Here is a 57,181-nt window from a genome sequence, read left to right as displayed (position 1 = left end):
AAAGATAAATACAGACGCCATTTTCGGCTGTTTTTATCTTTATGCCTCCTTAATTACGAGCCTCTTTGCTTTTATGAAAAAAGAGGGTTCTTACAGTGTATAACAAAACCACTAAAAAAAGAAACAATTTTTTTTATTTTTTTCAAAAATCTTTATAAAATCAGCCCCAGATTAAGCCAAGAAGCGTTAAAACCGTAAATTGCTATAAAAAGAACGGCTGTTCCAAGAAGAAGTATAAAAAATGGCTTTTCACCAGCATCTTTTCTATAAATTTTAAAGCGAGTTCTTAATGCAAAGACGAATAAAATAAGAAGGTAGAAAGAAAGAATTCCAGAAACACAGATTAAAATTGTGCTTAAGAAAGAAAATCCTTCAGTCAAACTCATCAAGACAATCATAAAAGGAACGATGTAATCTTCCGTAAAATCAAAAAACCTTGTTTTTATAAGCCGATTAATGCCGTATGAAATTGCAGCAAAAAAAATCGTCATAAAAAAAGGGTATATTTCACTTATGCCCAATCGGACAAAAACATATTCGTCCAACAGAAAAGTGACTGAAGAAACAGAAACTGTAATAAAAAGTGATTTTAAGAGATCTTTAAAATAACAGAGAGGAGTTTTTTTTATGGTAAGGATTTTTTTTAATCCGACACCGTAATAAAGTGCTATTGAGCCAAAAAAAAGATAAAAGAAAACGATTTTAAGCATTTTTTTCTCCTGCAAAAACGACATTTAGTTTTAGACCAGCAAAAAAAACAAGAACTGTCAAAACCATACTGCCTGGAATTGTTGCAAAGAAGGACATAAACGAATTTCCTGCTAAAAATGGAATTTCTGGTATTTTTATCACTAAGAGCGACTGCCATTTTGGAAGTGTTATTGTTCCGAAACCTAAAATGTCTCTTAAAACAAAAATTATAAAGCAAAAGGCAGAAATGCTGAGCGATTTTTTTACTTTGTCAAGACAACTTTCTTTTATTGAATTTTTTGTTCTAAGATTGAAAATCGTTATTATGACAGCGGAAACTGCTGGCAAATAAAAAGAAAATCCGATTGTAAGAGCTGCGACAGGGCAAAAAATGACGAGTAACTGCTTATATAAAATCGTCAAAGCAACAAGTTCAAGAGAACAGATTCCAAGGCGCAGAAATTTTACCTTTAATAGATTTATCGCATAAAACATCAGCGTCAAAAGAACTACAGAAAGATTAAAGTGAAGTAGCGCAAAAATTCCGTATGCAATTCTTCCAGGAAAAGGAAGAACTATTGTAAGTGTTGTTCCAATGTAAATAAGAAATTTTTTATAATCAGTCATCAAAAAGTCCAGCCTTTAGTAAAATTTTCGGCAACAAAGATTTCCAGTATCGTGTATGAATTTCCAGAAAATCAGGGTTCATTGTCTGTTTCAAATTTCCATTTTCAACAGCAAATCCTACAAATTCAGCATCATATTCCGAGCACAAAAAAACCGCTGGTGCAGGTCCTGAAATTGTAGAAATTCGCATTATCACGGCATAATAACGTTTTGAATCGTTGTTTTTTTTACAATTAAAAACTGCCGCTCCAGGAGAAAGCTGCGATTTTAATTCGACAAAATCTCCCGTTTTATATGTGTTTTCTGAATATTTTTCGAGAGTCTGCTCTACACTAACTTTTAGTCCGTTTTTCCAAAAACCTTTTGCAAGGAAAATCATCGTGATTAGAATTGCGCAGGTTACGATAAATGCTCCTGCCAGAATGCTGACTTTTATAAAAATTATTTTATTTTTTTCGCTAAGCATTTTTTCCTTCCTCAAGTTCTTTTACGCGTTCAAGAAGAATTTTTTTAACTTTTTTGATTTCGGCAATTTTTTCAATATGCTGGATAAAAAGGCTTAAAACATTCATAAAAAGAACTGTAAAAACGGCTCCTGCAGGAGAAGTTCCAGCTCCAATTATCAAATATGCAAGAATTCCTGCAAAAAAAGCATAAACTGCCTTTCCTGAAAGAGACATAGGAGTTGTTCCTGCAAACTGAAGCAAAAAAATCGAAGAAAAAAGAAGCCCGCTTGTACAGAACGCAAGAAGAAGATCTCCGTGTCCGCCAAATCCAAAGAAATATGGACCTACAAATACAAGAATGCCATAGGTCAGCAAAAAAAGTCCTGGAATCATTGCTCTTACAACGTCCATCGAAATTAAAACAATTGAAGAGAGCAGCGTTATAAAATTGAATCTGAATGCAGGAATTAAAGAGCCTGTGTCCCAAAAAAGAGAAATGTAACCGTCTGGAATTGAAACTCCAAAAAGCGAAAAAATCGTCTTGTTAAAAAACGATGTAATTTTTGTATCAAGGGCAATCATTGGAAATGTGCCGTTTTGAATAAGTTCTAGAGATGGATTTCTTGCAAATATGATTTCGTGCGTGAGCTGCCAATCAGGAAAGAGCGAAGTTCCCAAAATCCAGCAGATGCAGACAGAAAGACAAGGAAGATTTATCCAGCAGTCGGCAAAACTTCCGATAAAGTATCTTGAACAGACAAATACAAAAAAAACTGTAAAAAAAACAGCATAAATCGGAAAAGTTGAAGGTAAAAAAAGTCCAGTTAAAATTCCTTGAATAATTGAATTGAGAAAACTGTAGGAATCTTTTCTTTTTCCGTATGCTTTTTCAAAAACTTCTGCTAAAACTGTCGCTGAAACAGCCGCTAGAATTACAAAAAGGTTTGTCCAACTGTTTGTTATAAAAAGCATAAAAACCTGACAGGCTAAGAATGTGAGTAAAAAAATTGCATTTGTTTTTTCAGAAAAATCCAAATACGAAAAAGGATGCAAGGTAATTTTTATTTTATTTTTCATTTATTTTTCCTTTTTTTAAAAGCGCGATTGTCTGGCTCAGCGGGATTCTTGACGGGCAGACAGAATTGCACAAAGAGCATTCTGTGCACAAAATTGCAGTTTTTTCGATTAGTTGTAATTCTCTATTGTTGTGGTCTTTATTTTTAAAGCATCTGTAAAGAGTTTCTGGCGAAAGTCCTACAGGACAGCAGTTCAGACAGTTTCCGCAACGAATGCAGTTTTGTTCTGTCTGGTTGTGAAGCTGGCTAAAAGGAATAAATGCTACGGATTTTACATCTTTTGAAACTGGAATATCTATGTCCGAAACAGAATTTCCTGTAATTTTTCCATTTATTATAATTTTTCCAGGTTCTCTTTTAAAACCTCCAGCCTGTTCTGCAAGATGCCGTAAGCTTGTCCCTGTTTTTACGGTTATTACAGCTCCTGCGTTAAGGCAGTCTCCCGTAACTTGAATTTCTGCCGTAATTTCTGGTTTTTCCAAAACAACTGCATTGTAAACATTCAGCGCAGTAACAGAATCTATAAATAAATCACGGTTTCCAACATTTTTAAAAATTGAATTTTTGAGCGTTTTTTTTGCTGCATTTACAATTTCGTGCATAAAACCATTTGGATAGTTTTTTGCATCAAGCGAAACAACGGCTGTTTCTGTTTCAAATCCGTCCGCGAAATTTTGGGGAATTGATTTATTGCTATCAAAGGCAAAAAGAATCCCTTTCGCTTCCATTGCTCTTGCTGTAATTGCAACGCCATCCTTTATTTTTTCAAAATAATGCTCAGTAACAAAAGCGTCTGTAATTCTTGAAGGGTCTTCAGAGTAAAGCCGGACTATGAGAAAACGGTCTTTTGTTTTATCAAGATTTTTTATTTGAGTATTGAGCGGTTCAGGAGAAGAAAAAGTGTTTAATACTCCGCCCTCTTTTATCAAAAAAATTATATCTGAAGAATCTTTTGACTTCCATTCTTTTTCGATAATTTTTTTTCCAGTAAAAGAAAAAACTCCTTCGAGCTGGATTTTTGCGGCATAACCTTCATTTCCGTCTGCAAATTTTGAATGAACGATATTTACAACAGTTCCAGGAATCGAAGAATGAATGCAAGTGTCCTGAGATTTTGCAATGACCTGTCCTTCTTTTACGATATCTCCGGCTTTTACGAGAATTTCAATTTCATCTTGGCTAGTTTTTTTTAGAGGAATTACAACTGTTTTTGGAATAAAGCCACTTACAGTTTTAGTAATCAATCCAGTATCTTCTGAAACAAATTTATAAATTGGCCTCATTTTTTTTAGTTCCCACAAAATAATATAAAAAGAGAATCAATGGAATAAATGCAAAAAAGCTCAATACAAGAGGAACTGCTTTTTCTGAACTTGTTCCTGTGCTTTTTGTGTATCCATAAGATGTATTTTTCCCCTGTAAAAGCAGAACTTTTTCAAGGGTAGGATAATCGCTTTTGTTTATCTTATCATAAATCAAGTGAACAAAGGAAGAATCATAGGTCAAAACTTTATTTTGAGATGAAAAAATCTTCTCTTTTCCAGAAGAATTGTCTTTTTCCATAAAAAAATCTGGAATAACGACACTTTCTCCAAAAGAATTTTGAATTTCACTCGAAGAAGAATTCAGTTTTCTGAACGGAAAAGAAACTGTAAACCAGCTCCAGTCGACAAAATCTTCAAGGTTTGGAAGATTTTCGGCGTCTTTTGAAATTTTTGAGTTTGAATAAAGAGGAGCTGGAAGAAAAGGTCTTTGCCCAGAGGACGAAGCTTGCGAAATTCCCGAAAAAAGCGAAGAAAATGCAAAAAGAAATGCTATAAAGACAAAAACAATTCCAAGCAAAAAGGAATTTGATGAGGTGACGGTTTTTACGTCTGAAGATTTTTTGATGTAAACAAAATTAAACTGAAGGTTTTTATTTTTTTTGCAGAAAAATGAATAAAATTCTTCAAAAACCTTAAGACCGAGCCAACCACCTGCAAAAGAAACTGCAAATAAAAATGAACTGAAAATCGACGAAAAAGCAAGCGCAATAAAAGAAAAAACAATCAGCGGCACTATAAAAACAGCGTTTTTTGAATCCTTAAAAAAGCCGTCCCGGCCATAAATTTTTACGAGAAGAAAATTTGCGAAAAGTGAAAGAAAAATTGCTCCGCAGACCGTGTACAAAGGTCTTGTAATCGACAAGACAAGAAGCAACAGAGAAACTATAAGAAATTTAATTTTCTGTTTAGAAAAGTAAAAGAGAACTGCGAAAAAAATAAAGGCCAAAAAAGGACAGATCCACGGAAAAACGGTTCCTCCGTCACATGAGGCAAATGTACCTGAATATCCGTTTATTTCAGAAATTGCATTTTCTAGAGCGGAAGTGCTTTTTTCTGGAACATAAAATACAAAATACGTAGAAGAACTGTCTCTAAAAAATCCGTTTTTTCTGTGAATATATGAGTTTTTCGGCTGAACCTGAATCGGCGCAAATTCTGAATATACAGGATTTTTTTGGTTTACCCTGCTCACGACGTTTTTGCAGCCGTTTTTTTCAAGAATTGAACAGATATTCTGTTCGGAAAGTTTTTCGGACTTTACGTAAAGAAGCCGCCAGCCTTTCCAAAGCTGACTTTCTGGAACAGTGCGGAAACAGATTATAAAAAAAAAGGTCAGTGTAAATAAAGCAGAAGAAGCCAGGAGTTTTGTCGAAATTTTCATTGCAACCTACAAAACTAAAAAACCGATGCCGACAAAAAAACCAAGAATACAACCAACGATAACTTCCATCGGAGAATGTCCCTGAACTTCTTTTAAATTTTTGTATTCCTGGACAAGTCCCTGATCCTTTAAAAGATTTCCGATTCTGTTAATCATATTTGCCTGAATTCCGTTCGCTCTTCTTACACCAACAGCGTCTCGGATTGTAACCATAAAAAAACAGAAAGAAAGGACAAATAGTCCAGAATCAAAACCGTCCGTAATTCCAATGCAGGTACAAAGACAGGCAACAAGGGCGCTATGGCTCGAAGGCATTCCTCCAGTGCGCCATATCAGAAGTTCAACAAGCTCTTTTATGCTGTGAACTTTTCCAGCAAAAAGTTTTATGAGTGTTTTTAAAAACTGAGCAAGAAACCAACTGGAAACACAGGCAAGAAATAGCGGAGAAGACAAAAGAGTTTGAAACTGTTCCCATACACCTTTAAACATACACATTATTTTATCGGTATGCGCATTTTTGTCTAGTTATTTAGGCGTTTTATGCAGACATTTTATATTGAGCGTGTGTAAGTTTTGTTTTGAAAAATTGAACTTTTTATAAGTTCAGTTTATATTTTATGAATTATGGAATTCATTCGCTTTAAAACTGGAAAAGATGATGAAGGAAGAAGGCTCGATAGAATTGCAAAAAAACTTCTCTCAGAAGAAAACCTTTCTCAGCTTTATAAAGCTCTCAGAAACGGATTGATAAGAGTTAACGAAAAAAAACAGAAAGGTGAATACAGAATTCAAAAAGGTGACGAAATAAAGATTGCCTCGTTTTTGGCGGAAAATGCAGTTCTTGCAGGCAAAAAAAATCAAGAAGAAATAACTCCTCTTCCAGAAGAATGGATTGTGCTTCGTACTCAGGAACTTCTTTTTTTGAACAAGCCTTATGATCTTCCTGTTCAAAAGTCAAAAGCTGGCGAACAGGCTCTCAATGTTCTAGTCCAGGAAGATTACGATTTTTTTAATTCTAAAAATGCTCAGAAAAGTCTTTCGTTTGGGACAGGTCCTTTGCATCGTCTTGACAGAAGAACTACAGGACTTATTGCTTTTAGTCAAAATCTCGAAGGTGCACAAGCTTTTTCTAAGGCAATTCAGGAACACAGGATAAAAAAAACTTATCTTGCAATAGTTGAAGGCGCTCTTGAAAAAACAGAAATCTGGACGGAAAAAATCAGCAGAAACGAAAAAGACTTAAATAGTTTAAAATTTCATACAGTTTCTGTAAATTCCGATTCAGAAAATTCGAAGGAAAGCAATACAGTGGCAATTCCGCTTGCGTATGGAAAATATAAGGGAATTCAGGTTACTCTCGTAAAATTTATAATTTCGACAGGAAGAACTCATCAAATTCGCGCGACAAGCGCTTATCACGCCCATCCTTTACTTGGAGATACAGTTTACGGAGGAAAAAAAATTTCAGAAAAGCAAAATCTTTTTCTTCATTCCTATTCTTTGGAATTCCTGGATAATCTATTAAGCCTTCCGAAAAAAATAGTTTGTCCTCCAGGAGAAAATTTTGTTTCAGTTTTAAAATCCGCCTTGATAAACTTGCCTTGTGAATTATAATATTAGGTATGAATATTGGAGAAATTCTTAATTTTAAACAAAAGCCTCTTCAAGTTTTTGCATTTTTCGGTCCTTCTGGCACGGGAAAAAGTTTTCGCGCAAAACTTGTCGCTCAAAAATATCATATAAAGGCGATAATTGATGACGGACTTTTGATTTATGAAGACAATATTCTTGCTGGTCATTCTGCAAAGCTCGAAAAAAGTTATATGGGAGCAGTTCGCGTTGCTCTTTTTGATGACAAAAAGCACAGGGACAACGTAGCGCTTGCAATTCAGCGCAAACAGATAAAAAAAATCCTGTTGCTCGGTACAAGCGAAAAAATGGTTAATAAGATTGCAATGCGCCTTCAGATCCCGCTTCCGGAAAAATATATAAGAATCGAAGACATTGCGACTCCTCAGCAGATTGAAGAAGCTCGCATAAGCCGACAGATTGAAGGAAAACATGTAATTCCTGTCCGCTCTTACGAAGTAAAAGAAGCTGGAAATTATTCAAGAATTTTTGTTTCAAAAGTAAAGGTAAGCCTTTCAAAAAGAAAATTTTTCCGTCATTTTTTCAAAAACGAAGAAAAGAAAACTCCAGTCGAAGTAAATGCAAAGCTTTTTGAAAAATCTGTAGTTCGTCCAGCTTTCTCTGTTACTGCGCGAAAAAATATTTCTCAGGCCCATCTTGCAGGTCTTGCAGGAGATGCGGTCAGGGAATTTAACAGCTTAATCCGCTTAAAAAGTTTGAATATAAAGGCGGACAAGACTGGATACCGCTTTTTTGTAACGATAGACGTTCCTTTTGGAGAACCGCTTACAGAGTTGAGCAAAAATTTAAAAAATTACGTAACTTCGTCAATCGAAAAAAATGCAGGAATTCTTCTTGAAGATATTTCGATTATTGTAGACCACATTTTGCTTTCGGATTTAAAGACTGCATAAAAAGACACCTTAAAAACGCAAATTTAAGCTGTCTTAAAAGGTGTTTTATTGTGCTGTTCAATTTTTTATCTTACTTCGGCAATTTTTTCTTCTGCCAGAAGAAATTTTACGGTTTTTCGGACTTTAAATGCGCTTTTTGGAATTTTTATCGCGACTCCGAGTGTTTTTAATGCTAGGCGGATTGCGTATTCCAATTCTGTGCGCTGGGGATTTATTGGGAGAACAAAATTTCTTACCTGAGTCCACGTTTTTAAATAAAGTTCGCCAGTTGCTGTTTTTCCAGAGATTTCCTTTTTCCAGTCTGTAAGCGTATCGACAAAATCAATGATCAAATAGAACAGTTTTTGTCCAAGTCTTACAGTTTTGTCTTTTTGAACCATTTCGTCCATTTCGGAAAGGTGCTTCATATAGCTTTGTTCGAATTTTTTCGACTGATACATCATGCTGCTTGCGTTCGGCTGAAGATACATGTAAAGGTCTGTCTTAAGGCAGGCGGTTATGATTTCAGAAGAGTGTCCAGAATTCAAAATTTTCAGCATCTCTTCTGTCAAACGGCTTGGACTTACGGGAAGCAAGAGGTGCGCGCTTTTTCTGATTTTGTGTTTTAACACAAATCCCATTTTGCAGTTGCAGGTCGAACTATATTTTACTGCGCGCAACATTCTGACAGGGTCTTCTTCAAAAATTCGGTTCAAAGGAATTACAGGTCTTAAAATATGATTTTTTATATCCTGGACTCCGCCAACATAATCGATAATCTGCTCTTTTGAAGGATCGTAATAAAGAGCGTTTAGAGTAAAGTCGCGACGCTGAACATCTTCTTCAATAGAGCCAAAGCTGTTTCCTACACTTCCGTCAACTGTCGAGCGGAAAGTTGAAACTTCAAAAATCTTTTCCCCGAAAAAAACATGGACAAGCCTGAATCTTTTTCCAATAATTCGGGAATTTCTAAAAAGTTTTTTAATTTTGCTTGGAGTTGCATTTGTAACAATGTCAAAATCTTTTGGAGTTTTTCCGGTAAGCAAATCTCTTACTGCTCCACCGACAATGTAAGTGTTGAATCCACATTCTTTTAAATGAAAAACAACTCTAAGGCAGTCTGCGTCAATTTTGTCTAAAGAAATTTTATGTTCTTTTTTTGTATAAATAGCGGCGGTTTTTACAGGCCGTCCACGTCCGTCTTTGGAATATCTGTATAACACAATGCTCCTATTTTAACGAATTGATTTATTATGCTCAATAATGGTAAAATAATAACAGGACTTGTATTGTCCTAAAATTAAAAACTATGGGAGTTTTTTTATGAAAGGTATAATTCTTGCAGGAGGAAGCGGAACACGTCTTTATCCGCTTACAAGAGCTGTCAGCAAGCAGATTCTTCCAATCTATGACAAACCTATGATTTACTATCCGCTAAGCTGTCTTATGCTTGCAGGAATCCGCGAAGTTTTGATAATTTCAACTCCACGCGATTTACCGGTTTTTAAGGAACTTTTTGGCGATGGAAGTCAGCTTGGAATGAACTTTGAATACGCTGTTCAGGACAAACCGAGAGGTCTTGCAGATGCTTTTATTGTCGGAAAAGAATTCATCGGAAACGACAGCGTTGCTCTTGTTCTTGGCGATAACATTTTTTACGGCCAGCGTTTTTCAGAAAGCCTTTCAAATGCCCGCAAACGCGTGGAAACAGAAGGCGGAGCGACAATTTTCGGTTATTTTGTAAAAGATCCGACAGCCTACGGAGTTGTTGAATTTGACAAAAATGGAAAAGCTCTCGGTATTGAAGAAAAACCTGCAAATCCGAAGTCAAACTATGCGGTGCCTGGACTTTATTTTTATGACAACAGCGTTGTAAAAATTGCAGAAAATGTAAAACCTTCTGCCCGTGGTGAAATCGAAATCACTTCTGTTAATAATGAATATTTGGTTCAGCAAAAACTCAACGTAGAAATTTTGGGACGCGGTTTTGCCTGGCTTGACACAGGAACATACGAAGGTCTTTCGGAAGCTGGAAATTTCATCGAGACGATTCAAAAACGTCAGGGAATGTATGTTGCCTGCATAGAAGAAATTGCATTTAACAACGGTTGGATTACAAAAGATGCGCTTCTTGAAATTGCAAAAGGCTTTAAAACCGATTACGGTGCTTACTTAAAATATATTGCGGAGAATTTCTAATGTCTTTTGAATTTAATAAATGCCCGATTGAAGGTCTATGGGAAATTCAGCCTAAAATTTTTGGAGATGCCCGCGGTTACTTTGCAGAAACGTATTCAGAAAAAGACTTTTTTGAATCTGGACTTACAATGAAGTTCGTTCAGGACAATCAGAGCGCTAGCAAAGGAGGTGTTTTGCGCGGACTGCATTTTCAGACAAAACATCCGCAGGGAAAACTCGTTCGTGCGCTTGAAGGAAAAGTTTACGACGTTGCTGTAGATTTACGAAACGACTCCCCTACTTTTGGGAAATATTACGGAGTTGTCCTTGATTCTCAAAAAAACAATATGTTTTACATTCCTGAAGGTTTTGCGCACGGTTTTTATGTAATTAGTGATTTTGCAGTTTTTACATATAAATGTACTGATTTTTATCATCCAGAAGATGAAGCTGGTCTTATGTGGAATGATAAGACTATTAATGTTGACTGGCATTCAATCTGTGGAGATGTAGAGCCTCTTTTGAGTGAAAAAGACACAAAACATCCAGACTTTGATTTTTCAAAAAAATATTTTGATATGAGTGCCCATTGGATTGGAGAAAATTGAGATGATTTGGGTTCTGGGTTGCAGGGGAATGCTCGGTTCTCAGCTTTGTGAACTTTTTCAAAAGAATAAAATTGCTTACGCAGGAACTGGTAGCGAAGTTGATGTTGCAGATTTTTCTGAACTTGAAAACTTTTCGGATAAACTTGAGGTAAGTTCTGGTTCTAAGATTGAGTTTATCATAAATTGCTCTGCTTATACGGCCGTTGACAAGGCAGAAGACGAAAAAGAATCTGCTCAAAAAATTAATTCGGTAGGACCTTTTAATTTGGCGCGGATTGCTGAAAAAAAAGGCGCTGCAATTATTCACATAAGCACAGATTACGTTTTTGACGGAAATGCCATTCAGCCTATTTTAGAGACTGAAAAAAAATCTCCAGCCAGCGTTTATGGAAAAACAAAAGCTAGTGGCGAGGACAATATAATTTCATTAACTCAAAAATATTATATTCTTCGTACAGCGTGGCTCTACGGTTTTTACGGAAAAAATTTTGTATACACAATGACAAAAGCCATGAACAGCAGGGAAAGCGTCAAGGTTGTTTGCGACCAAAAAGGAACGCCGACGAACTGTTCGACCTTAGCTCAGGTTATTTTTGAAATTTGTAACAAAAAAACAGTTCCATATGGAATTTACAATGTGACCGACGCTGGTCAGACCACCTGGTTTGATTTTTGTAAGGAAATCTATTCAATTGGAACAAAATGTGGTCGAATTTCAAATAACTGTGCAATCAACAGTTGCACGACAGACGAATATCCTGTAAAGGCAAAGCGTCCTGCTTACAGCGTGCTTGATATTTCAAAAATCCAGTCAGCTTTGAACATAAAACTTCCAGATTGGAAACTTTCTCTCGAAGATTTTATGAAAGATGAAAGATTTAGTGTAAAATAGTCAAATTTTTTATATTATGCTTTTTATTATACACAGGAGATAAGATAAAAATAGCCAAAATGGCGGTTGTTTTTATCCTTAAAAGTTTGCGTTGCAAACTTCTTATCATCGGTTGTTTCTCACTTCGTTGTGGAATAACTTAAAAAGTCAATCCTAAAACAGAAGTTTTAATCTTGACTTTTATTGGAGACAAATATGAGAAAACTTAAGAATGTGCTTGTTACAGGCGGAGCTGGCTTTATCGGTTCAAATTTTATTCATTATCTTTTTGGAAAATCAACTAGTGGCGAGAAATCCTTTGAAGATGCAAATTTTTCAGGAAAAATAATCAATGTTGACTGTCTTACTTACGCAGGAAACGGAGAAACTCTAGAAGACATTGACAAAACTTTTGGTTCAGGCGAAAAAGACCCTTCAAAACGCCGTTATTTTTTTGAAAAAGTAAACATCTGCGATAGAAGTGAAATCGAAAGAATCTTTAAGCAATATGATATTGATACAGTCGTTCATTTTGCGGCAGAAAGCCATGTAGACCGCTCGATTTTAGGACCTGAAGCTTTTATCAGAACAAACATCTTTGGTACTTATGTACTTTTGGATGTTGCCCGCAATTATTGGGGAGTAAGCCTCGATAATCCTCGAGACGATGTTCTGTTCCATCATATTTCTACTGATGAAGTTTACGGTTCTTTGGGGCCTACTGGATATTTTACCGAAACAACAGCCTATGATCCTCGTTCACCTTATTCTTCAAGCAAAGCTTCGAGCGACCATCTTGTAATGGCATATTATCACACTTATGGGCTTCCAATTACCCTTTCAAACTGTACAAACAATTATGGTCCGTATCAGTTCCCAGAAAAACTTATTCCGTTGATGATTTTAAATATGCAGGAAAAGAAAAATCTTCCTGTTTATGGCGAAGGAAAAAATATCCGCGACTGGATTTATGTTGAAGACCACAACCGCGCAGTTTGGCTCATTTTAAATAACGGAAAAACAGGCGAAAAATACAATATCGGTGGCGAAAATGAATGGCAGAATATTACGCTTCTCGATAAACTTATCGAACTTACTGCTAAAGAAACCGGCATGAGCGAATCTGACATAAAAAACACAATTACTCACGTAAAAGACAGACCCGGACATGACCAGCGTTATGCAATCGATTGTACAAAAATTAAAACCGAACTCGGTTGGGAAAGAAAAATGTCTTTTGAACAGGGACTTTTGCTGACTGTAAAATGGAACTTGAACAATAAAGACTGGATTAACCATATTCTTTCTGGAGAATATCTTAACTGGGTAGAAAAAAACTATTCAAAAAGATAAACTTGGATAAAGCAAAAGGCTGTCTTTAGAAAAACTTCATAAAGACAGCCTTTTATTTTTAAATCTGATTTGACATTCGATTTGTAAAAATTACAGGTCTTTTCCAGTGATTTTTTTTACACATTCGTGATAGAGCTTTGAAGTTTCTGCAACAACTTCGGTAGGAACGCTTTTTATCGTCGGATCACCAGCAAGGTTGTTTTCTTTGAGCCAGTCGCGGATAAACTGCTTGTCGTAGCTTGCAGGACTTGTTCCTACTTTGTAAGTTTCTGCATTCCAGAAGCGACTTGAATCTGGAGTCAAAACTTCATCACCAAGAACAAGCTCGCCGTTCTCGTCAAGACCGAATTCAAATTTTGTATCTGCAATGATGATTCCGTTTTTGAGCGCATGTTCATAACATTTTTTGTAAATTGCAAGTGCTGTTTTTTCGATTTTGCTTCCAAGGTCTTTTCCTGGGAATTTTTCATCGAGATCTTTTTTCATATAATCGATTGTCACGTTAATATCGTGACCTTCGGCAGCTTTTGTTGATGGCGTTACAATTGGCTCGTCAAGTTTTTCTGCCTGTTTATACTCTTTGTCAAAACTGTGACCGAGGAAAGGTTCGCCCTTTTTGTAAGCTTCGTACATAGAACCGAACATATAACCGCGGACAATTACTTCGTAAGGAATCATCTTGAGTTTTTTTACGAGGATTGTGCGACCTTCAAATTCTGGGCTGTTGAATTCTTCTGGCATATCCTTTAAATCTGAAGAAATCATATGGTTTTTTACAATATCTTTTGTAAAGTCAAACCAAAAGTTTGAAAGAGCATTTAATACCTTGCCCTTGTCTGTAATCATTGTAGGAAGAATTACATCAAATGCTGAAATTCTGTCCGTTGTAACGATAACCATACGGCCGTCTTCAAGATCGTAAACTTCACGAACTTTTCCACTGATAATCTTTTTCATACCTTACCTCATTTTATATGAATAAATAGTTTCTAAAATTGAATCGCTGTTTTTGCACTTCTACTGCTCAATTGCCTTTACGGCTGAGCGGACAAGTGAACTTTCGCCTTTTTTCATGACGAGAAGCTTTCCGTTTTTTGCAACGACAATTAAGTCCTTAACTCCGCATAAACTTACAGGTATATCGGAATAAACAAAATTGTTTTCACATTCAACCTGAACGACTTTGTTGTTCAAAGGATTTGTGCAAAGTTCGCTGAAAGTGTCCCAACTACCGACGTCTGTCCACTTGAATGTAGCTTTTACGACCGCTGCATTTTCGGATTTTTCGGCAATAGCCTTGTCAACGGCAATCGATGGAACGTCTTGATAAGTGATTTCCATTTCTGGCCAGCTTTTTATTACATAAACGCCATTAACCTGCTTTAGGGAAGGTTTTTTGCCTTTTGTAACGGCTTCAAAGGCATTGCTTACCTTTGGAGTGCACGAAAGCATTTCGTTTAGGAACATTTTTCCTTCAAAGGCAAACATTCCCGAATTCCAGAAATAATTGCCTGATTCAAAATATTCTTTTGCGGTTTTCTCGTCTGGTTTTTCTTTAAAATTTTCGATTTTAAAAGTGTGGTTATTGCCAGTTAAGTCTTTTCCAGCCTTTATGTAGCCGTAACCTGTCGCTGCCTGTGTTGGCGCAATTGCAAAGCAGACAAATTTGCCGTTTTCTGCCGCAACTGCCGCATTTTTACAGTCTTTCGCAAATTGGTCGATTGGACTGATTACATGATCACTTGTAAGCACAAGAAAAGTATGGGAAGAATCTGGTTCAAGCTTGTTGATTAAATTTACTCCGAGCATGATTGCCGCTGAAGTGTGCTTTGGCGCAGGTTCTGCCAGGACTATTGATTCTGCAAGAAGTTTTCTTGCGTCCGCTTCTTCTGAACGTTCCGCCAGTTTTTTTATCTGCAGAGTACATTCATTTTCAATATCTTTGCGGGTAACGACTACGATTTTTCCAGAAATTTTTAATGCGAGCGCGCGAATTAAACTTTCCTGCAAAAAGGAAATATTGTCGTTTAAGGCCATAAACTGTTTTGGATGAGTTGGACTAGAAGCCGGCCACAAACGTTCTCCAAAACCACCGGCCATGATAATAACATCTGTAATCATTTTTTAGCCTTTATTATTTGTCAAAAAGGTCAATTCTTCTTTGATGACGGCCACCTTCAAATTCTGTTTCGAGAAATTTATCGGCAACCATTTCTGCCATTTCGTAGGCAATGATTCTTGCGCCCATGCACAACACATTTGCGTTGTTGTGGCGACGTGTGTATTCTGCCATTACAAGGTCGGTGCACAAAGCCGCACGGATTCCTTTGTGTTTGTTAGCGGCCATGCTCATTCCGATTCCTGTTCCGCAGATTAAAACTCCGCAGAAAGCCTGACTTGAAGCGACTAAGTCGCCTACTTTTTCTGCAAAAACCGGATAATCGACGCTGTCTTTAGTGTCAGTTCCAACATTGATTACTTCAAAACCTTTTGATTTTAAGTGTTCGATTAAACGTGCCTTGTATAAATAACCTGCGTGGTCGGCACCGATTGCTATAGTTTTAGACATTGTTCATTCCTATAAAATGAAATTTGATTGAATTACAGCGAAAACTTTAGCATAAATTGCATTTTTTGTCAGCAGAGCAAGGTTCTTGCATTGTCAGAATGAATAAAAAATAGTCCTAAAAAATTGAAAAATATATTGACAAAAAAACATAAAACTTATTATTGTTAGCAAAGGATAATAAAAGTTAGTAATTATTATTTAAATTATAATATTGCTAACTGTTCTTAGCCGGAGGTTTTATTATGCCGTTGCTTTTTGCTTCAATCGGAGATGAAGTTTCTATTGCCTCGATTACGGGCACTCAAGCTGTAAAACAGCATTTGGCTGACATGGGATTTTCTGAAGGCTCAAAAATTACAGTGATTCAGAAGATTGCAACTGGTTTGATTGTTAAGGTCAAGGAAGTCAGACTTGCGATTGACAAAAGTATGGCTGCAAAAATTCTGATTAAATAGAGAAAACGGAGGAAAAAATGAGTACTTTAAGAGATGCCGAGGTTGGTTCTACCGTGACAGTTACAAAACTTGACGGTGAAGGAGCATTAAAACGCCGCCTTATGGACATGGGATTTACGAAAGGCTGCAAAGTTTTTGTAAGAAAAGTTGCTCCACTTGGAGATCCCGTGGAAGTTACAATCCGCGGATATGAACTTTCTGTGCGAAAAAATGATGCGCAAAATATTGAAGTTGAATAAAATTCAAAGAGGATACAAAAATGAGTATTAAAATTGCACTCGCAGGAAATCCAAACTGTGGAAAAACGACAATGTTCAATTCCATTACTGGAACTATTCAGTATGTTGGAAACTGGCCTGGAGTAACTGTTGAAAAAAAAGAAGGAAAGGTAAAAGGAAAAAGCGATTTGATTGTGACTGACCTTCCAGGAATTTATTCGCTTTCTCCATACACAAATGAAGAAGTGGTTTCGCGCGATTATCTGGCTTCTGACGAACCTGCTGCCGTAATTGATATTGTCGACTCGACGAGTATTGAAAGAAACCTTTATCTTACAACTCAGATTATGGAGCTCGGAAAACCTGTCATAATGGCGCTCAACATGGTTGATGCCCTTAAAAAGTCTGGAGATAAAATTGATGTGGCAAAACTTTCTGAAAAACTTGGCTGTCCAGTAATCGAAACTGTCGCGCTCCACGGAAAAGGTGTAAAAGAAATAATTGCCGCCGCGCAAAAAGCCGCTTCTGAAAAAACTAAGCCGGCTGTAATTCATTTTTCTTCTGATGTTGAAAAGGCGATCGGCGCAGTTGAAGAGATTTTGCCTTCAGAAATTGAAGAATCTGTGCGCAGATGGACGGCAATAAAAGTCCTTGAAAGGGACAGCGTGATTCTTTCAAAGCTTAAACTTGACGAAGAATCAAAAATTAAGGCTGAAAACGAAACTTGCGCCTTGGAAAAGTCTCATGACGATGATATTGAATCAATCATTACAAATGAAAGATACGAGAGCATCAATGCGATTTTGAAAGGCGTTCTTGTAAAATCTGGAAAAACGATGACCGCTTCTGACAAGATCGACAGCATTGTTACAAACAGAATTCTCGGAATTCCGATTTTCCTTGCTGTAATGTGGTTTGTTTATTGGGTTGCAGTTTCTACTGTCGGCACAATGGGAACTGACTGGGCAAATGACGTTTTGTTCGGTGAATGGATTCAGGGCGGTGCTCAGTCTTTGCTTGAAAATGCTGGTGCAAATCCTGTTCTTATCGACTGTGTTGTTAACGGAATCCTTGGTGGACTTGGCGCTGTGCTTGGTTTTGTTCCTCAGATGGCTGTTTTGTTCATCTTACTTTCGATTCTTGAAGACGTTGGCTACATGGTTCGTATTGCGTTCGTAATGGACAGGGTTTTTAGAAAATTCGGGCTTTCTGGAAAATCATTCATTCCGCTTCTTATAAGTTCGGGCTGTGGAATTCCTGGAATTATGGCAAGCCGCACAATCGAAAATGAAAATGACCGCCGAATGACAATTATGACTACGACCTGGATTCCTTGTGGTGCAAAACTTCCTGTAATTGCGATGATTGCATCAATTATTGCAACGAAATTTACAAATTCTGACGGTTCTTGGGTTGGTCCTGCTATGTATGGAATTGGAATTTTAAGCGTTCTTCTCGCTTCAATCATTCTTAAAAAGACAAAGTATTTTCATGGTCCAGCTGCTCCTTTTATTATGGAACTTCCTCAGTACCATATTCCTCAGTTAAAGACTGTTCTTTTGCATACTTGGGAAAGATTGTGGTCTTTCATAAAAAAAGCAGGAACAATTCTCTTTCTCGCTTGCCTTGTAATGTGGTTTCTTTCAAGCTATGGCTGGTCTGTAAAAACTGAAGAAAGTGAAAATGAAACTGTAGTGCAGAAAACTGCCGAAAAGCCAGTTTTTGGTCTTGTTGAAGATGCAAATGATTCAATTATGGCAAGAGTCGGTGGAGTTCTTCGCTATGCCTTTATTCCGCTTGGTTTTGGAAATGAAGAAGGCGGATGGCAGTGTGCCGCTTCTGTAATTTCAGGTTTTTCTGCAAAGGAAGGAATTGTTACAACGATGGGTGTTCTTGCTGGAGCAAGCGATGAAGATACAGAAGCTCTTGCAGGTGCAGGAAGTGTTTCTGATGTAATTTCGAGCGAAGAATCAGAGTCTGAGGGTGAAGAAAGCGAAGATGGAAATGCAAAAAATGCAGTTGATGCAATTGCAAAGTGGTTCCCGACAGGACTCGTCGCATTCTGCTTTCTTTTGTTCAACCTGCTTGATTCTCCTTGTCTTGCCGCAATTTCTACAATGGCAAACGAACTTCGCAACCGAAAATGGTTCTGGTTTGCGATTTTATTCCAGAATGCCTTCGCTTACATCGTAACCTTGATTGTTTATCAACTTGGCAATCTTTTTACGACAGGTCATTTTGGAGTAGGAACTGTCTTTGCGATAATTTTTACTCTTATGTTCTTGTATGGACTTTTCAGAAAAAATCCGTATGCTGAAATGGATAAAAAAAATTAAAATAATAAAGGCAATTTTTTAAAAATTTTTGAAAAAAAAATTGTAAGTTTTAGAGATTACTTAAAATATCTGTCCGAAAAAAATCTTTTGCCGATTTATACGGACAGATACTTTAACTTTTGTTACGGAGGAAAAAATGATTGCAAATATTTTTATTATTTTGTTCATTGTTTTTTGGATTGTATTTGTTGTTCACTCGATTATAAAATCAAAAAAAATAGAAAAAAAATCAGGAATTCCTGCCGGATGTTATTCTTGCAAGGCTTTTAAGGACGGAAAATGCAAAAGCCACTGTGGAGAATACAAATGATTGCAAATGCACTCTTAATAATTTTATTGCTTTTATTTGCATTTTTAGGACTAAGGTCTTTTATAAAACGTCTCAATGGCGAAAGTTGCTGTAGCAACGGAAATTCCGAAATAAAAATAAATCCTTTAGACATGAATAAATCGCACTATCCTTATAAAACTCTCGTAAAAATTGAGGGAATGAAGTGCAAAAACTGCGCAAGGCGCATTCAAAATAAACTTAATGAATCAGGATTTTATGCAAAAGTAAATTTTAAGAAAAAATCTGCAAAAATTATGTCAAAAGAAAATTTTAGTTGCAACGAAAAAATCGATAAAATAATAACTTCGCTCGGGTATTCTGTGGTTTAAGAGAAAAGTTGTTTCTAATTTCGATTTTTTTTATTCTTCTGCAGCCTTATTTTCAAACTTAGTGTATGAACTTAAGAACAGAAGGTTTACGTCTCCAATTGGACCGTTTCGCTGTTTTGCAATAATCAGTTTTGCGTCCTGTACAGGATCTTTTTCGCCCTCCTCTGTCTTTTTTCGTTCACGGTGAATAAACATTACAACGTCGGCATCTTGTTCTATCGAACCAGAACCTCTCAACTGTGCAAGTGTCGGTTCCGCACCTTCGGCATCTCGGGCAACCTGACACAATGCAACGACAGGAATATCAAGTTCTCTAGCAAGACTTTTTAGTGATTTTGAAATTTCTGAAACCTGCTCGTAAACAGGAGCGGCTGAATTTTGAGTCGAAATAAGACCGATGTAGTCGATAAAAATAATTTTTACTCCTTTAGACTGCACCATTCGCCTTGCCATTGCGCGCAAATCCAAAAGTTGCATATTTGGAGTATCAACGATATAAAGTGGAGAATCAAAAACCCGTCCTGCAGCATCATTTATTTTTTGCAAATCATCAAGTTTCATCATTCCAGAGCGAATTTTGTGTCCAGGAATTCTGCTTACCTGAGAAAGAAGACGCTGGCCAATCTGTTCGAATGACATTTCAAGAGAGAAAAAACCGCAGGGAATTTTCTGGTCGATAGCAATATTTTCCATCATAGAAAGTGCCATAGCCGTTTTACCCATAGAAGGACGTGCGCCTATGATGCTCAGTTCTGACTTCTGAAAACCGCTTGTCATGCTGTCGAGTCTTGTAAAACCGCAGGGAATTCCAGAATAAGTGTCGTGGTTGTGATAATGTTGATGAATTATTTCAGACGTTCTTTGGACAACCTCGTGCATATCATGAATCTGAATCGTCTGTCCCATATCAGTAAGGGCAAAAATCTTTTTTTCCGCTTCTTCAAGAATTGAACGACTTTCACGTGATTCATCAAATGCAGAAGCCTTGATTTCTGAAGAAATTTTAATGAGGCTTCGGCGAGTTGCTCTGTCCAAAACGACATGTGCATAATAATCAATGTTTGCGGCAGAAGGAACTTCATTTGTAAGGGAGGCAATATAAGCTCCGCCACCCGCTTTTTCTAGCTCATCGTTTTTAGAAAGCTCGTTTGTGAGAGTAAGAATGTCTCCAGTTATTCCGCTTCCAAAAAGTTTTATGAGTGTGCTGTAAATAATCTGATTTTGAAGTGAATAAAAATGTTCCGGGAGCAAAAACGTTACAATATCCTGAATCGAAGTCCAGTCAAGAAGCATTGCCCCTAAAGTTGCAACCTCCGCTTCAAGATTGTGTGGCGGAATCGAGTCTTTTAATCGTTCGTCCATTATTTGCTCCTGTAAAAAAAATGTTTTGTTTTTTGAATTATAGTGTCGCTACGGTTTTTTATCTTCTTATGAAAAAAAAATCAACGACAGTCTAATTTTTTTTATTTAAAATATAGATAAAAAAAGCCGGAAAATTTTCCGGCTTTTTTCAAACTGTCTGAATTTTTCAGATTTTGAAAGTAAAAAACTATTCAGCCTTTTCTTCTGCTGGAGATTCAGCAACTTCTGCAGGGGCTTCTTTTTTAGAAGAAACTTCCTGTGGCTTGTTGTCTGTAGTCTGTCCTTTTACAGAAATTTTTACTTCAGCGTTTGTAGATTCGTAAAGGTGAATCAAAGCTGTGTAGTGTCCTACGCTTTTAATTGTAACACCCTGAATTTCAATGCGTTTGCGTTCAATGTCGAAACCATTTTTGTTCAAGAAGTCAGCAACTGTCTGGCTTGTAACGGCACCGTAAAGTTTACCGTTTGCAGCTGCAGGAACTGTGAGGTCAACGAGTGTTGCTTCAAGCTTGTCTTTTGTGCTTGCAGCATCCTTTCTCTTAGCTTCTTTGCGAGCTTCAATTTCTGCTTTGCGTCCTTCGAAATATGCTACAGTGTCAGCATTGTATGGAACAGCGAACATGTGTGGGAAAAGGAAGTTGCGAGCATAACCGTTAGCAACATTTTTAACATCTCCCATTTCTCCGAGATGTTTTACGTCTTCATTAAGAATTACTTTCATTTTTCAAGCTCCTCTTGATATTAAAAAACGGCGTCACCAGGAGTTGGATCGTCGTTTTATTATTATTTATTATTCTGCAACGAATGGAAGCAGACAGATTGCACGAGCACGTTTGATTGCAAGAGCAACTTCGCGCTGGTGTTTAGCACAGGTTCCAGTAATGCGACGTGGAAGAATCTTACCGCGTTCAGTTGTAAAGCGTCTAAGACCATCTGCATCTTTGTAATCGATTTTTGCTTTATTAGCACAGAAACGGCAAACCTTCTTGCGGAAGAATTTTTTGCCTCTGCGAGCGCCTTTTTCTTCGCCTTCGCGACCGTCTGAAGCGCCCTGTGTATCTGTTACATTTACTTTCTGTTCAACTTCGTTAGTTGTTACTTCGTCTGACATATTAAGTCTCCTAAAAATTGATTTTAATGATTAAACATTAAAACGGGATATCTTCTGAATATCCGCCGCCATTTCCACCAAAGGAAGGACTTTCTGCAGGTGGCTGATAAGACTGCTGCTGTGCAAAACCATTATTTTGCTGGAATTTCGGAGTGTACCCCCCTGACGACTGAGCGCCGCCGTTATCCGATCTTCCGCCAAGAAGCATTACACTGTCAGCAACAATGCCTACCTTGCTGAATTTCTGACCGTCTTTTTCCCAACGATCCTGACGCAAATATCCTTCTACGGCAATCTGCTTGCCTTTTGTAAGATATGGCTTAAGGTTTTCTGCGGTTTTACCCCAGATTGTTACATCGAAAAAGTTTGCTTCATCAACCCACTGCTCACCCTGCTTTCGGCTACGGTTTACCGCAATGCTGATATTAGCACGCGCCTGACCATTTGGAGTATAAGCAAAATCACGTTGATCATTTCCCAAGTCACGAACAAGACGTCCAACAAGGACTACACGGTTAATATCTGTCATAAAAAGCCTCCAGGCTGTTATTTACAGTGTTTATTAGATGAAAATAATTTTTTAGTCTTCGATTTTTACAAAAAGCCACTTCAAGAGGTTCTGTGTCAATTTGAACTGACTTTCGATTTCTGTAATTTTTGCAGGATTTGCACTAACTGTAAAAAGAACGAAACGACCGCGTTTCTGTTTTTCGATAACATAAGTCAAGTCACGGTCACCGTAAGACTCTTCTTTGTCGATTTTTGCACCGAAATTTGCAAGCACTGAGCGAACTGCATCAGAAGCTGCCTTAAATTTGTCTTCTTCTGTAGAGAAAACAGTCATAAGTTCATACTTTCTCATCTTGTATGTTCTCCTTATGGTCAAATGGAAACTTCATACGAAGTCTCAAGGGGTTAGTAAAAATATATCTTTTTTTGGCAGTCTGGTCAATATGAAAAAAAAACATTGCAAAAATTCGTGGCCATTTTTGCTTCGCAAAAACCGAGCTTTCCAGGGCTACGGCATTCGCCTCCGACCAAAGGCAGGCCTTTGTTTTCGCTTCGCTCACCCTTTCAATCCCTTGTCCAAAATATTCATAAAACACAAAAAATCAAAAGCATAATAATTGACACGATAAAAAGTTTTTTGCATAATATAAAAATCATATCTTGATTATTGCCCGGGTGGCGGAATTGGCAGACGCGCTAGGTTCAGGTCCTAGTGAGAGCAATCTCATAGGGGTTCAAGTCCCCTCTCGGGCATTTTTTATAATCCGTTGTAAAAACAAAAAATCCTTATCTGTTTTTTTTCTTAAGCACTTATCTTTCGGTTTAGTTTTACAGTTCGAACTTATGTCCTTTTATGCTCATTACGAGCCCTATGCAAATCATTGCCGTCCAAAGGGACGAGCCTCCATAAGACAAAAAAAGCAGAGGAATTCCTGTGATCGGCATAATTCCCATTACCATTCCAACATTTACAATAAAATGAAAGAAAAACATTGCAAGAATTCCTGAAATTATAAAATATCCGAATTCATTATTTGTTGCCCGCATTATGTAAACCATTCGAATGAGAATGCCAAAATATAAAATAAAAACCGCCATGCAACCGACAAAACCAAATTCTTCTGCCAAAATGCTAAAAATAAAGTCCGTGCTCTGTTCTGGCAAAAAACGGTAATGGCTTTGTGTTCCGCGTAAAAATCCCTGACCGAATAAATTTCCTGAGCCAATCGCTATTTTTGACTGGATTATATTCCATCCAGCTCCTCTTGGGTCAGAGTCTGGATCTATAAAAACAATCAGTCTTTTTATCTGGTAATCTTTTAGAATCTTTCCCGCAACTTTTGAAAGTATCAGGGCTGCACAAAACATTCCTGCACAATACGCAATCCAGTAAAAATATTTATTTTCTGGAAAGAAAAATTTGCCTGTTACTCCAATCAGGCAGATTGCAAATGATGCAATAATAACTAGAAGACTTAATTTCCCATTTGTAAGGACGCTGATTAACTTGTAATTAATGTGGGCAATTTCAGTCTGATAAATCGGAAGAACTGTAAAAATTATTGTTAAAAGTCCGCCTGCAAATATAAGAAAAATATAGCGAAGCGGAAGTCCTGCGACAAAGCACATTAGTAAAAAAATCGGAATGTAAACCATTGCAGTTCCAAGGTCAGGCTGCAAAAGAATCAGTCCTGTTGGAAGAAGAAAAATTCCTAGGGAAACAAAAAATCTTTTTCTAGGCGATTCTGATTTTGAATTTGTAAGGTACAATGCCAAAAACATAATATAGACAACCTTGCAGAATTCGGAAGGTTGAATTCCAAACGAGGCAAAGCCAATCCAAGAGCGCGCACCGTTTACATACCGCCCAAAAATTCTTGTATAGATTAAAAGAAGCGCAAAACCGGCATAAAGATACGGTACATAGCGAATAATCCTTCTGTAATCAGTTATTGCTGTCAAAATCAAAAGAACAATCCCAATTCCAGCCCAGATAATCTGCTTTACATATTCTTTTGAAACTAAAAAGCCCTCAGAATTGACCGCAGATGAATAGATGAACATAATTCCAAGCGAAACTAAAAAAAGTACGCAGATAAAGAGAAAATAATCAAATATCTGAAAAAACTTTGCCTTCATACTATTATTCCTGTCTGTTCTTTGTCTTTACCAAATATCTAAAGCCTAAAGTATCGATTGCCTCGTCAAAAGTCTGATTTGCCAAAATCCCCTGAAAAATGATGTTCGTACAATACGGCGCCCACCATTCCCAGTCGTTTACTGCTTCGACAAGTACAGAAACAACATATTGTTCTTCAACAGGAGCATCGTAAGGACCGTAAGCCACCATCCATGAATGCCAGTGATTTTTTTGAGCGCCGTTGACTTCTGCAGTTCCTGTTTTTCCTGCAAGCTGAAAACGCCTGTTGTTCATAGGGTATTGCGCTGTTCCATCGGTAATCATATAGCGCATATCTTTTTGAACTTCTTTCCAAACTGCATTGTCAATATTCGATTCCCTCAAAATTTCAGGTTTTCTTATTTCGATTGTTTCGTTTGTAGACGGATCCCGCACTTCTTTTAAAAGATGAGGTTTATAAATTTTTCCTTCATTGCAAACCATTGCAACCATATTTGCCGCATGCATTGGAGAAACGAGAGTATATCCTTGCCCAATCGACATATTCATAGTATCTCCGTCTTTCCAGGTTTCATGATAACGGCGCTCTTTCCACTGGCTTGTCGGAACAAAGCCTGTAGATTGTGCTGGAAGGTCGATGCCCAAACTTTCTCCAAAACCAAATTCTTTTGAATATGAAGCGATCTTATCTACACCAAGATTGTCTCTTCCGACAATCCAAAAGTAAACATCGCAGGACTGGGCAAGCGCATTTTTTAAATCGAGGTAGCCGTGTCCTGGATATTTTATGTGGCAGGTAAAAGTTCTGTTTCCATGGACAATTCGACCTGGACACTCGATCTTTTTTTCTGGCGGAATTGCTTTTTCTGCCAGAATTGCAGTTGTCATTATTATTTTAAAAGTAGAAGCTGGAGGATAAACTGCATTTACAGCACGATTCAATAGAGGATTATTCGGACTTGTCGCAAGTTTTGCGTATTCGCTGGCGGCATCATCAGAATTAAAAAGGTTTTGGTCATAAAAAGGATAACTTACCATTGCCAAGACTTCTCCGTTTGAAGGTCTTAAAACAACAGCTGCACCTACTCTTTTTCCAAGTGCCTGTTCTGCAAGTTTTTGAATGCGAGAATCAATCGTCAAAACAAGGTTTTTTCCAGGTTCTGGAGGCTGAATTACCGGAATATCAGAAATAATATGTCCACGGGCATCTACAGTGCGACTTTCAAGACCAGCTTTTCCCTGGAGATAACGGTCATACTGCTTTTCAATTCCTGTTTTTCCAATAATCGAATTGGCCTTATAACCGTGATTATACATCACGTTGAATTCATCTTTTGTGATATCTCCGACATATCCGATTACGTGGCTTATAGAACCTGTTTCAACGTAGTTTCTCATTGGTTTTGAACGCCAACTTACTCCTGGAAGGTCTGTAATATTTTCTGCAATATTGGAAATCGTATTAAAAGGAACATTTACACGAATTTCAATCGCCTTGTAAGAATTTCTCATTCGTGCAGGAATTTTTTTATCAATATAGCTTTTTGGAATATCAAGGTATTTTGCGAGTTTTGAAACTACAGTGTCGTAATAACCAGATGGAATTTCAGCAGGGATAAGGTCAACTGCGAAAGAATCTGTGTTAATGACCAAAGGAAGAGAAGCGTTTCTGTCAAAAATTTCGCCACGTTGTGCAGGAATCGTCTTTATCTGGCTTGAAATAGTTCTTGAACGCTGTCTGTAAGCCTTTCCTTCAATAACCTGAAGACTAAAAAGTTTAACCGTATAAATAAAAAAAGTTAAAGCAAGTCCCAAAAGAAGAATGATGATGCGGAAATTTTTTTTTGAGGCAGCAAGACTTTTTTCATAGCTAGAAAACAAGTCGTTATTAAAATCATCCATTAACGAACCTTCTCTAAATCAAGGAGAATTCCATTTTTGAAAATATTTAAAAACTTAAAAACAAAAGGAGCCAAAATTGAATTAAAAAGGAGTTCAAATCCAAATGAAATAGAAAAAATGTTGTAACTGACGTTAATGTTCGGATAAAAAACAGCGATTAACCATAAGACAAACGCTTTAAACAACGTAGAAAAGGCACCGAGGATAAAGGGGAAAAACATTCCGTTTATATTCAAAGTTTTGCTGAAAAGTCCTGCAATATAGCCAAAAATTGTGCGTAACAGACAGTTATAGCCAAAAGGAACGGCGCAGAAAAAATCAAGAAAAAGACCGCTTGCAAAACCTGAGCATGAGCCAAAAAGACGTCCATTGTTCAGGCTAAAATAAAGGGAGCAAAGCAAAATAAAATCAGGAACTGCCGGCAAAATTAAAATATTTGAAAGCACTGCGCTTTCAAGCAGGGCGAATCCTAGGAAAAAAAGACAGGCAAAAGCAAACGATTTCATTTACTGGCGCCTCCCTTCCAGAAGCGGATTTGGTTCTTTTAAATCTGTCACAATGACAGTTTCAAGACGTGCAAAATCAACAACAGGAGTAATTTCTATATTAAGAGACGAATCGTATTCAACTACCATAATATTTGTAATCGTGCCGACAGGAATATCCGCAACATAATTATCAGTTTCGCCAGAAGTAACTACAATATCACCAAAATTAAGTTCAGAAAGAACCCGCTTTTTTATATATTTCATTTGTAGTGGAGAATTTGCATTTCCGCTTCCGCTTACCAATCCAATATCACGCGTATTTTGAATTCTTGAAGAAACAACACATTTTGAATCATAAACTGGCATTACAAGGCTTGTTTCCAAGCCAACGGTAACAATTTTTCCGACAAGACCAGTCGTTCCGTTCTGAACCGCAATAACCGACATTCCTTTTTTTATGCCACTGCGACTTCCCTTGTTTATTGTAATTCCCGAATAGATATTGTCCGGATTTCGTCCGATTATCTGAGCTGGAAAATTTTTCTGCTCTATGTGAGTAGCAAACTGAAGCTGTTCTCTCAGACGCTCATTTTCTTTTCGAATTTCAGTATTATTTCTCTGCAAAAATTCATAATTTTTAAGTTTTTCTTTTAATTCCTGATTTTCTGCTTTTAGGCTTTTGAGTTCTGCAACCGCCGTAAAAACTCCCGTCACGCCATCACAAACCGAGTAAACTGCTTTTTGTAGCGAAGTTACCACAGAAAAACCAACTCTCTGAAAATTGATTACAAAACCACCTCCACTAAAAGCAAGCGCTAGTCCAGACAGAAAGAGAAGAATTAGGAATACGAATTCTGCAAAACTAAAAGAAAATGAACGCCGTGTCATTTTTACTTAGTCGTTAATATCGCTGTAAACCATGCGACCACTTGATACATCGCTAAATACATCAAATGCCTGACCTGCGCCCTGAGCAACACATTCAAGAGGCTTTTCAACAAGAATTACAGGAACTCCTGTTTCTTTTGAAATAAGTTTTGAAAGACCTTTGAGCATACTTCCACCACCAGTCATTACGATTCCGCGTTCAATAATATCGGCTGCAAGTTCTGGAGGAGTTTTTCCCAAAGTGCGTTTTACTTCATCTACAACTTTTTTTACAGGTTCTTTTAGGGCCTCGCGAATCTCAAGAGAGTCGATTTCAAGAAGGCGTGGAAGATGTGTGATTGCATCTGTTCCGCGAACCTGCATTTTTTCGTTTGTGGTGCCGTCAGTTTCTGCGTTTCCAATTTGAATTTTGATTTTTTCGGCTGTCTGCTGTCCAATGTTTAAATTTGAAACCTGAAGAATGTGCTTTACAATAGCCTCATCAAATTTATCTCCACCGACACGAATTGAACTTGTTACAACCATGCCACCTAAAGAAATTACAGAGACTTCTGTTGTTCCGCCACCAATATCGCAAACCATATGTCCTGCAGGTTCATCAATAGGAATTTTTGCGCCGATTGCAGCGGCAAGAGATTCTTCAATTACATCAACTTCTTTGGCGCCAGCTTTAAGGGCCGCTTCGATTACAGCACGGCGCTCAACCTGAGTAATACAAGAAGGAATTCCGATTTTCATACGAGTTGATTTGAATAACTGATGGCGAGGAACAACTTTTGCAACAAAATAACGGATCATTTTTTCAGCGCTGTCAATATCAGCAATTACACCGTCTGCAAGTGGTCTGATTGCAATGATGTTTTTTGGAGTTTTCCAGAGCATGCGTTTAGCCTCAGCGCCAACTGCAACAACCCGCTTAGTTCCTTTTTCTACTGCAATAACCGAAGGTTCATCAACTACAATCCCCTTACCACGTACATAAATCAGCGTGTTACAAGTTCCAAGGTCAATACCAACATCTGTTGAAAAACGGTCAAAAAAACCCATTTTATTCCTCCCAGCCCCATTTTTTATATTTATGAGCGTCTAAAAATTTTTAAGACGACTTATTTGTATTCAGCTAGTTTTTTTAATGATTCAGGATGATTAACCTGTACTTTCAAGGCTTTTCGCCAATAAGAACGAGCTTTTATAATATCACCCATATTCTCATATATTACACCAAGACCGCAAAGAGCGTCAGCAGAATTTTCATTTTTTTTGAGAATTGAATCAAATTCTTTCTTGGCTTCGGCAAGTTTCCTTTGTTCTGTGTAGATTTTTCCAAGCAAAAGATGAGCCTTATCTGTTATTTTCTCTTCTTTGCATTCCTTTGAAATTCTAAACAAATACTGCTCTGCCGCCGCAGTCTGTCCTGCATTATAATACTGTTCTGCAATTGAAAGAAGAAGCAAATCGCTTTCCCGAGTTAAAAGCGCTTGAGTAAAAGCAGAAATGCTTTCCATCGTCATTCCAAGAGAAGCATAGCTTAAGCCCAGGTATTCAGGAATATCATCTGCCAAATAACCGTCTTTCAGGGCGCGGTTTAAATATAGAATTGCAAGGTCGGCATAGTAATGGTAGTTTGATGCAGAATCTTTATAAAAATAAGCCTTTCCGAGCATATATTCAAGCTGCGGAACAAGCGAAGATTTTGCGTCCTGAAGGGCAAGTCGTAAACTGATTATCGACTCGTCGAGAAAAGTCTGAGTTTCTGAAGGTTCAACTGCCGCAACGGCAAGATAAAACGCAGAATATCCGCGGTACGTCAAAGCTCTGTTGTTAAAGGCGTTGTCCCTTAGAATCGTACCGCTTATATCATAAACTTTTTGATAGTTAAAATTTTTCCACTCTTTTGATAAATGAGTGATTGAATTTCCTTTATACACGTGAATATCAATTAAACGGCAGATAAAAAAAGTAACGGCAGATAAAAAAAACACGCTGCAAAATAAAATAATGCTGTTGCGAAGCACATGGCTTTTTCTTTTTACTGTTCCACCTGGCAAAATATTGAATTTCATTTTCCCACCGCTACACTTTTAAAATAAAAAAACAGAAAAGAAAATAAGCCGGGTTCTGTCCTGTCTGGCAAAATTAAAAATCTTACCAGACGCATAACCATCTATCCGAAACTTTTGTTGCCAAAAGTCTTTAGCAGTCTACCCGTGGCTTAAAGGCCGGAAACCAAAACCACTGCTTGACTTTGCTCCAAATGAGGTTTGTCCTGCCATAAATGTTGCCATTTATGCGGTGAGCTCTTACCTCACCTTTGCACCCTTACCTTTATAAAGGCGGTTTATTTTCTGTGACACTTTCTGTCGGAAAACGGGTTATACATAAAAATGCAACTACCGTTTTCCGCCCTGTTATTACCAGGCATTTTTTCCGGTGGAGCCCAGACTTTCCTCACCCGCAAAATTTATCATTAAAAATTGTGGGCACGATTATTTCTTTTCTGTATAATTTTTTAACATTTATTAGTCGTCAAAAGAAATTGATTTTTCATCTCCATCATCGAGAGAATCATCATCAGTTCCGTCTGATTCTTCGTCATATTCATCGCTGAATTCATCATCAAAATCAGCAAGGGTTCCTGTTTCGTCCATTGAAAGAAAGTCTTCTGCTTCTTCGCCTTCTGCAACTTCCTGATAGAAAAGGATACGGCTGCAATATGGACAGAAAAGAATTTTTTCGCCTTCGTGAACTTCGTTGGCAAACTGTGCTGGAAGAATCATGTGACAACCTGTGCAGACACCGTTCTTTACGGCAACGATTCCTTCGCGGTTACGCTGGATAATTCTCTGAAATTTATAGACAATCTCGCTATCCAATCCTGGAGTGATTTCATTTTCCTGAGCCTCAAGCTCCTTTATCTGATTCTGATATGACTGAACTTCACTTTCCAGGGCGGCCTTATTTGAATTAAGTTCAGTTTCCTGAGCTTTAATCATTTCTTCGTCCATTCGAAGTTTTTCGTTAAGTTCTTCACGCTCTTTATCTTTTTTCTGCAGTTCACTACGGATTCCAGATTCTTTTGCAGATGCCTCGTTGATCTGTTTTTCAAGTGCTTCATATTCGCGGTGAGTAGAAATGCTGTCCATTCCTTTTTCACCTGCTTCACGAGATTTTTCTGCTTCTTCAAGTTCAAGCTGGAGTTGACTTGCTTCAGCCTTTACTTTCTCGTAAACTGCGCTTGTTTCCAGGAATTCTTTTCTTAAACGAACGAGAAGTTCATCCTGTGTAAAAAGCTGTTTTGGAGAATCTTCAATTTTAGCCATAAGACTGTATTTTTCTGCAAGAACATCCTGCAAAGCCTTAAGCTTATCAAAAACTTCTGTCATTGCCATTTAATATCCCCTAGGTAAGTATTCGGAAAATTATATAAAATTAACTTTTTTTTGTCTATCAATCGTTGTTTACGATTCGATGTAATCACGAAGACCACTGGCGCGGCGCGGATGACGGAGTCTGCGGAGAGCCTTTGCTTCAATCTGACGGATTCGTTCACGAGTTACGTTAAAGTAAAGTCCTACTTCTTCCAAAGTCAAACTGTAACCGTCGTCAAGTCCAAATCTCATTTTAAGAACTTCCTGTTCCCGTTCAGGCAATGAAGAAAGAACTTCGTGCAACTGATTCTGAAGCATCTTGTACGCAGTCTGATTTGCAGGATTTTCAACTTCCTTATCTTCGATAAAATCTCCGAGCTGGCTGTCTTCTTCTTCGCCGATTGGCGTTTCGAGAGAAATCGGTTCTCTTGCAACATTTTTAACCTGCTTTACACGTGCGACAGGCCAGCCAAGCTGCTGCGCAATTTCTTCATCGTTTGGCTCACGTCCCAGTTTTTGCATAAGCTGGCGACTTTCGCGGACAACTTTATTTATCTGCTCAATCATGTGGACTGGAACACGGATTGTTCTCGCCTGATCAGAAATTGAACGTGTAATCGCCTGACGGATCCACCATGTTGCGTAAGTTGAAAATTTGTAACCTTTGCGATATTCAAATTTTTCAACAGCCTTGATAAGACCGATATTTCCTTCCTGAACAAGGTCAAAAAACTGCAATCCGCGGTTTGTATATTTTTTTGCAATAGAAACAACAAGACGGAGGTTTGCATTGATGAGTTTGTTTTTTGCTTTTTCCATCATGCGTTTTCCGCGGTTGATTTCCTTTGCTTTTGTAAGAATTTCTTCTACACTGTTTTCAAAATCGTATTCCATGCGACGAAGTTTTCTGTCAATTTTCTGAATCTGCGTGTAAACATCGCGAATCTCGTCGCTAGACATTCCAAGTTCTTTTTCGAGTTTTAATGCTTCTGAATGAATTGCAAGTTTGCGACCAAGGCTACGAAGTTCTGAAGGGCTTGAAATTCTCAGTTCCTTCATTTTCTTTTCCTGGTTGTGGCGATAATCTTCAATTTTTTCAGTTGCTTCTTCAAATTTTCCGCTGAATTTTTCAATTTCTTCAGATTGAATTTCGATTTTTTTGAGTTCTGGCAAAATTTTTGCACTCAATTCAACAAGCTGAGAATTATCAAAAATATCTGCCGACTGCTCTGCTTCGAAAAGTGTTTTTTTCAAAGCCATATACTGTTTCATTTCTGGCAAAATCGGTTTTATCCATTCTGAATAGCAAGACTTTAAGCGACGTTTTTCCGCCATTTCTTCGTTGATTTCTTTTCTTGCTTTTCCCGGCTCATGCGGATCAATTCTAGTAAAAGCCTTCTGGGCAACGACAAAAAACTCAGGGATCATCATTCCAGAATCTTTTATAACACCTTTTATGATGTTTTCGCCGTCTTCCATTTCTTTTGAATATTTTACTTCCTCTTCTGCAGTAAGAAGTTTTTCTTTGCCGATTTCGCGCAGATAAAGGCGAATCGGGTCGTCAACGCTAGAATCTTTATCTCCGTTTACAATATGAGCTTCGTCGTCAGATTCTTCACCTTCTCCGTCTTCATCAAGACTTTCATCATCGTCTTCATCTTCATCGAGGTTGTCTTCTTCCATAACCTGAATATTATTCTGGGTTAAAAGCTGAAGAACATTTTCCATTTTTGGAGAATTAACAAAGTCCTGGCCGAGAATCTCGTTGATTTCGTCCCAAGAAATTATCTGTTTATCTTTCGCATATTCAAGGAGTTTTACAACTACGGGATCGAGTTCCTGATCCATTTTTCGCCTCTTTTTTTTTAGTTGAATTTATATTCTAATTTTTTTTAGAACAAACAAGCCTGTCAATATTCATTTTTTCTTTCATTAAAGAATTAAATTCCTGAATCTGTTCAGGTGTAGAAGGATTTTTTAGAGTTTTTAAGCGCTCGATTATATAATCCATCTGCCGTTTTAAATTTTTTCCTTTAATTATTTCAATTCCGTCTCTGATAATTTTTTCCGTATTTTGAGAATATTCTCCGGACATTACACCTTCGGTAATCAGTCGCGTTAATTTCGGATCTTTACAGTGTTCGCAAATTGAACTGAAAGAAAGGTTTTTCTGCTGGTAACAATCCTCCAGAATAATGAATAACTGTTTAGCTTCAGATGATTCAAAGACATCTTCGTTTATTTCCCGCCGCATCAGTTCAAACTGATTAGTGTCGGCGATTACTGCAAGCAAAACCCTTAATTCCATTCCTTTCTGGATGTTTTCTTCGGTTTCGCTGTTTTGTAAATCTGTCCGTTTTTCTAAACGGCTGCGGGCACTTTCCCGATTATTGTAATCTCTGAGAACAGCCTGACTTGACAGGTTTAGTTTTTGACAAAGCTGCTCCAAGCTAGTTTCTTTCTGAATGTCAGTTTGAAGAGAATCTACATACTGAAAAAAAGCCATCGAAATTCGCGCTTTTCCGTCAGGCGTATCAGCCGGATATTCATTCATCAAAGATTCAAACAGATAGTCAGAATCTAATATAGCGTTATTGACGTCCATCGTCAAGGTTTCTGCACCGTATTTGAGTAAAATTTCTGAAGGATCTTTTCCACCAGTCAGTTTTATTACTTTTACGGCAACTCCAGCCTTTCTGCAAGCAAGAATTGCTTTTCTTGTGGCGCTCTGCCCAGCTCCGTCGGAGTCAAACGAAAGGTAGACCGTAGAAACGCCATTTTCACGGCTGTAAGCATATCGCTTTAATTTTTGAATATGCTCTTCTGTAAAAGAAGTTCCGCAGGAAGCGACGGCATTCGTTATTCCTGCCTGATGGTATGCGATGCAGTCCATGGGACCTTCGCAGATTATCGCAAAGCCTTTTTCACCCATTGAGCGTTTTGCAAGGTTTAAGGCAAAAAGAGTATGCTTTTTTGAATAGATTACAGTTTCCGGCGAATTTATGTATTTCCGCTGGGATTCATCTGCTGGAGGAATTACGCGTCCGCTTAAAGCTACGCACTCTCCGCGTTCATCAAAAATTGGAATCATAAAACGGTCGGAAAAAAGACACATATCCTGGTAATTTTTAGAAAAAAGCCCTGACGAAGAAAGGAGTTCTTCGCTGAAATTTTTTGAATGAAGAAATTTTTTCAGCCAATAACGATCGGCAGGAGCATAGCCAAATTTAAATTTTTCGATTACGTCGTCTGTAATTCCACGTTTTTTTATATACGAAAGCGCCTTTTTGCCGGAATCGGTCTGAGTAAGAAGATAGTTAAAAGTTCCTGCAAGTCTGTTGTAAAGGGATTTTAAGTCGTCTTTTGTGTGGTCAACCTTATATTCTGGATTTCCCTTTTCTGAATATTGAAGCGAAACCCCGAATTTTTTTGCCAGAAGTTCGACTGCTTCTGGAAATGAGATTTTTTCAATTTCCTGGATAAATTTTATTGCCGAAGGTCCGCCGGCATGGCATCCAAAACAGTAATACGCATTTTTTTCAGGAATCACATGAAACGAAGCTGTTTTTTCTCCATGAAAAGGACAGCATCCCCAAAAATCCGAGCCCCGTTTATCAAGTTTTACATATTCTCCAACTACAGAAACAATATCTGCCGCCCTTTTTACAGCTTCAATTGATTCTTGAGTAATAAATCCTGCCATTATTTAGATGATGCCGCCTTTTTTGTTTTAAATTGAATTCCTGCTTTTGAATGAGAGCTGAAGCTTTTTGAGAAAGTATGGGTTCCGTTCATCTCGTCATTAAGCGTGAAATAATAATAATCGGTTTTTGGAGGATTTGCAGCGGCTTTTAAAGCGACAATTCCTGGATTGGAAATCGGAGATGGCGGAAGTCCTGCCCATTTGTAAGTGTTGTAAGGTGAATCAATCTTTAAATCGTCGTAAGTGATTACATCTGGATGTGGCCTTCCAAGAATTTCTGTGATTATATATTCAATCGTTGCGCAGGAATAAAGGCCGATATTCTGTTCAATTCTGTTTTTAAAAACAGAGGCAATCAAAGGCGCTTCTCTTGCGACGCGGTATTCACGCTCAACGACAGAAGCAAGGACAATCGCGCTGTAATATTCTGAAACGCTTTTTCCTGAAAATTCTGGAATAGATTCAATTTTTTTGAAAAAATTATTTACCATCATTTCAATGACTTCTTCAGCCTTCATTCCTGGTGTAAAAAAATATGTGTCTGGAAAGAGAAAGCCTTCCAGGTTTGCGGCAGGAATTTGATATTTTTTTAAAAGCGAATAATTTCTAGAGGCAAGCATAAAGTCCTGTTTTTTGCAGACTCCTTCTTCATCAAGAATTTCTGCGATTTTGGAAACAGTCAGCCCCTCTGGCAAAACCGTTTTTATGTATTCCTGATGGCCAGATTCAAGTTCGGAAAGAATCTGAGAAACTGTCATATTCGGACTCAATTCGTAAACTCCAGATTTTAAAAGATACGGAGTTTTTCGTCCAAAAACGAACGGAAATTTTGAAGAGACATAAAAAAGGTTTTCAGAACGAATAAGCTCTGATTTTTTTAAGATGGAAGCAATTCTTCTTGTGCTTGTTCCAGAAGGAATTTCAACGCGAATTTTTTCAGACTTTCTTGAAATTGACACGGGAACATAAAGTTCTGTAAGAAGAAAAGTTAAGACAAAAAGAAAAACAGCAAAAACAGAAGCAATTGCGCAACGAGCGAATGTTTTTTTATTCATAATCACTCCAACAAAAAATCAGTCTTCGGTGCTAAAAAATTTTTCAACTTCGTCAATCGACATAAGGCTGTAAATATACAACTCAACTTTTCTGGAAAAATTTTCAAGTCCGGATGGAATTTGCGACTGATTTTTTCTCAAAAACCTGGCAAGAAGTTTTATTTCCCTGCCACTAAAATTATATTCAAATGAACTGGAATTTTCAGGAGGAATTTTATTTTCAGAATTATTTTCTGATAAAGACATTTTATTTTCCTGCGCAAGGGCAAAAACACAATAAAAAAGCCTTAAGATTTAACTTAAGGCTCAAGATATTGGGGAGTGAAGGATTCGAACCTACGAAGCACTAGGCAGCAGATTTACAGTCTGTCCCCTTTGACCACTCGGGAAACTCCCCTTTAACGAAAAAAGCTGCCTGAAGGACTCGGACCCTCGACCCCGAGATTACAAATCACGTGCTCTACCAACTGAGCTAAGGCAGCATTTTGTTTTTTTTTGTTTCGCTTGAGTTACTTAGTTACCCCCGCGATGTGTTTATATATTAGCAAACTGAAAAAAAACTGTCAATAGTCTTTTTATATTTTTTTTAAAAGTTTTTAAACTTTTTTCAATTTTTTTTTGAAAAGTCTGGACGGAGCTTTTCTCCGCCGTTTATATAAACAGGTTTTACCTTTGAATTTGAAGCAAGATAGGCAGTAACGAGGATGCGAATCATTTTTTCAGGGCTGTCTTCAATTTCTGGTTCCTGGCTACAAAATAAAGGTACATTAGAAACGTCAATGCCACAGTTTCCTCCTCGCCTTAATGCCGCAGCAGGATTCATTGCTGTTAAATCGTTTGTCGAAGTAAATTGGATAGAAACAATATTTTCTGGCAGAACCTTATTTTTTGAGAAAAGTTCTGAACACATTTCAACAACATTTTTTGCAATTGATTCTTTAGTATTTTCGCAACCAGTCGCGCCGCGAATTCCAAAAAGCTTTAATTTCTGGTTAAAAAACAAATTCATTTTAAATTTCCTTTAGCAGATAAAACAAACTCTGTTACGGTAGTTTTATTTTGCATTTTTTTATTTTAAATCATTCAGTGCTTTTAATACTTCTGAGGCGCTTGCATTTGAAAGAAGCGAATTGAGTTCCGGATACTGTTTGAGCATTTCGCCGATTTTTGAAAGTTTTTTTACTGAATTTTCATTTTCGATGATTTTCTGGGCATGTTGCTTTGCGTATTCCGCCAGATTTGCGTCAATTTCGGCCTGAAGTTTTTTATAAGATTCTTTTGCAAGGTTGTAGAGATTTAAGTCAGGAACAGAAGCGTTTTTTATAAGAATCGTATCGACTGTCACAAAATCATATTTGTTATTCAGATTGAGATTTTCGATAATTTCCGGCACATTATAAGAAGCGATCACTGTATTTTCATTCATTTTTATAATGTACTGGCTTAATTCCTGTGAAATTTTTGCAGAAATTTTTTGAAGATATTCTTCAAGCGACTTTTGCCCTGTTAAATTCTGTGCAGCCACAAGTTGTATAAGATTTTCTGGTTTTACAGAAAGAAAAATTTCAAAGTCAAATGAATAGGAAAAAGCAGGCTCACCCTTAACAAGGCTTGAATAAATTTTTCCAGAGGGCAGTTCTCCTGAAAACGACTGCTCAAAAGCACAAGATTTTTTTTCAAAAACGTAAATTTCAGCGTTTTTCGGGATGACTTTTTCCCAGCGCCAGCAAAATTTTTCATTTTCGATGATTTTTTGATACACGCCAGAAGTTTTTGACGTCATTACGCCGTATTTTCCGACAGGAACCCTAAAACTTACAAAACCGAGATAAAAAATAAATCCCGCAAATAAAAGAATTATTATAAAGCTTATAAAACCCTTTTTCATACCAGCCCTTTTTCTGTATAATTTATTTTATAGATTAGAGATGATTTTATAACAAAAACAAAGCAGTTAGCAAGCATGAAAAAAAAACTGGCAGACAATAAAAAATTCCGAAAAACTCAGCCGAAATGGAAAAATCTCAGATATTTTACAGTTTTCCGCAGATTGCCACTGCTTCTTTCTCTCACGCGTCGCGCATTTATTTTTTTTAGTTGCGTCCTTGTCTCTCAAATTGTGCTATTTTTTTCGGGAAATATTCAGAATTTTCTTGATGAAAATTTAAATCTCATTCTTTTTTCTATATGTTGCACTTCAATTGGAACAGGATTTTTTGCCCTTGCAGCCTGCATTGAGTGCATTTTTTACATTATTTCGACTAAAAAAATCTATTTTTATGTTCACCTGATAATTTTTATTGTATTTTTTATTCTGGCGGTTTTTATCTGCCTTTCTTCAAATTCTATAGAAATCCTTTCGGGTGGCCTTGTGCAAAAGTGAGATTAAAAATGAAAAAAATTCAGATTCCCTATGAACTCAAAAAAATGAATTCGATTTTTAAAGAAGCTGGTTTTGAAGCTTTTTTAGTTGGCGGTGCTGTGCGCGACATTCTTCTTGACAAAAACGCAAGCGACTGGGATTTGACGACAAATGCACATCCTCAAGACGTAATAAAACTTTTTCGTCACGTAATTCCGACAGGAATAAAGCACGGAACTGTAACAGTTCACTTTATGAAAAAAGAAATCGAAGTTACTACATACAGAGCCGACCAGGGATATTCTGACGGGCGGCATCCAGACAAGGTTGTTTTTGCTGAGTCGATTGATGACGATTTAAGCCGTAGAGATTTTACAATGAACGCAATTGCAGCAAGCCTTGATGATGGACATTTAGTCGATCCGTTTGATGGCCAACTTGACATAAAAAACAAAACTATAAGAACCGTCGGAAATCCGCATGAACGCTTTATGGAAGATGGTCTGCGTCCTGTGCGGGCACTGAGGTTTGCAAGTCAGCTGGATTTCTGCATAGAAAATTCTACATTTTTAGAAATTTCCAATTGCGAAGTTCAAAAAAAAATCAATTCAATTTCGTTGGAACGTTTTCGAGACGAATTTTTGAAGATTTTAAAAAGTCCTCTTCCGTCTGTCGGTCTGAAACTTATGGAACAGACAGGAATTTTAAAGCTTTTTATTCCAGAACTTGCAGAGGGCCGCGGTGTTACGCAGGCAGACGCACGGGGATTTCATCAGTTTGATGTTCTTGATCACAATATTTTTTCGTGCGATGGTGCATCAAAAGACAACTACATTGTCAGAATTGCAGCCCTTTTTCATGACGTAGGAAAAGTAAGGGCAAGAGCTGTAAGTTTTGAAGAAAATCCTGTGACAAAAGAAAAAGTTGAAATAATTCATTTTTGGAAACACGAAATTTATTCGGCAGAAATTACAGAAAAAGTCCTTACAAGGTTAAAATTTTCAAATGCCGAAATCGAAAAAATCTGCCACCTTATTCGCGAACATATGTTTTATTATGAGCCAGAATGGAAGGATTCTTCTGTGCGCCGTTTTTTGGTTCGCGTAGGAAAAGACTATATTGACGACCTTTTTGAACTCAGGCTTGCTGACAACTACGGAAAAAATTGCGAAAAAGCAGAACCTGGCAGCCCTGTTGTTCAAAACATTCTAGAGCTAAAAGAGCGGATTAAAAAAATCGAAGATGAACACTCGGCTTTGAGCTTGAAAGATTTAAAAGTGAATGGAAAAGACCTTATTGAAAGAGGAATTAAGCCTGGAAAAAAACTTGGCTGGATTTTAAATGAACTTTTTCAGGCCGTTCTTGATGATCCGTCAATGAACGACCGTGAAAAACTTCTGGATGTTGCCGAAAAACTCAACGAAAAGACGTCTATTTAGAAAATTTTCGGTAAGTTTCGGCGATTATCCTTATGCCTTCATCAACTTCTTCTTCGTCTCCTGCATAATTTATGCGAAGACATTTATTGAAGTGAGGATGTTCGCAAACTGGCGGAAGTCCATGCTCTGTGTCGTCGCCAAAGAAAAAATATTCTCCTGGAACAACGATTACGCCTTTCTTTTTTAATTCAGAATAGAACTGCATTGTAGGAATCGAAAGCCCTTTTAACAGCAGCCACTGAAAAATCGAGCCTTCGCTTTTGTGAACGGCATAGTCTGTTCCAGCAAAATATTTATGGAAAGCCTGCACTGCTTTTTTTGCCTTGTTTTCATAATATGGGCGGACAAAATTCTTTGCTTTTTCAACAAGAACGCCTGTTTTTATGAGATTTTCTGCCAAAGCTTGTCCAAAAGAACCAGAAGCAAGGGCGGCGATTGCGTTCATGTTTCCGATTGCCGTTACGATTTCGGCAGGAGCGATTATAATTCCTGTACGAAGCGAAGGTAGACCGATTTTGCTCAAACTCATGCTCAAAATAACATTGTCGTCATAATACGGGCTTGCATCGTTTGTAAAAATAATGTTTGGCCATGGAAGTCCGTATGCGTTGTCGATTATGAGCGGAATTGAATATTGCCTTGCAAGTTTAGAAAGGCGGGTAATTTCAGAATCTGTAAGAACATTTCCTGAAGGATTTGTCGGTCGAGTTACGCAGATTGCTCCAACCTGTGTGTTTTTTTTCATATATTCTTCAAGAAGTTCAAAATTTACATGGTACTTAAAAGTATGATCGGCTTCTTCTTTCCAGGTTGACGGAATTGAAACAAACATTTCTTTTTCGATTCCCTGATCAGCGTAGCCGATATACTCTGGAGCAAGCGGAAATACAATTTTTTTTCTGTTTTTAGCTCCGTTAGAGCTGAAAGTTCCTGCCAAAAGGTTAAAAAGATAAAAACAGGCGCTCTGGCTTCCGTTGGAAATCGCAACATTTTCCGGTCCGATTTTCCATCCGTAAGTTTTTGAAAGATATTCGGCAACTGTTTCGATAAAAGACATTCTTCCCTGTGGACTGTCATAAAGTCCGATCAGTTTTTCAAATTCGTCGCCGTTGTCCATTATTTTTTGCATTTCCTGCCTGTACATTGCAGAAATTTCTGGAATCATAGCAGGATTTCCGCCACCAAGCCTGTAAGGTTTTACGTTTTTTGGAAGTGGTCTGCCAATATCGTCCATCAACTGCAAGATTCCCGACTGGCTGCAAAGTTTTTTACCAAAATCACTGAAATTCATTTTTATTCCCATAAAAAGTCAAGATTAAAACTTCAGTTTTAGAATTGACTTTTTAAGTTGTTTCACAACGAAGTGAGAAACAACAGATGATAATAAAGTTTGCAACGCAAACTTTTTAAGATAAAAACAGACGCTGTTTTCGGCTGTTTTTATCTTACATTTCCTTTTTTATTCTGCACTAAAATTATTGTGCTTCTACTTTTTCTTTTTTTGTTTCGAGTTTTTTCTGCGGATTTTCAACTTTTACAATAAGCTTATCTTTTGAAAGATCCACTGTTATTTTTTTGCTTTCTGTAGCCTTTCCTTCCAAAATGAGTATCGAAAGTTGCTCTTCAATTTCGCTTTGGATAAGACGGCGCATCGGGCGTGCTCCGAGGTTTGCATCGTAACCGTGTTCTACAAGGTAGTTTCTGGCCTTTGGCTTTATCGTAAGCGTCAAATTTTTGTCAGAAAGCCGGTTTTCAAGTTCTTTAATCTGAAGATCGAGAATTTTTGAAATCTGAGCTTTGTTCAGAGCCTCAAAAACAACAACATCGTCAACGCGATTCAGAAGCTCAGGGCGCATAATTCGTTTTAATTCTTCAAGAGCGTTCGCCTTAATCTCGTTATACGGCAAAATTCCGTCTGGAGATGAATAAAAGCCAAGCTTGTGCTCAGAATTTATCTGTCTTGCGCCTGCATTTCCGGTCATAATGATAACAGTATTTCTGAAATTTATCGTGTGTCCAAGGTTGTCACTCAGTTCGCCTTCTTCAAGAAGCTGCAACAGAAGGTTAAAAATATCTGGATGAGCTTTTTCAATTTCGTCGAGAAGAACAACACTGTACGGTTGACGCCGAACCTTTTCCGTCAAAGTTCCACCTTCGTCAAAACCGACATATCCTGGAGGCGCTCCAACTAAACGGCTTGCGTTATGCTTTTCCATATAGTCCGACATATCGATTCTGATAAGCGCGTCTTTTGAGCCAAACAGGAATTCTGCCAGAGATTTTGCAAGCTGAGTTTTTCCGACTCCAGTAGGTCCAAGAAAGATGAATGAACCCAAAGGTCTGTCTGGAGAACTTACTCCTGCCCTGCTTCTTCGGATTGCAGAACTTAAGACTTTTATTGCTTCGTCCTGTCCGATTACGTTTTTGTGAAGATGATTTTCCATTTTTAAAAGACGGTCGGTCTCGTTTGAATCGAGCTGCTCAAGCGGCATTCCTGTTATCGAAGCAATTATTTTGCAAATGTCGTCAACAGTAACGTGTTTTTTTAGACTGCAGGTATTGTTCTGCCAGAGTTCTGAAAACTCTTCGAGTTTAAGCCTTAAATCCTTTACTTTATCGCGAACTTCTGCTGCTTTTTCGTAATTTTGTTTTGCGACAAGTTCTTTTTTTTCAGAAGATAATTCATCAATCGCCTTTTCAAGTTCAGCAAGTTCTACAGGTCTGCTTTCTTCTGAAATTTTTTTTGCGCTTCCAGCTTCGTCAAGAATATCAATCGCCTTGTCTGGCAAAAATCTTTCAGGAATATAACGCTCGGAAAATTTCACAATCGCAGGAATTACGTCATCATCGTAAACGACGCCATGGAAATCTTCGTATTTTTGCTTTAAGCCGTTCAGAATTTCAATCGTATCAGAAACAGAAGGCTCATCTACTTTTACAATCTGAAACCTACGCTCAAGGGCTGAATCTTTTTCAAAGTATTTGCGGTATTCTTTTGTCGTAGTTGCGCCGACAATTTGAATTTCGCCACGGCTCAATGCTGGTTTTAAAATATTTGAAGCGTCCATTCCGCCTTCGGAACCGCCAGCTCCGATTATTGAATGAAGTTCGTCTATAAAAAGAATGATATTCCCATCTTCTTTTATCTCTTTCATGATTCTCTTCATTCTTTCTTCAAAATCACCGCGGAATTTTGTTCCTGCAACAACAGCAACCATATCCAAAGCCAAAACCCGTTTTTTTATGAGATTGAAAGGAACTTCTCCTTTTGCAATTTTTGCGGCAAGCCCTTCGATAACAGCGGTTTTTCCGACGCCAGGCTCTCCTACAAGAACAGGATTGTTTTTTGTGCGGCGACTTAAAATCTGAACAAGCCTTTCGACTTCTTTTTTTCTTCCAACAACAGGATCGAGTTTATTTTCCCGCGACAACTGCGTTAAATCACGTGCAAATTCTGCAAGAAAAGAACCGTTTTTTTGACCGCGTTTTTGAGCGTTCTGGGCAGAACCAGAAGCAAACTGTGAAATTGTTTCTTTTTTTGCATCATCTACAAGACGCTGCAACGTGCTTCCGAGAGTGTCTCCGTTCATTTGCGCGCTTGAATGAAAATGAAACTGAACAACCCTTGCTGCTTCGCGAATATCGTTTATATTGAGTTCAGCGCGTGCAAAAAAATTACTGGCAGCACTGTTTTCTTCGCGAGATGCCGCAATCATAAAATGTTCTGTTCCTATATAATCATTTCTAAGTGAATTTGATTCGAGGGTGGCAATGTCCATAACAGTACGGAGCCTGCGAGAAGGCGGAAGCTCTGAAAGACTTGCAGAACCTGGACGAGGAACAACCGCCTGTTCAACCGCCAGTTGCAAGGTTAAGACGTTTATTCTCAAATCCTGAAGCATTATATATCCAAGTCCGTCGGCGGACTTTAAAAGCGCAAGAAGAATATGTTCAGGCATAAGTTCGCTTGAACCGCATTTTCTACCTTCTTCCTGGGCTGCTATAAAAACTTTTTGAAGGCGTGGAGAAATTCTTTTCATATTCATCATTTTATTAATTCCAAATTTTCAAATGTATCCTGAATAATCAGGGCTCGAAGCCGTTCTGTCTGTTTTTCTGTATTTTCAGAAATATCAGGCGGAAAGTTAAAATTGCCACTCTTAATTACAGTCTTTAAATGCGATTCCTGTACGCGATATATAAGTGGCGTTAAGGAACTGTCATCAACTCCTTGTAATAGTCCGAGGGCTTTTCCAAGTTTTATGTCAGAAATGATCATAAGGGCTTCCCGCAAATCAAGCAAAAGTGAAAATTTTGCAACGGAAAACCCCTTTACGATTCTGTCGGTTATTTCTGTGGCTCGGTTTTTTATTATTGATTCGCGGCATTTCCGCTCAAGTTCGACAGTTTGCTTTAAAATAGCGGTAAAATTTATCAGTTGTTCAAGTTCGCTTCCTGTTCCAGCCTGATTTGAACTTAACTGGTAAAAATTTCCAATCCCTGCTCCTGCCTTTACAAAAGAAGAAAATGCAGGACCTGCAACAATGCCTTTAGAAACGACAGACTCAAAAAACGAGCCGATTTCGCCCAAAAATGCCATTGCTGGCAGATGGACACGCGCAGAAAGTTTCATCCCGCTTCCGCAATCCTTTACATTTGCTGTAAGATAGCCAAAATCATAGCTTGCCGCAAACTGAAGGCTCTTTTGCAAAAGCTCATCAACTTCCAGACAATTTTCAAAGGCTGTATCGCAGTCAAGCCCCGAACAAAAGCAGCTTATACGGACGTGATCTTCATCGTTAATCGTACAGACAAGACCAGAATTTGCTTTTTTTCCGTTGATGCGCATTACAAGACCACCACCCGGAGAATTCAAGGTCGAAGGCTGAATAAGACCTCTCTCAATCAAAAGTCCTGCGTTCAAAGAATCAATTCCTGCCACGGCAAGCGCTTGATACGAATCCGCTTTTTCGCTTTTTAAAAATGCGTCAAAAATCAAAGTCTGAACACGAACCGAATCATCAGACTTAAAATGACCGGGAAAAGGAAAATCAGCCAGATTTCTTGCCAAGCGGACTCTTGTTGAACAGACAACGTCGGACAAAGGTCCTGGAAGTGAATACCACTCTCCACAACCAGAAACAGGCTCAGAAATATTTTTCTCACTCATCGTCATTTCCATTTACTGGGGATTTTTCCAAAGCCCTTAAATAATCGCGGTAGACAGCGGCTTTTTCGTAATCTTCGTTTCTGAGAGATTCTTCAAGTTTTCCCTGAAGCGCAATTCTGTCAGTTAAAACGGAACGGAAAGTAGAAAGTCTTTTTGGCATCTTTCCTGAATAAGGACCTTTTATGTCTTCTTTTTCGAGAAGTTCCCTGATTTCATTTTTAAAAATTGAATAACATTCAGGGCAGCCGGCTTTTTTTGACGACTTGATTAAGGCAAGCTTAGTTCCGCAGACAGGACAGACTTTTTTGTCTGCTTCCGAAATCTGTCTGGAAATGCTGGTCAGTTCCTTGAATATCGAAGTTATGGATTTTGGATCGCCTGTAATTCCGGATTTTGCGGCACATTCACGGCAAAGGTTTATGTGCTTTTTTCCTCCGTCACCGTTCAATTCTATAAAAACTACGGCATCCTGTTTTTTACAAAAATCACAAATCATAAAAAATACACCGAAAATTAAGTATAATTCAAAAATTAAAAAAAAGGAATTGGTTAAATTTTCTTTAGACTTTCAATCGGTTTTTCCTGGCCTGCTTTTATTGCAGGAATTGCGCTTGCCAAAAGCGAAAGAACAAGAGTTCCGCAGGCAATAATCGTAATCTGGCCTAAAGGAATCGAAAGCGGAATATTCTGGAGATAAAACGCAGGATCAAGTATGTGAAGACGCGAAACCTCCGAAATATCGTGCCCGGCAACAAGAAAAGCCGCTTTTTTTACAAAAGTAAGGATATTCTCAATCCAGCCAAGAATTAAATCAAAATTTACCGCGCATAAAAGACCGGCAGGAATTCCGGCAAGAATTCCCATAAAACCGGTCGACATTCCAGTAATTAAAAAAGAAAAGGTTATTCCGGAAGGAGAAGCGCCAAGGCTTTTTAGAATCGCAATTTCTTTTTTCCGTTCCATTACGAGCATAACAAGGGCGCTTGAAATATTTATCGAAGCAACAAGAACAATCAAAAGCATGATAAAAAGAAGCATAATCTGGGTTGATGAAAAATTTTCGTATTGAGAAGCATTTATCTCATCCCATCTGTAAACACGAGTAAAAGCCGGAGCAAGATTTTCGATTTTTGAAGAAATTTTATCAAGTTCAATCGAAAAAGCGTCTTCAGTTTCAATTCCAATCATCGTCTGGCTTGAGCGAAGCGGAAGAATTGAAAAACCTGTATTCAGAGGAATAAAAACCCACAGCGCGTCAAGTTCCTGATAGCCACTCGAAACTATTGCTGAAATTCTGAATTTCGTAATTTTTGGAACGATTTTATTTGGAGAAAGAATTCTCGTCGTAATAAGCCTGAACTCATCTCCTGCATGCAACTCGAGGCTTTCGGCAATTTTTTTTCCGATTACGGCATTTTTTCCTTCTTCAAGTCGAATATCCGACGCTTTTTTTATTCCGGAAACGCTCTCGACAATTTCAAAAAGCGAAGAAAAAGCGGTGTTTTTTGAAAAAATATCGTTTTCGACAGCGCGGATTGCAGCTCCTGTCCTGATTTTTTTTCCAGTGGCAAGTCCAATTGATTGAATTTCTGGGAAAACCTTAGTTACTCCGTCGAGTTCGTTTATTTTTTCAGACAGTTTGATAAGTTTTTGAGACGACTGAGATTCTTCGATGTCAGGATGAAGAATAACGCTTAAATGAGAGCTTGAAAGGCCGATCATCCTGCTGGTCATTCCTTTTATCATTCCGTTGGAAACAGTCAGAATCATGACAAGAGGAACAAGGCTTATCGCGATGCACAAAAACGCTCCTGTAAGGCTTCTGCGGGCGTTCGACTTTTTGCCAGTTCTAGGAAAAAGCATTCTGTAAGCATATAAGATGGACGCACTACTTTTCATTGAGCATTCCGTCCTTAATTGAATAAATTTTGTCGCCCTTAGAAGCCAAAGTCATGTCATGAGTTACAAGAACCAGTGTCTTTTTATATTTTTCCGCCATTGAAAAAAGCAGTTCGCCAATCATAACGGCATTTGCAGGATCCAGGTTTCCTGTTGGCTCGTCAGCAAGAATAAGCTTTGGATTATTTATAAGGGCACGGGCAACTGCAACTCTCTGCCTTTCGCCACCGGAAAGCTGAGAAGGAAGATGTGCAGCTCTTTCCAGAAGACCGACGTCCGAAAGAAGGGCTTTTGCCTTTTCTACAGCGGCAGTTTTTTTCATTCCTGCCATGTAAGCCGGCAAAAACACGTTTTCTAGAGCTGTAAAATCTTTTAAAAGGTAATGAAACTGAAAAATTAAACCGAGATAAGTTGAGCGGTATTCGGAAATGCGTTTTTCGTCAAGAGAAGTTATTTCGTAAGGACCGACCTTTACGCTTCCGCAAGTCGCCTTGTCCAGTCCGCCGACAATATTGAGAAAAGTGCTTTTTCCGCTTCCGCTTTCCCCGATTATAACGACTTTTGAACCTTCTTCTATCCGAAGGTCAAGATTTTTTAAAATTGTAAGGCTCTCGCTTTCTGTTTTATAAGTTTTTTCAAGTCCCTTTATTTCAACAGCAAAATTATTCATCTCTCATCACCTCGGAAACTGTAAGATTAAGAACTTCACGGCTTGCCTTTGCGCTTGCAAAGAGTGCCGAAAAAATACCAAAAAGTGTAATAAAAAAGACCTCGCCAGCAAAAATTCTCGGAGGAATATTCGCATAAATCATATACATTGGGTTTTCTCTCAAAAAAACAGCATTTTCTGGCGAAAAAAGATTGAGAAAGAATAACTGAATGTAGTATACAATTTTAGACATAACGATAAAAATTCCAGACATTTTTACGCTCAAAAGAAGTCCGAGCACAAGCCCGGGAACCGCCCCCTTTAAGCCTGCCAAAAATCCTTGCATGATAAAAATTGCCTGAATTGTATTTTTTTGACCGCCAAATGCCATTAAAACAGAAATTTCCTCCCGCCTTTCAAAAACACGGCGTCGCATTCCATTAAAAATATTAACTGCAACGACAACAAAAATTATCAGGACAAGAAGAAAAATCATATTTTTTTCGATTTTTAGTGTTCCAAAGAACGAGCGGTTAAATTCTTTCCAGGATTCGCATTTTGCGCCAGCAAATTTTTCTTCAATTTGATTGGAAAGTTTTGAATCAAGGCTAGTGTTAAAAAGTTTAATTCCGTATAAAAGCTCAGAATCTTTTCCAAAATATTTAATTCCGTCTTCAAGATTTACAAATGCATAAGAAGCGTTTATATCTGCATAACCGCAACGAAAAATCCCTTTTACGGTAAAAACCCGCTCAGAAGAAATAAGACTTACATCGCTTCCGCCAGAAAGCGCAAAAAGTTCAACAGTATTTCCTGGTCGAACGCCAAGTCTTCTGGCAAGTTCAGAACCAAGTACAATCGAACCGCTTTCCGACAAATCGAATTTTCCGCTCCACATTCTTGCCTCTTTCTTAAAACCGGAATCAATTTCCAGCAAGTTTGAAGGAACAGCTCGAATAAGAGCCGCCGACTGATTTCCATTTTTTCCGGTCATAAGAGATTGCGCTTCCATAAAAGCAGAAACTGAACGAATTTCTGGAGATTTCTGACAGTCCATTAAAAAATCCAGCGAAGAATTTTCATCAATATTTTTAACACGGATATGGTAAGAACTAATTTCCATAATAGAATCGATAAAACTCATCTGAAAGCCGTTCATGACAGAAATTACGGTGATTAAAGTCATCACTCCGAAGCAAATTCCAAGAGAAGCGAGAACAGAATTGACTTTTGAACTTCCTTTTCTGTCGACAAGACTGAATCTCCTCGAAACAAACAATACCCATTTTAGGGAATTAAAAAAACTAATGACTTTATTTTTAATTTTCATTTTTTAATCTCCGCAGTGCTCTGTCGTTCAGATAAGTTGTTTCAGAAACTTTTTCTCCGGCTACGTATTTTCCAACGACAGAAAAACCTCCATCAAAGAAAAAAGTTTTTGTAAAATCAGTTGAATTATCGTAAACCGTCTGAATCCGCAGTTTTCCGTCTTCGTAAAAATAAGTGTCCGGAGTCTGCTCAAAAACATATTCAAAACGGGTAATATGCTCTTTTTTTTCTGTTTTTTTGTTTTTTGCAGGAAAATATTCAGTCAAAATAATTTTTTTTATCCGGCATTTTTCGTCATATTCCCATTTTTTTTCGCTGTCTTTTATACAAAGGCTTTTTGTTTGTGGATTTCCTTCTTCACAGTGAATTTTTGTTTCGGATTCGATTTTTCCGTCATCCCGATAAGTTTTTAAAACCCTTGTCTTTTTTGAAAAATTTTCGGATTCGGTTTTAAAAAGCTTTTCATCGTCAGAATAAAAATAATTTGTCTGAGAAGTGGCTGAAAATTTTTCAAAGTTTTGTGGTGAACTGAAAGTTTCTTTTTTTACAATATGAAATTTTGAATCAAACGTGCGCCGAACCGCAATTTTTTCGTCGGCATTCAGAAGAACTGTAAATCCATCTTTTTCAAAAACGCTTGTTTTTTCATTTCCATAAGAAATTTTTCTTAATTTTCCGTCATGAAGGCGGTTTAAAACTTCTTCAATCCCAGCATTTTTTTTCTCGCTGTCGCTTTTTCCGTCAAGAATCGAAATTAAATCAAAAGTTTCAGGATCTTCGTCAGTTTCCGCTTCATCTTCAAATTTTTTTATTGCTTGAGAATTTATTTCACCGGCTTTTTCTGGAAAAAAGACTTCGTAAAGATAAGAAAATGTTGAGTTTTTCCAGATCGGAAGAAGTAAAAATTGAACGGCTGGCCTTGAAATCTCAAAAAAATCTCCGTCAGCCTGCTGCAAAATAACGTTTTTTGCAATTTCAAAAAGAAAATTTCTAAATTCCTTATTTAACTCAAGTCTGTCCTGCTTTTTTTGCACATTTTTTTTATCAAAAAATGAATTTTCTGTCCTGGCATTTTTCTCAGACAAAAAATTCTGCCCGGCAAACAGAGGAAAATGAGAAAAAATCAAAAAAATGTTCAATATGACGGCAAAAAAATACTTCATTTAGCGGCCAAGAAATTCCTTGATATAAGAATTTTTTTCAAAAATATGAATGTCGGAATATTTTTCTCCTGTGCAGACAAACCAGACAGGAATATTGAGTTCTTTTCCGATTGCAAAAATCATTCCGCCTTTTGCAGTTGAATCGTATTTTGTAATTATGACAGCGTCAACTCCAACAGCGTCATTGAATACTTCAGCCTGGCGAACGGCATTTTGACCTGTCGTTCCGTCAATTACGAGAATTTTTTTACAACAGCCTTCGTCGGCTTTCTGGCTGGCGATTCTGTCGATTTTTTGCAATTCCCGGACAAGATTTTCTTTGTTGTGAAGGCGACCTGCCGTATCCGCAAGCACAACGGCTCCTCCGCCAGCCCTCGCAGCCTGGGCCGCGTCAAAGACAACTGCAGAAGGATCGCTTCCGTGCTGATGAGAAACAACCCGGATTCCAAGTTTTTGGCCGTGCATTTCCAGCTGCTCTTCTGCGGCTGCGCGAAAAGTATCTGCGGCGGCTAAAATCACTTTTTTGCCGTTATTTTTTAGAAATCCTGCAAGTTTTGCGGCCGTCGTTGTTTTTCCAACTCCATTTACACCCAAAAGCATAAAAATGCTGGTTTTTGAGTCGTCAATTTCAAAATCGGCACGATTTACAAAACCGCAAAGCATACTTTCCAGTTCATTCAAAATGGCATTCTGCTCATAAATTTTATTTTGACGGCAAAATTTTTCCAGATTGTCAGTAAGCTCAAATGCGAGTTTTGCGCCAATATCGCCTTCAACGAGCAAATCCGTAAGCTCCTCAAAAAAACTCTCATCAATTTTGCCCTTGGAAAAAAGCCCTTTTAATTTTTGCGCAAACGTAATTTTTGACATTTTTTGACTCCCATCATAATTCAACATAATTATAGATATTTTTATTTTTTTTGAACTGCACGCGCAGGAAGAACTTCATTCGCCGCAAAAAGATAGCGAACCATTTCAAAAGCAAACCATGCGCCTGCCGTACACGAAACTCCGAGAGAATAGTACGAATATTTCTGCCATTTTTCTACATCGTCAAAATTCGCCCGGCCAGCGGCATAAGAATTATTCACAGCCGTAAAGTTTCCGACTGTAAAAAAAGTTGGAACTAAAGAACAGATTAAGACTGAATAAGCCGTGTACATTCGTCGCCTTTGCCTGTCGATATGCTTTTCTCGGTCATAAGGTTTTGCGTTTACAGAAAGAATATTTTCGTCCTGAGCGAGTTTTTCTGAAATATAGATGAATGCGCTTTCGCCCTCCGAATTTTCAAAAATTCCTAAAATCGGGCGTCCGTTCACAGTCGAGGTGGCAAAACGGTTTTCTTCATCGACAGGAGAAAAATCGAGCGCGTTAAAATAAAAAACGCCTTTTGCCATTTTTTTTAGGCAAAGCTCAAGGTTTCCCATTACGAGAGGCTTTAAAGTCGTTTTTACAGTAAAAAAATCTTCGCCTGCAAAAGCGTAATTTACGGTCTGCTTCTCAAAACCGTTTGCAGAAACAGTAATTGAATGGACTCCAGCGTTTACAATAACCTCTTCTTTTGCAGGAACAATTACGCCGTCAACGCTGACAATTCCGCTTTTTGCGGCCTGTTCAGGTTCAATTTCGATTTTTATTTTTACAGGAACTGAATTTGCAATTTCCGGCATTAAATTTCGCGCAATGTTCTGAGAAATCGAAACAAGGTCATTTGCATTTCCAACTTCAGTAACTTCCGAAGAAGAAGCTGCGCCTGGAAAAAAATAAAGTTTTACCGTAACCGAGACATATTCTCCGTAAAGCGCAATTTTTCCAGCAAGAAGCGCATTGATTTTTGCGGCAGAAATTTCGCTGTTAAAAGAAAAACTTTCTTCTCCCAATACAAGGGCCTTTTCCGAAGGGGAAAAAAGCGAAGACGGATCATTTTTATAAAGAACAACGTTTTCATTTATTTTTTTAGACTCGCCGTCTTTTTTTTTCATAAAAGCAAAAGGAAGTTTTCCGAAAAAAGTGTCATCGTGCTTTTTTGCATCGAAAAATTCACCATTTTCCGATGCTATCTGGCGTGAATATTTTTCTTTAGTTTTTTGTACAGCCGAAAGATTTTCATCAATTTTCTTTTCAATCTCAAAAATTTTTTCTTCTTCTTCTCGAATCGCTTTTTTTAATTCCCGCGGATTTGTCTTTGAAAGAACCAGAGAGTCGCGGGTTTTATTTTCTTTTGAAAGCTGCAAAAAAAGAGAAAGCCGTTCTGTCTGAAGTGCGTAAAGTTCGCGGTCAAGCTGCTCCTGAGAAGAAACGGAGCGGATTGAATTTTCAGCAATCTGCTCAAGAATCAGCTGCGGCAAAATCGAAGCAATCTTTGCATTTGAAGAATTTTCGACTCCTCTTTGAGCAAAGGTGAACTTCTGACCTGCCAAAACCCAATTGTCCGCAAAAACAAAAAATGGGCAGCAAAAAACGAGAATAAAAACGGATTTTTTTAAAAACTTTATGAACTTATCCACGGCAAAATCCACGGCAGGAACCTAAAAAAAGCACAGCTCCTACATATTTTCGTCAGAATCGTCAGAGCCAGTCGGAAGTCCTTTCCATTGAGCCTGCAAAAATGCGTCGATAAACTGGTCAATATCACCGTCCATTACAGACTGGATATTTCCGCATTCGTATTTTGTGCGGTGATCTTTTACCATCGTGTACGGCTGAAAAACATAAGTGCGGATTTGATTTCCCCAGGAAATGTCTTTTTTTTCTGCACCGAATTTGGCATTTTCTTTTTCTTTCTGCTCTTTGTAATATTGATAGAGTTTTGCCTTCAAAATGCTCATTGCCGTCGCACGATTCATAAGCTGGGAGCGTTCAGAATCACAGGTTACGACAATTCCAGTTGGAAGGTGCGTAAAGCGGACGGCCGAATCGGTTTTGTTCACGTGCTGACCGCCTTTTCCTCCGGAGCGGTAAGTGTCAACGCGCAAATCTTCCGGACGAATATCAACCTTGATCGTATCATCGAGAATCGGGAATATAAAAACCGAACTGAATGAAGTATGTCTTCTTGCATTTGCATCAAACGGAGAAATGCGGATAAGACGGTGGACACCAGCTTCGCCTTTTAATTTTCCATAAACGTAGTCGCCAGTAATCTGAATTGTAGTCGATTTAATTCCGCCCTCATCTTCCTGAAGATCGACAGTTTCCATTTTAAAACCGTTGCGTTCCGCCCATCGAATATACATCCTGCTAAGCATGTAAGCCCAATCGCAGGCTTCAGTTCCGCCCGCTCCTGAATGAATAGTCAAGAAGCAGCCGTTTTTGTCCACCTCGCCAGAAAGAAGGTTTAATATCGAAAGTTCATCAAATTTTTTCCGGGCAGCTTCAAGAAGAGGCTTTAATTCTTCTTCGACACCCTGATCATTTTCTTCAATTCCAAGTTCGTAAAGTGTTTCGAGTTCTTCTGCCTGTGAAATAAGTTCACGCCAAGGCTCGACACGCCCTTTTAAGTATTTTAGCTCGTTCATGGTGCGCTGTGCGTTTTCGGTATCGTTCCAAAAATCAGAAGCAGCGGTCAGGGCTTCGGTGTCTTTTATTTTTTTATCGATCGCAGCGTGGTCAAAGACGCCCCCAGACACTGTCAATGTCATTTTTAAGTTTGTCTATCGGTTCTTTTAATTCTTCAAGCATTTTAATCTCCAAAAGCGGTTCAATTTTTTCTGGACAAAACTGTCCAAAATACATAATTTAATAGAAAAATTAACCTTTAAAGAATAAACAAAAGACTTTTTCTTGTCAAACTGGCTTCAAGGCTGAATCCAAATTCAATTCAAAAAAACGTGCAAAAAAAAACAAAAAATGCTAAAATCAAAAAGAATATGAAATCTTTTTTTAAGCCGTTTTCATTCATCCTGTTGTTTTTTCTCCAGACCTTTTCTTTTGCCCAGAATAAAGCAAAATCTTCAAGCCGTCCGATTGTAGATATGCTGTGCGCATCTGCCGTTTCGACAGACAAAATAAGGCTCACCTGGAAACTTCCGCAGAATTTTAACGCGGTGTCAATTCTTGTGTTCAAAGATACCGTTCCAGTTAATTCAAAGACAGCAGAAAAACTTAGTCCGATTGCAGAACTTTCTCAAAAAGCCCAACAATACATCGACACTGTGACGGATTTTAATGAATATTATTATGCAGTTCTAGCAAAACTTTCAGATGGAACTGTTTACAATGTAGTTCTTCCGTCGATAAATACGACTGTAAAGGCAGTGGCTGTAAAACGTCCAGAAAAAGTTCTGAAAAAATCAGAAGAACAGATTGTCGCAGAAACGCCAAAACTTTACACAGACGGAACAATTCGCGAACTTCCGCTTCCGTACATTGACTTAATCGGAGATTTTGAAAAAAAGCCTTCAAAACTTTCAGAGGAAGTTGTAAAGGCAGGACAAAGCCTTGCTGGAAAAACAAGCATTCAAAAGAAAAAACTTGAGCCATATTATTTTGACGAGGACATAACATCACCTTCTGGAGGCGATGATTACTATCTTTTTGAAATTCTCAAGAACAGTTTTGTAAAAAAGAATTACGAGACCTCGATTGTAGAATTAAAGAAATTTCTAAGCGTAAATCGCAGCGAAGAAACCACAAACCGCGCGGCCTTCTATCTCGCGCAATCGCAATATTTTACAGGAAATTACCGCAGTGCGCTGACAGTGTTTCTTTTTACGCAGGACAAATGGCCGATTCTCTGCAAAAAATGGATAAATTCAACTCTAGACTTTTACACAATCCCAAAAAGTTGAAATAACTACAGATTTTTTATAGAATAATGGGAATATTTTAGAAAAAGTTTATCATTCTACAAAAAGAGAAAAAATAATGCGTTTTTACAAGATTTTAAGAGTTTTTTTATTTTTATTGTTTTTTAGTTCATCTATTTTCGCCCAGGAAGCCCTAAAATCAACAGAAGAAGAATACTACGACTTTCTAAGCCTTACAGGACAAGCAGAACGCCCTACACTAAACTACCGCACACTCAGCGACAGTGAATGGCAGGTTACGGACGAAAAACACCTTTGGAAGGACAACAATCTCGGAACAAAACGCACTTTATACGAACCTGACTCAACAGAGACAAACTGGTTTACAGCAGGAATCGACCGCAGTGTAAAACTCAAGCTCTACGGCCCGGAATGGTTCAATTCATACAACACAAAAGCCCCTTACGGACAAAACGACGGCGCGCTCTGGCAGGGAAAAGGCTACAACACAAGCCTTACAGCCGGCGCAAGGCTCGAAGCTTACGGATTTGAGGCAACTTTTAAGCCGCAGGTGAACTGGAGCCAGAACAGGGAATTTAAGTTAGTCGACAATAGCGCATATTATACAAATAAGTACGCATACACCTGGGGCTACGGAAACGACATTGGTGTTGATGCACCTCAAAGATTTGGAGACTCTTCATTCTGGACATTTGACTGGGGCGATACAGAACTCCGCTATTCATGGAAAAAACTTACGGCAGGATTTGGAACACAGGCAATTTGGCTAGGACCTGCATTTTTAAATCCAATGCTTCATTCCAATAATGCCACAACTTATCCAAAATTTGATGTAGGTCTAAGAAAAACAGAAATCTATATACCGCATATTGATTGGAATATTGGCTATGTCGAAGGAAGAATTTGGACAGGCTATCTCACAGAATCAAAATATTTTGACAATGATTCTAGCAATGACCATAACTTGATTCATGGATTTACATTTAGTTATGCTCCTTCCTTTTTACCTGGATTTACTGTCGGGCTAAACAGAACTTGTCTTGTAAAATCCTCAAAAGAAAACCTTAAATATGTAATACCAGTGGGGAACAATACCCATGTAGGAGAACAAGGTGCTGGTGAAGATCAGAAATTTTCTTTTACAGCAGACTATTTGTTTCCTTCTGTAGGATTTGAAATATATGGAGAAATCGGAACTGACGATTATGCGCCAGGAGGTGGATTTAAAGGCTATCAGCGTTATCTTACTCATACAATGACATACACTGTAGGTGCAAAAAAATCAATTACAATTTCAGAAGAGAAAAAAATATACAGCGAGCTTGTCTTTGAATGGAACAATACAGAAATGTCGCAGAACTACCAGCTTGTCGGTGGTTACAGTTTTGGATTTCATTATCAAATCACACAGGGATACACAAACAGAGGTCAGTGGCTAGGCTCAGGAATTGGATATGGAGGAAATTCCCAGCACCTCGAATATAGGATCTATTATCCAAAAGGTTCTACATTTTTGTGTATAGGCAGAAATAATCCAGACAATAACTATATCTATGCAAAGGCAATAAATTCAAATACAAATGAAACAGAGATAAAATATAGTCATGCATTCAAAGCAAATTACTATTTTGGAGCAACAACCACATATTTCATTACCAAAAACTTTTCTGCAACAGCTGGAGCTGCATTCGACTTAATAATAAATCCACTTTACAACATAAGAAATGAAGACAAAGAAACTGTAGGAAATGATCAGATTAACAACTGGCATTTTGAGCTTGCTTTAAAATACAGGCTATAGGAATTATTTAATTGTCAGAACAAGAAATATTAAAACCCAAAATAAAACTCTCTCGTACAAAAAATGCTGTTAGAAACATATACAGCGGAATGTTCAACAAAATTTTTACTATATTTTTTCCATTTTTAATACGAACCGTTCTTATTAAGAAAATCGGAATTGAGTATGCTGGTCTGAACAGCCTTTTTTCATCGATTCTGCAAGTGTTGAATCTTACAGAATTAGGTTTCGCAAGTGCTGTTGTCTACTCCATGTACAAACCTATTGCAGAAGATGACAAAGACACAATCTGCGCGCTTCTTAATTTTTACAAACGAGTTTATTTTATAATCGGGCTTGTCATTCTTGCACTGGGAACAGCGGTAATGCCATTCCTGCCGCACCTTATAAAGGGAAATGTTCCACAGGATATAAACATATATGTGCTTTACAGTATTTATTTAGTAAACACATCTTTGAGCTATCTTTTATTTGGCTATAAAAATTCACTGTTAAATGCACACCAAAGACGGGATGTAATAAGCAACATACTTACAATAACCCAGGGACTGATGAATATCTGCCAGCTGTTTATTCTCGTTACAATAAAAAATTATTATTTATATGTCTTAATGATGCCGATTTTTACAGTTCTTAACAATGTTATGGTTGGAATTGAGACAAAAAGAATGTTCCCTGAATATTCATGCAAAGGAAAACTCGATATATCAGTAAAAAAAGACATAAGAAAAAAAGTTGCAGGATTGATGATAAGTAAA

At 37.8% G+C, this 57,181-nt stretch carries 56 protein-coding genes, 3 tRNA genes and 1 other RNA gene; 17 read left to right on the top strand and 43 right to left on the bottom strand.

All coding sequences use genetic code 11. From position 1 onward, the window contains the following. Positions 1 to 152: 152 nt before the first annotated feature. The 7 genes from ACT6XC_RS05815 to ACT6XC_RS05785 are packed head-to-tail and all read right to left on the bottom strand — an operon-like array spanning position 153 to position 6,034. On the bottom strand, positions 153 to 710 hold the full coding sequence (locus tag ACT6XC_RS05815) for a hypothetical protein (RefSeq protein WP_443741129.1): 558 nt from the start codon (positions 708 to 710) through the stop codon (positions 153 to 155). Then, positions 703 to 1,317: a hypothetical protein gene (locus tag ACT6XC_RS05810; RefSeq protein ID WP_443741128.1), complete on the bottom strand. Its 615-nt coding sequence runs from the start codon at positions 1,315 to 1,317 to the stop codon at positions 703 to 705. The genes ACT6XC_RS05815 and ACT6XC_RS05810 overlap by 8 nt, the downstream gene beginning before the upstream one ends. Further along, on the bottom strand, positions 1,310 to 1,783 hold the full coding sequence (locus ACT6XC_RS05805) for a hypothetical protein (RefSeq protein WP_443741127.1): 474 nt from the start codon (positions 1,781 to 1,783) through the stop codon (positions 1,310 to 1,312). The genes ACT6XC_RS05810 and ACT6XC_RS05805 overlap by 8 nt, the downstream gene beginning before the upstream one ends. Then, positions 1,776 to 2,840, bottom strand: a complete 1,065-nt coding sequence (locus ACT6XC_RS05800; protein ID WP_443741126.1) for an RnfABCDGE type electron transport complex subunit D — start codon at positions 2,838 to 2,840, stop codon at positions 1,776 to 1,778. The genes ACT6XC_RS05805 and ACT6XC_RS05800 overlap by 8 nt, the downstream gene beginning before the upstream one ends. Then, on the bottom strand, positions 2,830 to 4,122 hold the full coding sequence (locus tag ACT6XC_RS05795; RefSeq protein WP_443741125.1) for a hypothetical protein: 1,293 nt from the start codon (positions 4,120 to 4,122) through the stop codon (positions 2,830 to 2,832). Before ACT6XC_RS05795 ends, ACT6XC_RS05800 begins: the two co-directional genes overlap by 11 nt. Next, complete coding sequence (locus ACT6XC_RS05790) at positions 4,106 to 5,545, bottom strand: hypothetical protein (RefSeq protein ID WP_443741124.1); 1,440 nt, start codon at positions 5,543 to 5,545, stop codon at positions 4,106 to 4,108. The genes ACT6XC_RS05795 and ACT6XC_RS05790 overlap by 17 nt, the downstream gene beginning before the upstream one ends. A 6-nt stretch (positions 5,546 to 5,551) precedes the next feature. Beyond that, positions 5,552 to 6,034 (bottom strand): divergent PAP2 family protein, encoded by a 483-nt coding sequence (locus ACT6XC_RS05785; RefSeq protein WP_443737289.1) that lies wholly within the window; start codon positions 6,032 to 6,034, stop codon positions 5,552 to 5,554. 135 nt (positions 6,035 to 6,169) lie between these two features. Here ACT6XC_RS05785 and ACT6XC_RS05780 point away from each other — a divergent pair, with 135 nt between their 5' ends. Continuing rightward, positions 6,170 to 7,159, top strand: a complete 990-nt coding sequence (locus ACT6XC_RS05780; RefSeq protein WP_443741123.1) for a pseudouridine synthase — start codon at positions 6,170 to 6,172, stop codon at positions 7,157 to 7,159. A gap of 8 nt (positions 7,160 to 7,167) precedes the next feature. Next, positions 7,168 to 8,088, top strand: a complete 921-nt coding sequence (locus ACT6XC_RS05775) for a hypothetical protein (RefSeq protein WP_443741122.1) — start codon at positions 7,168 to 7,170, stop codon at positions 8,086 to 8,088. 65 nt (positions 8,089 to 8,153) lie between these two features. Here ACT6XC_RS05775 and pcnB read toward each other — a convergent pair whose 3' ends face one another. Beyond that, on the bottom strand, positions 8,154 to 9,290 hold the full coding sequence (gene pcnB, locus ACT6XC_RS05770; RefSeq protein WP_443741121.1) for a polynucleotide adenylyltransferase PcnB: 1,137 nt from the start codon (positions 9,288 to 9,290) through the stop codon (positions 8,154 to 8,156). Positions 9,291 to 9,390: 100 nt separating this feature from the next. Between pcnB and rfbA the strand changes: the two genes are divergently transcribed. From rfbA to rfbB, 4 genes are all read left to right on the top strand, one after another. Continuing rightward, the gene (gene rfbA, locus ACT6XC_RS05765) at positions 9,391 to 10,266 is read left to right on the top strand and encodes a glucose-1-phosphate thymidylyltransferase RfbA (protein WP_443741120.1); all 876 of its coding nucleotides are present in this window, start codon (positions 9,391 to 9,393) and stop codon (positions 10,264 to 10,266) included. Continuing rightward, positions 10,266 to 10,853 (top strand): dTDP-4-dehydrorhamnose 3,5-epimerase, encoded by a 588-nt coding sequence (gene rfbC / locus ACT6XC_RS05760; RefSeq protein ID WP_443737284.1) that lies wholly within the window; start codon positions 10,266 to 10,268, stop codon positions 10,851 to 10,853. The genes rfbA and rfbC overlap by 1 nt, the downstream gene beginning before the upstream one ends. 1 nt (position 10,854) lies before the next feature. After that, positions 10,855 to 11,745: a dTDP-4-dehydrorhamnose reductase gene (gene rfbD / locus ACT6XC_RS05755; protein ID WP_443741119.1), complete on the top strand. Its 891-nt coding sequence runs from the start codon at positions 10,855 to 10,857 to the stop codon at positions 11,743 to 11,745. Between the two features lie 195 nt (positions 11,746 to 11,940). Beyond that, positions 11,941 to 13,077 carry a dTDP-glucose 4,6-dehydratase gene (gene rfbB, locus ACT6XC_RS05750; RefSeq protein ID WP_443741118.1) on the top strand — a complete coding sequence of 379 codons (1,137 nt, stop codon included), beginning with the start codon at positions 11,941 to 11,943 and terminating at the stop codon, positions 13,075 to 13,077. Between the two features lie 90 nt (positions 13,078 to 13,167). On the opposite strand, the gene ACT6XC_RS05745 is transcribed toward rfbB, so the two are convergent. The 3 genes from ACT6XC_RS05745 to rpiB are packed head-to-tail and all read right to left on the bottom strand — an operon-like array spanning position 13,168 to position 15,646. After that, complete coding sequence (locus tag ACT6XC_RS05745) at positions 13,168 to 14,034, bottom strand: phosphoribosylaminoimidazolesuccinocarboxamide synthase (RefSeq protein ID WP_443741117.1); 867 nt, start codon at positions 14,032 to 14,034, stop codon at positions 13,168 to 13,170. 60 nt (positions 14,035 to 14,094) lie between these two features. Continuing rightward, positions 14,095 to 15,198, bottom strand: a complete 1,104-nt coding sequence (locus ACT6XC_RS05740; RefSeq protein ID WP_443737280.1) for a mannose-1-phosphate guanylyltransferase — start codon at positions 15,196 to 15,198, stop codon at positions 14,095 to 14,097. Positions 15,199 to 15,211: 13 nt separating this feature from the next. Further along, positions 15,212 to 15,646 (bottom strand): ribose 5-phosphate isomerase B, encoded by a 435-nt coding sequence (rpiB, locus tag ACT6XC_RS05735; RefSeq protein ID WP_443737279.1) that lies wholly within the window; start codon positions 15,644 to 15,646, stop codon positions 15,212 to 15,214. 242 nt (positions 15,647 to 15,888) lie between these two features. Here rpiB and ACT6XC_RS05730 point away from each other — a divergent pair, with 242 nt between their 5' ends. From ACT6XC_RS05730 to ACT6XC_RS05710, 5 genes are all read left to right on the top strand, one after another. Next, complete coding sequence (locus ACT6XC_RS05730; protein ID WP_443737278.1) at positions 15,889 to 16,101, top strand: FeoA family protein; 213 nt, start codon at positions 15,889 to 15,891, stop codon at positions 16,099 to 16,101. 17 nt (positions 16,102 to 16,118) lie between these two features. Then, positions 16,119 to 16,340: a FeoA family protein gene (locus tag ACT6XC_RS05725; RefSeq protein WP_443737277.1), complete on the top strand. Its 222-nt coding sequence runs from the start codon at positions 16,119 to 16,121 to the stop codon at positions 16,338 to 16,340. A 20-nt stretch (positions 16,341 to 16,360) separates the two neighbouring features. Beyond that, a complete protein-coding gene (feoB, locus tag ACT6XC_RS05720; RefSeq protein WP_443741116.1) occupies positions 16,361 to 18,655 on the top strand; it encodes a ferrous iron transport protein B in 2,295 nt (764 codons plus the stop codon). A 136-nt stretch (positions 18,656 to 18,791) separates the two neighbouring features. Next, positions 18,792 to 18,965 carry a hypothetical protein gene (locus tag ACT6XC_RS05715; protein WP_443737275.1) on the top strand — a complete coding sequence of 58 codons (174 nt, stop codon included), beginning with the start codon at positions 18,792 to 18,794 and terminating at the stop codon, positions 18,963 to 18,965. Next, positions 18,962 to 19,315 (top strand): heavy-metal-associated domain-containing protein, encoded by a 354-nt coding sequence (locus tag ACT6XC_RS05710; RefSeq protein WP_443737274.1) that lies wholly within the window; start codon positions 18,962 to 18,964, stop codon positions 19,313 to 19,315. The genes ACT6XC_RS05715 and ACT6XC_RS05710 overlap by 4 nt, the downstream gene beginning before the upstream one ends. A gap of 30 nt (positions 19,316 to 19,345) precedes the next feature. Here ACT6XC_RS05710 and dnaB read toward each other — a convergent pair whose 3' ends face one another. From dnaB to rpsF, 5 genes are all read right to left on the bottom strand, one after another. Continuing rightward, a complete protein-coding gene (gene dnaB / locus ACT6XC_RS05705) occupies positions 19,346 to 20,677 on the bottom strand; it encodes a replicative DNA helicase (protein WP_443741115.1) in 1,332 nt (443 codons plus the stop codon). A 187-nt stretch (positions 20,678 to 20,864) separates the two neighbouring features. Beyond that, the gene (rplI, locus tag ACT6XC_RS05700; RefSeq protein WP_443741114.1) at positions 20,865 to 21,398 is read right to left on the bottom strand and encodes a 50S ribosomal protein L9; all 534 of its coding nucleotides are present in this window, start codon (positions 21,396 to 21,398) and stop codon (positions 20,865 to 20,867) included. Between the two features lie 69 nt (positions 21,399 to 21,467). Further along, the gene (gene rpsR / locus ACT6XC_RS05695) at positions 21,468 to 21,788 is read right to left on the bottom strand and encodes a 30S ribosomal protein S18 (RefSeq protein WP_443737271.1); all 321 of its coding nucleotides are present in this window, start codon (positions 21,786 to 21,788) and stop codon (positions 21,468 to 21,470) included. Positions 21,789 to 21,825: 37 nt separating this feature from the next. Next, positions 21,826 to 22,317 (bottom strand): single-stranded DNA-binding protein, encoded by a 492-nt coding sequence (locus tag ACT6XC_RS05690; RefSeq protein WP_443741113.1) that lies wholly within the window; start codon positions 22,315 to 22,317, stop codon positions 21,826 to 21,828. A gap of 51 nt (positions 22,318 to 22,368) precedes the next feature. Continuing rightward, complete coding sequence (gene rpsF, locus ACT6XC_RS05685) at positions 22,369 to 22,650, bottom strand: 30S ribosomal protein S6 (protein ID WP_078930090.1); 282 nt, start codon at positions 22,648 to 22,650, stop codon at positions 22,369 to 22,371. Between the two features lie 317 nt (positions 22,651 to 22,967). Here rpsF and ACT6XC_RS05680 point away from each other — a divergent pair. Further along, positions 22,968 to 23,051 (top strand) — tRNA-Leu (locus ACT6XC_RS05680). 75 nt (positions 23,052 to 23,126) lie between these two features. Here the strand turns inward: ACT6XC_RS05680 and rodA are convergent. The 16 genes from rodA to ACT6XC_RS05600 all read right to left on the bottom strand — a co-directional run bounded on the left by rodA (position 23,127) and on the right by ACT6XC_RS05600 (position 37,730). Then, positions 23,127 to 24,437 (bottom strand): rod shape-determining protein RodA, encoded by a 1,311-nt coding sequence (rodA, locus tag ACT6XC_RS05675; protein ID WP_443737269.1) that lies wholly within the window; start codon positions 24,435 to 24,437, stop codon positions 23,127 to 23,129. Positions 24,438 to 24,441: 4 nt separating this feature from the next. After that, entirely contained in the window at positions 24,442 to 26,340 is a 1,899-nt protein-coding gene (gene mrdA, locus ACT6XC_RS05670; RefSeq protein WP_443741112.1) for a penicillin-binding protein 2, read from the bottom strand. Then, positions 26,340 to 26,846, bottom strand: a complete 507-nt coding sequence (gene mreD / locus ACT6XC_RS05665) for a rod shape-determining protein MreD (RefSeq protein ID WP_443741111.1) — start codon at positions 26,844 to 26,846, stop codon at positions 26,340 to 26,342. Before mreD ends, mrdA begins: the two co-directional genes overlap by 1 nt. Continuing rightward, a complete protein-coding gene (gene mreC, locus ACT6XC_RS05660) occupies positions 26,847 to 27,716 on the bottom strand; it encodes a rod shape-determining protein MreC (protein ID WP_443737266.1) in 870 nt (289 codons plus the stop codon). A gap of 6 nt (positions 27,717 to 27,722) precedes the next feature. Then, a complete protein-coding gene (locus ACT6XC_RS05655; protein WP_288516548.1) occupies positions 27,723 to 28,763 on the bottom strand; it encodes a rod shape-determining protein in 1,041 nt (346 codons plus the stop codon). Positions 28,764 to 28,822: 59 nt separating this feature from the next. Next, positions 28,823 to 29,779: a tetratricopeptide repeat protein gene (locus ACT6XC_RS05650; RefSeq protein ID WP_443741110.1), complete on the bottom strand. Its 957-nt coding sequence runs from the start codon at positions 29,777 to 29,779 to the stop codon at positions 28,823 to 28,825. Positions 29,780 to 29,807: 28 nt separating this feature from the next. Continuing rightward, an RNA gene (gene rnpB / locus ACT6XC_RS05645) (RNase P RNA component class A) lies at positions 29,808 to 30,216 on the bottom strand. A gap of 19 nt (positions 30,217 to 30,235) precedes the next feature. Beyond that, the gene (locus ACT6XC_RS05640; protein WP_288516552.1) at positions 30,236 to 31,105 is read right to left on the bottom strand and encodes a zinc ribbon domain-containing protein; all 870 of its coding nucleotides are present in this window, start codon (positions 31,103 to 31,105) and stop codon (positions 30,236 to 30,238) included. A gap of 69 nt (positions 31,106 to 31,174) precedes the next feature. Beyond that, a complete protein-coding gene (gene rpoD, locus ACT6XC_RS05635; RefSeq protein WP_443741109.1) occupies positions 31,175 to 32,932 on the bottom strand; it encodes an RNA polymerase sigma factor RpoD in 1,758 nt (585 codons plus the stop codon). 34 nt (positions 32,933 to 32,966) lie between these two features. Beyond that, entirely contained in the window at positions 32,967 to 34,787 is a 1,821-nt protein-coding gene (gene dnaG / locus ACT6XC_RS05630; protein ID WP_443741108.1) for a DNA primase, read from the bottom strand. Next, positions 34,787 to 35,842: an endolytic transglycosylase MltG gene (gene mltG, locus ACT6XC_RS05625; RefSeq protein ID WP_443741107.1), complete on the bottom strand. Its 1,056-nt coding sequence runs from the start codon at positions 35,840 to 35,842 to the stop codon at positions 34,787 to 34,789. Before mltG ends, dnaG begins: the two co-directional genes overlap by 1 nt. Before the next feature lie 18 nt (positions 35,843 to 35,860). Continuing rightward, complete coding sequence (locus ACT6XC_RS05620) at positions 35,861 to 36,088, bottom strand: hypothetical protein (protein ID WP_443737261.1); 228 nt, start codon at positions 36,086 to 36,088, stop codon at positions 35,861 to 35,863. 69 nt (positions 36,089 to 36,157) lie between these two features. Further along, a tRNA-Tyr gene (locus ACT6XC_RS05615) sits at positions 36,158 to 36,239 on the bottom strand. Positions 36,240 to 36,251: 12 nt separating this feature from the next. Continuing rightward, positions 36,252 to 36,324: transfer RNA gene (locus ACT6XC_RS05610), tRNA-Thr, on the bottom strand. Positions 36,325 to 36,449: 125 nt separating this feature from the next. Continuing rightward, positions 36,450 to 36,851 carry a chorismate mutase gene (gene aroH / locus ACT6XC_RS05605; protein WP_443741106.1) on the bottom strand — a complete coding sequence of 134 codons (402 nt, stop codon included), beginning with the start codon at positions 36,849 to 36,851 and terminating at the stop codon, positions 36,450 to 36,452. A gap of 60 nt (positions 36,852 to 36,911) precedes the next feature. Then, on the bottom strand, positions 36,912 to 37,730 hold the full coding sequence (locus tag ACT6XC_RS05600) for a hypothetical protein (protein ID WP_443741105.1): 819 nt from the start codon (positions 37,728 to 37,730) through the stop codon (positions 36,912 to 36,914). Between the two features lie 75 nt (positions 37,731 to 37,805). On the opposite strand from ACT6XC_RS05600, the gene ACT6XC_RS05595 reads away from it, so the two are divergent. Continuing rightward, complete coding sequence (locus tag ACT6XC_RS05595) at positions 37,806 to 38,225, top strand: hypothetical protein (protein ID WP_443741104.1); 420 nt, start codon at positions 37,806 to 37,808, stop codon at positions 38,223 to 38,225. Positions 38,226 to 38,233: 8 nt separating this feature from the next. Then, positions 38,234 to 39,643 (top strand): CCA tRNA nucleotidyltransferase, encoded by a 1,410-nt coding sequence (locus ACT6XC_RS05590; RefSeq protein WP_443741103.1) that lies wholly within the window; start codon positions 38,234 to 38,236, stop codon positions 39,641 to 39,643. Here the strand turns inward: ACT6XC_RS05590 and ACT6XC_RS05585 are convergent. The 11 genes from ACT6XC_RS05585 to prfB form a co-directional block, all read right to left on the bottom strand. Beyond that, complete coding sequence (locus ACT6XC_RS05585) at positions 39,636 to 40,934, bottom strand: valine--pyruvate transaminase (RefSeq protein WP_443741102.1); 1,299 nt, start codon at positions 40,932 to 40,934, stop codon at positions 39,636 to 39,638. The two genes, ACT6XC_RS05590 and ACT6XC_RS05585, sit on opposite strands and share 8 nt — an antisense overlap. Positions 40,935 to 41,118: 184 nt before the next feature. Then, positions 41,119 to 43,683, bottom strand: coding sequence for an ATP-dependent Clp protease ATP-binding subunit (locus ACT6XC_RS05580; RefSeq protein WP_443741101.1), 2,565 nt, complete (start codon positions 43,681 to 43,683; stop codon positions 41,119 to 41,121). A gap of 5 nt (positions 43,684 to 43,688) precedes the next feature. Next, positions 43,689 to 44,813: a hypothetical protein gene (locus ACT6XC_RS05575; RefSeq protein ID WP_443741100.1), complete on the bottom strand. Its 1,125-nt coding sequence runs from the start codon at positions 44,811 to 44,813 to the stop codon at positions 43,689 to 43,691. Beyond that, on the bottom strand, positions 44,806 to 45,309 hold the full coding sequence (locus ACT6XC_RS05570) for a UvrB/UvrC motif-containing protein (RefSeq protein WP_443741099.1): 504 nt from the start codon (positions 45,307 to 45,309) through the stop codon (positions 44,806 to 44,808). Before ACT6XC_RS05570 ends, ACT6XC_RS05575 begins: the two co-directional genes overlap by 8 nt. Before the next feature lie 53 nt (positions 45,310 to 45,362). After that, on the bottom strand, positions 45,363 to 46,676 hold the full coding sequence (locus tag ACT6XC_RS05565; RefSeq protein ID WP_443741098.1) for an ABC transporter permease: 1,314 nt from the start codon (positions 46,674 to 46,676) through the stop codon (positions 45,363 to 45,365). A 25-nt stretch (positions 46,677 to 46,701) separates the two neighbouring features. After that, positions 46,702 to 47,382 carry an ABC transporter ATP-binding protein gene (locus ACT6XC_RS05560; protein ID WP_443741097.1) on the bottom strand — a complete coding sequence of 227 codons (681 nt, stop codon included), beginning with the start codon at positions 47,380 to 47,382 and terminating at the stop codon, positions 46,702 to 46,704. Then, on the bottom strand, positions 47,375 to 48,691 hold the full coding sequence (locus tag ACT6XC_RS05555; protein ID WP_443737250.1) for an ABC transporter permease: 1,317 nt from the start codon (positions 48,689 to 48,691) through the stop codon (positions 47,375 to 47,377). The genes ACT6XC_RS05560 and ACT6XC_RS05555 overlap by 8 nt, the downstream gene beginning before the upstream one ends. Continuing rightward, on the bottom strand, positions 48,681 to 49,775 hold the full coding sequence (locus ACT6XC_RS05550; RefSeq protein ID WP_443741096.1) for a hypothetical protein: 1,095 nt from the start codon (positions 49,773 to 49,775) through the stop codon (positions 48,681 to 48,683). The genes ACT6XC_RS05555 and ACT6XC_RS05550 overlap by 11 nt, the downstream gene beginning before the upstream one ends. 78 nt (positions 49,776 to 49,853) lie before the next feature. Beyond that, entirely contained in the window at positions 49,854 to 50,723 is an 870-nt protein-coding gene (gene ftsY, locus ACT6XC_RS05545; protein ID WP_443741095.1) for a signal recognition particle-docking protein FtsY, read from the bottom strand. Positions 50,724 to 50,764: 41 nt separating this feature from the next. Beyond that, positions 50,765 to 52,273: a hypothetical protein gene (locus tag ACT6XC_RS05540; protein ID WP_443741094.1), complete on the bottom strand. Its 1,509-nt coding sequence runs from the start codon at positions 52,271 to 52,273 to the stop codon at positions 50,765 to 50,767. 126 nt (positions 52,274 to 52,399) lie between these two features. After that, a protein-coding gene (gene prfB, locus ACT6XC_RS05535) for a peptide chain release factor 2 (RefSeq protein WP_443741093.1) occupies positions 52,400 to 53,534 on the bottom strand; the annotation gives its coding sequence in 2 pieces (ribosomal slippage) (positions 52,400 to 53,464 and positions 53,466 to 53,534; 1,134 coding nt in all). Positions 53,535 to 53,722: 188 nt separating this feature from the next. On the opposite strand from prfB, the gene ACT6XC_RS05530 reads away from it, so the two are divergent. The 3 genes from ACT6XC_RS05530 to ACT6XC_RS05520 form a co-directional block, all read left to right on the top strand. Next, positions 53,723 to 54,643: a hypothetical protein gene (locus ACT6XC_RS05530; protein ID WP_443741092.1), complete on the top strand. Its 921-nt coding sequence runs from the start codon at positions 53,723 to 53,725 to the stop codon at positions 54,641 to 54,643. A gap of 76 nt (positions 54,644 to 54,719) precedes the next feature. After that, positions 54,720 to 56,423, top strand: coding sequence for a capsule assembly Wzi family protein (locus tag ACT6XC_RS05525; protein ID WP_443741091.1), 1,704 nt, complete (start codon positions 54,720 to 54,722; stop codon positions 56,421 to 56,423). An 89-nt stretch (positions 56,424 to 56,512) separates the two neighbouring features. Next, a partial coding sequence (locus tag ACT6XC_RS05520; RefSeq protein WP_443741090.1) for a hypothetical protein occupies positions 56,513 to 57,181 on the top strand: 669 nt, incomplete at its 3' end.

Origin of the sequence: Treponema berlinense (assembly GCF_052273165.1) — a bacterium.
GTDB classification, from domain to species: domain Bacteria; phylum Spirochaetota; class Spirochaetia; order Treponematales; family Treponemataceae; genus Treponema_D; species Treponema_D berlinense_A.
The sequence above is the reverse complement of the archived record's forward strand: the minus strand, read 5'-3'. Positions and strand labels throughout refer to the sequence as shown.

Coding starts and splice junctions, on each gene's coding strand:
- ACT6XC_RS05585 (WP_443741102.1), bottom strand. CDS start 40,934: ATGAATTTCAGTGATTTTGGTAAAAAACTTTGCAGCCAGTCGGGAATC.
- ACT6XC_RS05775 (WP_443741122.1), top strand. CDS start 7,168: ATGAATATTGGAGAAATTCTTAATTTTAAACAAAAGCCTCTTCAAGTT.
- rodA (WP_443737269.1), bottom strand. CDS start 24,437: ATGAAGGCAAAGTTTTTTCAGATATTTGATTATTTTCTCTTTATCTGC.
- ACT6XC_RS05620 (WP_443737261.1), bottom strand. CDS start 36,088: ATGTCTTTATCAGAAAATAATTCTGAAAATAAAATTCCTCCTGAAAAT.
- mltG (WP_443741107.1), bottom strand. CDS start 35,842: ATGAATAAAAAAACATTCGCTCGTTGCGCAATTGCTTCTGTTTTTGCT.
- dnaB (WP_443741115.1), bottom strand. CDS start 20,677: ATGGACGAACGATTAAAAGACTCGATTCCGCCACACAATCTTGAAGCG.
- aroH (WP_443741106.1), bottom strand. CDS start 36,851: ATGAATTTGTTTTTTAACCAGAAATTAAAGCTTTTTGGAATTCGCGGC.
- ACT6XC_RS05580 (WP_443741101.1), bottom strand. CDS start 43,683: ATGAAAAGAATTTCTCCACGCCTTCAAAAAGTTTTTATAGCAGCCCAG.
- rpsR (WP_443737271.1), bottom strand. CDS start 21,788: ATGTCAGACGAAGTAACAACTAACGAAGTTGAACAGAAAGTAAATGTA.
- ACT6XC_RS05745 (WP_443741117.1), bottom strand. CDS start 14,034: ATGAAAAAGATTATCAGTGGAAAAGTTCGTGAAGTTTACGATCTTGAA.
- ACT6XC_RS05800 (WP_443741126.1), bottom strand. CDS start 2,840: ATGAAAAATAAAATAAAAATTACCTTGCATCCTTTTTCGTATTTGGAT.
- rpoD (WP_443741109.1), bottom strand. CDS start 32,932: ATGGATCAGGAACTCGATCCCGTAGTTGTAAAACTCCTTGAATATGCG.
- ACT6XC_RS05815 (WP_443741129.1), bottom strand. CDS start 710: ATGCTTAAAATCGTTTTCTTTTATCTTTTTTTTGGCTCAATAGCACTT.
- dnaG (WP_443741108.1), bottom strand. CDS start 34,787: ATGGCAGGATTTATTACTCAAGAATCAATTGAAGCTGTAAAAAGGGCG.
- ACT6XC_RS05655 (WP_288516548.1), bottom strand. CDS start 28,763: ATGGGTTTTTTTGACCGTTTTTCAACAGATGTTGGTATTGACCTTGGA.
- ftsY (WP_443741095.1), bottom strand. CDS start 50,723: ATGTCAAAAATTACGTTTGCGCAAAAATTAAAAGGGCTTTTTTCCAAG.
- rpiB (WP_443737279.1), bottom strand. CDS start 15,646: ATGTCTAAAACTATAGCAATCGGTGCCGACCACGCAGGTTATTTATAC.
- rpsF (WP_078930090.1), bottom strand. CDS start 22,650: ATGAGAAAGTATGAACTTATGACTGTTTTCTCTACAGAAGAAGACAAA.
- mreC (WP_443737266.1), bottom strand. CDS start 27,716: ATGACACGGCGTTCATTTTCTTTTAGTTTTGCAGAATTCGTATTCCTA.
- ACT6XC_RS05795 (WP_443741125.1), bottom strand. CDS start 4,122: ATGAGGCCAATTTATAAATTTGTTTCAGAAGATACTGGATTGATTACT.
- ACT6XC_RS05810 (WP_443741128.1), bottom strand. CDS start 1,317: ATGACTGATTATAAAAAATTTCTTATTTACATTGGAACAACACTTACA.
- ACT6XC_RS05710 (WP_443737274.1), top strand. CDS start 18,962: ATGATTGCAAATGCACTCTTAATAATTTTATTGCTTTTATTTGCATTT.
- ACT6XC_RS05575 (WP_443741100.1), bottom strand. CDS start 44,813: ATGAGTGAGAAAAATATTTCTGAGCCTGTTTCTGGTTGTGGAGAGTGG.
- rfbD (WP_443741119.1), top strand. CDS start 10,855: ATGATTTGGGTTCTGGGTTGCAGGGGAATGCTCGGTTCTCAGCTTTGT.
- mreD (WP_443741111.1), bottom strand. CDS start 26,846: ATGAAATCGTTTGCTTTTGCCTGTCTTTTTTTCCTAGGATTCGCCCTG.
- ACT6XC_RS05525 (WP_443741091.1), top strand. CDS start 54,720: ATGCGTTTTTACAAGATTTTAAGAGTTTTTTTATTTTTATTGTTTTTT.
- ACT6XC_RS05590 (WP_443741103.1), top strand. CDS start 38,234: ATGAAAAAAATTCAGATTCCCTATGAACTCAAAAAAATGAATTCGATT.
- ACT6XC_RS05560 (WP_443741097.1), bottom strand. CDS start 47,382: ATGAATAATTTTGCTGTTGAAATAAAGGGACTTGAAAAAACTTATAAA.
- ACT6XC_RS05780 (WP_443741123.1), top strand. CDS start 6,170: ATGGAATTCATTCGCTTTAAAACTGGAAAAGATGATGAAGGAAGAAGG.
- mrdA (WP_443741112.1), bottom strand. CDS start 26,340: ATGGATGATTTTAATAACGACTTGTTTTCTAGCTATGAAAAAAGTCTT.
- ACT6XC_RS05565 (WP_443741098.1), bottom strand. CDS start 46,676: ATGCTTTTTCCTAGAACTGGCAAAAAGTCGAACGCCCGCAGAAGCCTT.
- ACT6XC_RS05785 (WP_443737289.1), bottom strand. CDS start 6,034: ATGTTTAAAGGTGTATGGGAACAGTTTCAAACTCTTTTGTCTTCTCCG.
- ACT6XC_RS05690 (WP_443741113.1), bottom strand. CDS start 22,317: ATGACAGATATTAACCGTGTAGTCCTTGTTGGACGTCTTGTTCGTGAC.
- rfbC (WP_443737284.1), top strand. CDS start 10,266: ATGTCTTTTGAATTTAATAAATGCCCGATTGAAGGTCTATGGGAAATT.
- ACT6XC_RS05650 (WP_443741110.1), bottom strand. CDS start 29,779: ATGAAATTCAATATTTTGCCAGGTGGAACAGTAAAAAGAAAAAGCCAT.
- rplI (WP_443741114.1), bottom strand. CDS start 21,398: ATGAAAGTAATTCTTAATGAAGACGTAAAACATCTCGGAGAAATGGGA.
- feoB (WP_443741116.1), top strand. CDS start 16,361: ATGAGTATTAAAATTGCACTCGCAGGAAATCCAAACTGTGGAAAAACG.
- ACT6XC_RS05740 (WP_443737280.1), bottom strand. CDS start 15,198: ATGATTACAGATGTTATTATCATGGCCGGTGGTTTTGGAGAACGTTTG.
- ACT6XC_RS05715 (WP_443737275.1), top strand. CDS start 18,792: ATGATTGCAAATATTTTTATTATTTTGTTCATTGTTTTTTGGATTGTA.
- ACT6XC_RS05530 (WP_443741092.1), top strand. CDS start 53,723: ATGAAATCTTTTTTTAAGCCGTTTTCATTCATCCTGTTGTTTTTTCTC.
- ACT6XC_RS05600 (WP_443741105.1), bottom strand. CDS start 37,730: ATGAAAAAGGGTTTTATAAGCTTTATAATAATTCTTTTATTTGCGGGA.
- ACT6XC_RS05595 (WP_443741104.1), top strand. CDS start 37,806: ATGAAAAAAAAACTGGCAGACAATAAAAAATTCCGAAAAACTCAGCCG.
- ACT6XC_RS05555 (WP_443737250.1), bottom strand. CDS start 48,691: ATGAAAATTAAAAATAAAGTCATTAGTTTTTTTAATTCCCTAAAATGG.
- ACT6XC_RS05725 (WP_443737277.1), top strand. CDS start 16,119: ATGAGTACTTTAAGAGATGCCGAGGTTGGTTCTACCGTGACAGTTACA.
- ACT6XC_RS05640 (WP_288516552.1), bottom strand. CDS start 31,105: ATGGCAATGACAGAAGTTTTTGATAAGCTTAAGGCTTTGCAGGATGTT.
- ACT6XC_RS05805 (WP_443741127.1), bottom strand. CDS start 1,783: ATGCTTAGCGAAAAAAATAAAATAATTTTTATAAAAGTCAGCATTCTG.
- ACT6XC_RS05570 (WP_443741099.1), bottom strand. CDS start 45,309: ATGATTTGTGATTTTTGTAAAAAACAGGATGCCGTAGTTTTTATAGAA.
- ACT6XC_RS05730 (WP_443737278.1), top strand. CDS start 15,889: ATGCCGTTGCTTTTTGCTTCAATCGGAGATGAAGTTTCTATTGCCTCG.
- rfbB (WP_443741118.1), top strand. CDS start 11,941: ATGAGAAAACTTAAGAATGTGCTTGTTACAGGCGGAGCTGGCTTTATC.
- ACT6XC_RS05790 (WP_443741124.1), bottom strand. CDS start 5,545: ATGAAAATTTCGACAAAACTCCTGGCTTCTTCTGCTTTATTTACACTG.
- rfbA (WP_443741120.1), top strand. CDS start 9,391: ATGAAAGGTATAATTCTTGCAGGAGGAAGCGGAACACGTCTTTATCCG.